Below are 57,671 nucleotides of genomic sequence, written 5' to 3' on the forward strand. Positions count from 1 at the left end.
GGTATAGTCTGTATAAAATTCAACGTTATTGCCGAGATCCTTAAACGAATCAACGACCGCTGGAAAGGTTTCTATCAATTCTTGATTAATCTCTGATGACACCCACACAAAAGCATCTTGCTCTGCCCGGTCTGCTAGATGGCGATCGACGCAGTTATAACAAAGATTTGTCTCACCGCCGACGAACCATTTGGCAAAAGGCAGATTACTGTCATCTAGAATTTGCTCAGGCTCTTTATGCCAATAGATACGCTTCGCCTGCTCAGCCCAAAACTGCTCTCGATCCGTAATAGACTCATGATAAATATCAGCGAAGTTTGGCGTGTCTGTCGTTTGGGTGGAAACTGGGGATAGGGAATGGTCGCTCATAGTAGCTGTCCTTAGCATAAACGAGAAATGGGGCAATGTTATTTTATAATCGAGATATTTATAAGCTAGATAAGGTATTGGCCTCGCTATATACGTTATCCGTGTGCGATTACCACTACCAACTCTACACTGATTTTATGGTAGTAGACAGTGCCTTTATAAATACTGGTCATCCTTGCCAGAAGTAAAAAACCGATACACAATGTATCGGTTTAAAATGTAGCAGAGCCAACGGTAAAGGTCAACTCTTAAGCGAGCAATGTGCTATGAGATGCCAAACTTTAAGTAAGAATCCTATCACCATCCATAATACGAACTGTTTTATATTTCAGTCTGATCAGCATAGATTTTACGCATGGCTTTTTTATCATGCTTACCAACTGAAGTTTTTGGCAACTCATCTACGAACTTAAACTGACTTGGCACGCCATATTTAGGAATAATACCTCGCTCTACTGCTTTCTCTGCCAGTGCTTTGATATCGTCAGCACTGGTGTCCTTAGCATCAGGCTTTAGCACTACCAATGCGAGTGGACGTTCGCCCCACTGCTTATCACGTACCCCAATCACTGACACATCGGCCACTGACGGGTGTAGTGATAAAATGGTCTCAATCTCTAATGATGAAATCCATTCACCACCTGATTTTATTACGTCTTTTAAGCGATCGGTGATTTTGATATAACCATCAGGACGTATGTAAGCGATATCTTGGGTATGCATATAGCCATTTTCCCACAGCTCTTTGCCAGCGTCGTCATTTTTGAGATAGCTTTGGGTCAACCAAGGCGCACGCAATACCAGCTCGCCTGTATTTTCTGGTCCTGTACCTACGGATTTGTTGCCCTCGCCCCATACTTGGGCATCGACCATTAATACTGGTTGACCTGTCATGCAGCGACGTTCAATATCCTCTTCTTCCGTCATTGCTGGCTCATCTAAGCTAAAGTGGGTCAAACTGATGAGCGGTGCAGTCTCTGACATGCCATAGCCTGTATAGACTTCGATACCTTGTGTCATTGCCGTCTTGGCTAGACCTTCTGTCAATCGTGAGCCACCAATAATCATTTTTAGACCATTAAAGCTAGCGTCGCGATCTTGCGCTTCTTTGAGTACCATTTGTAAAATTGTTGGTACACAATGGGTGATACTGACCTCTTCATTGACGATCAAATCCATCAACGTATCAGGCGCATAGCGACCTGGGTAGACTTGCTTTAGACCTACCATCGTTGCTGTAAACGGAAAACCCCATGCATGCACATGGAACATTGGCGTCATCGGCATATAGACATCACCATAGCTTACGCCTTGCTTATCAGGCAACATACCCAAAGTTGCCGCTTCTGCTAGGGTATGTAGCACTAGCTGACGATGGCTAAAGAAGACCCCTTTTGGATCACCTGTCGTGCCTGACGTATAAAAAGTCGTCGCGATAGTATTCTCATCAAAATCTGGGAAATCAAATTCACTATTGGCAGCTTCTAATAGCGCTTCATACTCGCCTGTGACACGGCTTTGGTTGCTACCAAAGATACCTTCAGCAGTGACACCGTTGTCATCAAGCCAGATAATATGCTCAATACTTGAATTCTCGAACTGATAGTCTTTAACCAATGGTGCAAACTCAGAATTGAGCATGAGCACTTTAGGCTTGGCATGGTTGATGGTATAGAGGATTTTTTCAGGAGATAAACGGATATTAACGGTCTGTAAAACGTACTCTGACATTGGTACGGCAAAATAAGACTCAAGATAGCGATGACTGTCCCAATCCATCACGGCAACCACATCACCTGCATCAAGCTTTAAGTCTGCCAATACATTGGCCAAACGATTGATACGCTCAAACAACTCTTTATAAGTCAGGCGCTTTTTGTCCGCATACACAATCTCTTGATCTTGCGATACCGTTTTTGCACGGCTTAATAGCTGCTTGACCAGTAATGGATAATCGTAGGCAGATGGTGCACTGTGGTAAATGTTTGACATAGATCTGACTTCCTTGTTTATCGTACTTATAAGAGATAAATAACAATCAAGTTAATAGCAGCATAAAACCTACTGCGCTAACCATTTTAATTTTTATAATAACATCGTTATTGATAGTAAGAAAAAAGCGACGCTGTGTAAAGCGGTCTTACATTAAGTATCACAAGATGGCCGACCAGACCTATGCTACATAAGACAGCCAATCACTTTGTACGTACTGTGGTTTTAATCATCCCAAAGCTGGCTATTAATAACGCCAGTACCTGCACAAACAATAACAACCATACGGTAAGAGACCACTGCCCTCGCGCATAAGCTATGCCACCCAGCCAGGCCCCTAGCGTACCGCCTGTATAGTAGCCCATATAATATAGACCCGATGCTAATGAGCGGCCTTTTTTGACATTGACAGCTATGTAGCTGATGGTCGCCGACTGCGTGATAAATACACCAGACGACATAATGGCCAGTCCTATAATCACCCCCCATAATGGCGTGACCAAAGTCAATAATACTCCGGCCATAGATACGACGATAGCCACCCGTACTGTACGCGCCGATCCAAATCGGCGTAGCAATGTCGTAGATAATGGCGTGATAATAACACCAAGCAAATATACTGCAAAAATATTGGCGAGCGCACCAGTACCAAGCTCATAAGGCTTATCTGCCAAATGTAAATTAATAAAAGTGAAGCAGCCTACAAGGGAGAACAGCACGCAAGCGCCAAGCAGACAAGCTGTCACCACATAGCGGTTGGTGACATGCTCACCTAGCGTCTGTATCGCTGAGCGAAAATTAGGATTAGCCACAAAGTGACGAGACGATGGTAGCATCTTGCCAACCCATATTGCCCCCAGTAGCGTCATCGCCGTCATCACATAGTAGCCATGACGCCAGCCAATCAGCTCATGTAAATGACCCAACAAGAACCGACCCATAAAGCCGCCAAGCACGCATCCTGACACATAAAAGGACATCAGCTCAGTCATCGCCCGGCCCTCAAACTCCTCACCGATATAGGCAATTGTCACCACCGTAATACCCGGCACCGACAGTCCTTGCATAAAACGCCAAATGCCGACCCATTCAATGCTCGAGCTCTGGGCAATGAGCGCTGTTGGTATCGCTAAAAACAATAAAGCGCCAACGATAAACGACTTGCGCCCGACTGCATCTGAGAGCATACCCAGAAATGGTGACATAATCGCAATTGCCAACACAGTAGCACCAACGATCATACCAGCCTGTACTTCGGTCGCAGCAAAGTCCACCATCATGACTGGTAGCACCGCCTGAATAGAATACACTTGCAAAAAAGCAAACATACCTATTAGGCCAATTGTGAGCTTCAATATCCACGACGTTGAATGATTGGAAGGAGCTGGTGGCACAGCTGTTATATCTCGGATCTGATCTTTAGAATTATTCACAGGGGATCTGACTATATTGGTTATACCATGACTGCAAATAATAACCGTCACTGGCGTGGATGATAGAGAGGAATAACGGTGATTTTGCTTATGCTAAATTTATAAGCAAAATCACCGTTATTAAACGATAAATGCTCATCATAATGACAAGCAAATTATGGTAGCACATTCACTAATATACTCAGGTTTAAAAGTGTTATTTCCTCTTGATAGATTTTTTATTTGAGCTAGAGATTATCGTAGAAAAACTTGACTAGGAATCACATTTCGACTTGAGACGGTGAAGACAGTTTTCGACTCACGAGGTCAAGATCAATGTTACGTTTATTGCATATACAGGATAGTATGGTTAGATGCTATTGACTCACTTGTTAAGTACTTAACTTCTTTAACGATTGATAACAATGACAGTTCACAATCATTACCTGCGTCTATCTTTTCTAACGTAGAGACGTGCACGACTACACAACCTTTGAGAATACGATTTACGATGACAAAAAATATGGTGCTTTTAAAACTTATTATTGCGGTGAGTACATTGGTTTTCTCTACGATGGCTGTAGCAGAAATAACTGTGTCCGAAACTAGCGTTAAAAGTCTCAGTCCAGTTGGATCAACACTCGACGCTACAAACTCACTAGCGGCAGTAGACTGTATAAAGGATGACGCTATCACTGCTACTGAGCTCACAAAAACACGTGATAACGGTCCGTTTTCTGTAAAGTCCAAGCACGTGAATCGCCAATCAGCCAATGGTTTTGGTGGCGGCACTATACACTATCCAACGGATGCTGCTAACTGTGGTCTACTAGGTGGTATCGCGGTGGTGCCAGGTTACGTGTCTTATGAGTCTTCTATCAAATGGTGGGGACCGCGTTTAGCCTCTTGGGGTTTTGTCGTTATCACTATTAATACTAGCTCCATTTATGATAATCCGGATAGCCGTGCTGAGCAATTGAGCGCGGCTCTCGATCATCTCCTCGCTGATGAAACAGTGGGTCATATGATAGATCAAAACCGTTTGGGGGCGATTGGCTGGTCAATGGGCGGCGGCGGTGCGCTACGATTGGCAACTGAGCGCAGTACGGTGCAAGCCATCATTGCACAAACGCCCTATCACGATACGAGCTATGGTGCGATGGATACGCCTGCTCTATTCATCGCTTGTGAAAATGACCGTATCGCCCCGAATAAAAAATATACCAATGCCTTTTATCAAAAAGCTGACGGTCCAAAAATGAAGGTCGAGATTAACAACGGCAGTCATTTCTGTGCCAGTCATCGTTTTAACGAAAAGCTATTAAGTAAGCCTGCTATCGCATGGATGCAACGTTATATTAACGGCGATACCCGTTTCGATAAATTCTTATGTGGCAATGAAAGCTACAAAGACGATCCTCGTATCTCAGCCTATGATTACGAAGACTGTTTATAAGCTATTTTTTAATCTACTTACAAAAGGAAGGACAGACAGCTTTCACTGTTAATAATGACATTTGAATAACAACTCTTTTTTATTTTTACACATCTACATTGCTTCTATCTTTTTTCTTACAGACATTACTGCCATAAAAATTAATAATCATATAGTCAATCCTCTATAAATTGGATTCGGTGTCAGGCTCGCTTAGTCTACTATTTGTAGTACTTTCACTCGCCTTCCTTGTATCCAAATCATATTGAACTGACTATAGGGTGCTATAAACAAGTAAAACGATTGAATAAATGAACGATTAAGGAGCAATGTTGATGACTGATGAAATTTATGATCTAGGGGCAGGGTTTTGGAGTATTCGAGGCTCATTTATAAAGAACGGCATACTTGATATCGGTGTCCAATGTGCCCTCATAAAACTACCATCAGGACGATTTATATTCTTAGATAGCTATACGTTAAAGGATGACGTTCGTCAGCAAGTAATGGCATTGACCAATGATGGTCAAAATGTCGAAGCCGTCCTCAATGTTCATCCGTTTCATACAGTACACTGTGCTCAAATGGCAGAAGATTTTCCGCAAGCGACGTTTTATGGCAGTAGCCGGCATCCAGAGCAAGTACCTGAAGTCAATTGGGCAAATGATTTGGTAGAAAGCGATGCCATTGCTGCGCGCTACCCTGAACTCAAATTCTCTATACCTCAAGGTATCCACTATATCTCACCTGACGAGACGGTTCATGCCAGCTCCTTATTGGTCCATCATCCTGCCAGCCAAAGCATTTATGTCGATGATACCTTTGAGATACCCCCTTCTAAGTTGTTGAACGCCGTGCAGCCTAACCTAGGCTTACACCCTACTACCAAAAAAGCGCTCAAAGATGAGCCAGATGCAGCTAAGCACTATTGTGATTGGGCAGTAGATCTGGCAAGTGAGTGGCATGATGTTCGTCATTTTTGTGGCGCACATTCAGGCTTAGTGGTATTTGAGGAAGGTCAATTTGAGTCAGCACTTATATCAGCGATTGATTTGGCTCGCCCTGAGCTTAAAAAAGCATAAAAGCGTGAACCTTTAGAAAATATATTATTAAAAAAACTCGAAAGATGAAGCTTACAGTGAAAAAGTAGCTTTGTTTTATTTACATATTCTATTTAATTTACTAGACGAGGAAAATTATAAATGACTGATCACATTCATGATTTAGGCGCGGGGTTTTGGAACATACGCGGAACATTCCGTCTCGGTGGTGTGTTAAACATTGGCACTCAATGCTCGCTGATCAAACTACCATCAGGGAAATTTATCTTTTTGGACAGTTACGCCCTAACGGGTGATGTTCGAGATGAGGTCATGGCACTCACTAACAATGGTCAAGATGTCGAAGCGGTGCTGAACGTACATCCGTTTCATACAGTCAGCTGTGCTCAAATGGCCAAAGACTTCCCGCAAGCCAGCTTTTATGGCAGTAGCCGTCATCATAAAAAAGTACCAGAAATCAATTGGGCAGATGATTTGGTAGAAAGTGACGCAGTCGCTGCACGCTATCCTGAACTTAAGTTTTCAATGTCAGAGGGCATTTACTATATATCGCCCAATGAGATGATTCATGCAGGTTCTTTATTAGCTTATCATCCTGCCAGCCAAAGCTTGCACGTAGATGATACTTTTATGAGTCCACCAACGAAGCTATTAGAAGCTGTATTGCCTGAGCTAATACTACATCCTACGACCAAAAAAGCACTGAAAAACGAGCCAAATGCTGGCGCGCAATATTGCGACTGGGCGACCAATTTGGCTCATGAGTGGCGTGACGTACGCAATTTCTGCGCTGCGCACTCTTATCTTGTTCAGTTCAAAGAAGGTGGGTTTGAGAAAGCACTGGTGAAAGCCGTTAAGAAAGCACGTCCAAAACTAGAAAATGCTTAATTTCTCACACCTTAGACATATATTTTTTATAGATATAAAAACGGGTCGCTATTACTGTATTTACTAGTGTAGCGACCCATTTTTGTGAGCTGGTTATAATCGTATCGAAGCTATTACCGAAACTTATTATCGAAACAGCAAAGTAGCTAACTCATCTTCATTGTTCAGAATATCTGCTAATGTATAACGCTCAAGCACATTGATAAATGCGGTGAGTGCTTCAAAAAACACGCTTTTTAGCTGACAGGCTGGACTAATCACGCAGCCTAGTGATTTATTCTTTTTTTCCTCAATGAATGTCACTGGTAAATCCGTCTGATGAGCGCCCTGCTCACTATTATTATGAGACGCTGGTACGGCAAAGCACTCTACCAGATTAAAATCAGGCTCTATCTGTTTGATCAATATGCCCAAATTTATATCTTTAGGTGCACGTGCCAAGCGTATACCACCGTTTTTGCCGCGCACACTTTCTATATAACCCAGTTGGCCCAACTGATGAATAATCTTGGTCAAATGACTTTTAGAAATACCATAGCTGTCAGCGATATCACTAATATTAGCTAGTAGCGACGGATCTGGTCTCACAGCTAAGTAAATTAACGAACGTAGCGCGTAGTCACTATAATTGGTCAGTCGCATGTACTTGCGTTCCTATTTTTATAAATTTTATATATTAAGCTAGGGCGTGTCATCAATTAGATTATGAGCATTAAAATAAGATAAATTGATGCTAAATAAGGAAAAGTTTGCAGTGAATATGAACATATTGACAAGAACTTTGACACAGTTTAGCGAAAATTTAGCCATTTTAAGGCCATAAATTGCATCAATGTGCTAATTGATGACACGCCCTAGACAAAGTAAGTCGTATTTTTGGTAATAACGTTTAGACATAGCATTTGGAAACAGTATCGTTAGCCTGCTTTAACCAAATAAACCATCAGGCCGAGGACGTGCCAGCATGGGCAGATAACTGATGCAAAATAGCACAAAACACACAATCCAAGCACTTTGCGCCATCATAATCCACATTAGGTAATGACTCATATCTACTAGCGGTAGTAGTACGCGGCTGATAAATACCAATATCATCAAGCCATACATAACGCTTACCGTTTTTGGCGGTTGATGAATACTGCGACCTGTATGTCCCAGAGATACTCTAGTCATCATGGCTAACGTCATCATACCAACACCAGCGATCGCCAGTCCATGCATAGCGATGCTGTGCGGATAACCGAGCCAAGGCTGTAGTGCATACAATAAGAAACTCAAACACATGCCTAAAAACGCAATATACAACGACCAAAGCAATGGTTTTTGCCAAATACCATGATGATACCACCCTATCAGACGTACGATATTAATCACTGCTACACCGAGCGCGGTAACCGTCAAGAGATACTGGTTTGGATAAAATACATCACTAATAAAAAAGGCGAAGAAAAACACTAAGCTTGCGATATCTTGTGTCTTACTATTATGTAGTTTAATGGGTTCTGACGTTCCCATATCTATACTGAGACCACGTTCGATAAAAAATGGTACTACGCGTCGGCCAATCGTCAGCACTAACCCGATGATCAAATAGAAACCCAGATAAATACCTATCTTGGTTGTGTTCATATCAGCATTGATAATTCCCCAATAGCAGAGTCCGTTGCCAAAGGTCAGCAGTGCCAGTTTTGCCAAGATACCCATTTGCTTGTATTGCTTAACTTGCCATACCGCTCGACATATCACATATGCCATCGAGGCGACAAATACTACATCAAAAAGGGCTGCTATATATAACCACGACATACTATCACCTATGAGCGTTATGCCAAGCCCAAAACTTAGCCAGCTCAGACGTGCTAACAACCAACAGACAAAGATGCCTAGCAGCTTATAACCATGCGGCATCATCACCCCTGTCCATGTCTTTACCGCAGTTAGCAAGAACCCGGCTACCACTGCCAAGGCATAACCATACACCATTTCATGGCCATGCCAGTATAACGGGTTCAAAACCTGTGCATCGATATCGGTGTGACCAGTGAACGCAAACACCCATAGCAGCATCGTTACTACGGAAAATAGCGCAGCAGCACTAAAAAATATGCGAAAGCTTAAATTAAGGATAGGATGCGGAGAGCTTGGTGGTTTGCTAGGTAACTTGATAGATTGCATAGCCATCTTCTTAGAGGAATATAGATGGCTTTGATTATAACATTCATTTAAAATGTATTTTATTGTTTATACAACAGGTTTTAACATTGAAGATAGTTGTGGAGGTAATTTATAGACGTAAAAAAGCATAGAATGTAAGAACTATAGATAATTAATTGTACCAAAAAAAATTCATAAATTTAATATAGTCCATCTTTCTGAGCAATTGATAGATATGCTAGCTTTAAATTCTCATCTGCTGGTTTAAATGTTTGAGTCGAGTTGGCACTTACTTTTATAGTTGCAGAGATAATGCCACCGATAGTTACTACAGGGACTGTAGAACCAGTAAAAGCTGTCGCGACCACATCCATTACTATACCCTCAACTATTTTGTCACGATAAAGATTGAACACAGCTGATAAATTGTGTTTCTTAAATAATTTAAAGCGTTCAAGCGTAACTCTATCTAGATCTTCTATAGATTTTGTAAGTTTATATACAGCTTTTTTTGATGCTAAACTTTGATCAGGAGAAAGTAACGCTTGCTCGTAAACTTCATCTAAGTATTCATGAAGTGCAATAAATTCATTTTTTCTACGTTCTTTGAAATCTAAGATATCGTAAATATTAACTTCTCCTGTGGGAACAGGAAGGCACGCAGCTAGATCAATACGCAGAGTATTCCTTTCTTCGCTATAGTTATCTAAAAGAAGACATTCCTCTCCAAACTGTTGAATAACCCAATCTATACCTTTATTCTCTTTGACTAAGGCTTCGGCAACTTTACTTTGGCAAGAAAGCATCGCATCTGTATCAATCAATCCAGACAGTTGAACTGAGGGACGCTTTATAGCTCCAGCCAATATAAATGCTTCTTCTTGAGGTATGCCTATATATACGGCATTATTAGCTGGAATAACTACCTCATCCCAGTACAGAACGTAATAACGCAGCTCGTCTATATTGAGGCTTCTTTCCATCTGAAATCCTCTTGGCAACCTATTTATGATACCTGGCGCAGCTATTATTCCTCTTTTCAAGTACTTGTCCTTTTCAAAGTTTATGTTAATTTTTATATTTTAGCGACTTCTTGCGTAGAAAGTCTAATGTAAGTAATGGAATTCATTAGAATTTCTATCATTACTATGGGCGGTTCCTAGTATTGACGTAAAGCGGTACTTACAACTGTAATGCCGCAACAACTAACGATACGACGACTATCGCCGTTACATATTGTCTAATTTTAAAATATACATCGCTAATAATCTGCGCGCGATGCAGACTATAATCAATAACCAATAGACTTATAAAACCGACAACCAGTAGCCAAATAAAGCTACTGGCTGATAAGATTAAAAACCCAAGCCAAAGGCCAAGCGCAATGACATTGCTATACAGTGGAAGCCTAACTGCCCACTTATTGTCATCAGCTAAATCTAAATGATTGCCCCAATGTGCGCCTGCCATAAATGATGCAATCACTAGCCCATAAGCACTTAATACATCGATTACTGAACCAAGCATAGGCACGGTAACAACGTCTACTATCAATAAAAATGCACAGGCGACAAACGGAATAGCACCTGCAAAAGTGAGATAAGGACTGGGCTTTTTCATTGTTTAAACCTATCTTATAATTAGTCTAATAATGGCTATCATCTGTTGAGTGGGAGTTTTCAACATACATTAATCGCTCTTTTGAGTGTTGCCTTGCCACTCACGGATAAACTCACCGTTTGGATCGTATTGCTGAGTTTGCTTGTCTAGATTAAACTGTCTACACCCTCTTGGATCAGCACCCACGCCTGCCAGATATTGCCAATTGCCCCAATTACTGCCGACATCATAATCAACAAGATGTTGCTCAAAGTAAGCTGCCCCGTAACGCCAATCAAGGCCTAGCTCATGGATAAAGCAACTGGCAACCAATTGTCGTCCGCGATTCGACATATAACCTGTCGCGTTCAATTGGTTCATGCAAGCATTGACGATAGGATATTGTGTTGTACCATTCTTCCATTGCGCTAACAGACTCTCAATCAATTGAGTTGAAGGCGCGTGCTGAGCGATGCCTTTAAACCAAAACAACTTTTCCTGGTGGGTCACAGCATACCAATAGAAATACTCACGCCACAGCAGCTCAAACCATATCCAGTAGGTAGAGTCATTTGCGATCATATCGCGCTCATAGCGACGCAAACGATTTAATACTGTGTTTACAGATAGTGATCCGTTTGCAAGCCATGCGGAAAACTTCGTAGAATGTGTCCAGGCATCTAGCGCGTTTCGGGTTGTTTTATAAGTGCTGGGTGCATCGGAATCGAAATAGGCATCTAAGTACTTAAGACCATTTGACTCTCCACCTACAAAACTGGATGGCTGCTGTGATGGCTTATCAAGCCCTGCCTGATTAGACAACTGCGATTCAAAAAAGCACTCGTTCCTACTCTGCATATTGTCAGGTAATGGAGCAAGTGTTTCTGGTGTTGGATAAATTGCTATATCTTTTTCTGCATGCAGCAAATCATAATCGGTTTCGATTTGTTTACGAAATTGCGTAAAGCTTTTGGGTAAGCTCTCTAGCGGTAACTCATCAAACAAAGTCGATGTTGTTTGAATGTGCCACTGTATCTCTGGATATTTCGCCTGTATAAGGTTATATACTTTGTTTTGATTATAGTCTGCCGTCTGGCTGACGCAGATATCTGTCACTTGTTGCTGCGCTATTAGATCATTCAACTGAGTAAAGACGTCCAATGCTTTATCGCCTTTCTGCAAATACAGCAACCTATTACCCCGCTGCATCAATGACGCATTTAAATCAGCTAGGCTCTCATGCAAAAACTGCTGGCGGGCTTGGCCCATAGCCTCATAGCGATAGGCATCGTAATGGTCTTTATCGTCTAATACATCTGTCAACGATGACGCGTAAACCAATAGCAGCTTTCCATTAATGGATATCTTAGATGCTTTCAATAAAGTGGCATTGTCCGCCACTCTCAAATCATTATGAAATAGTACCAATGTGACATTGTTGTTCTCTAAGTTGTTCGCTGCTTGATTTGACATACCCTATCCTTCTGGCTGTTTAGCGCTGGTTTATTATTTTTAATTTTTAATCTTAAAATATCATATACGGTACAACACATACTTAGCATTCAATTTTGATGCTAACCTAATACTTGTAAGGCAATGCGCTCAGCCCCAGAAACCACTTATAAGCATTGACTCTCATGTGTCTGACTGCTTAAATGGCTTACCTCTAGGAGAACATCATGACTCAAAATAATACTACGACTGAAGAAAATAAATCAGATGAAAAGCGTAAACTTATCAATCGATTTTTGATGAGGTTGACAAAAGAGCAGCCTCAAATGTATTACGCGACCACCTCTGAGATATCACGAAGTATTCATACGATGATAAAAGAACATACCAACCGCTTGTCAGTAGAAGAGCAAGCACTGGTAAGACGGATGACGATGGAAGAAATTGAAGGATTACTTGGCTTTCATGCCAGATAACTTATTGACTAGCTTTCAAATATATCGCTCTCAGTAAAACACTGAATGTCTCACAAAAAAAGACCGCTATCAAAGCGGTCTTTTTTACTAGCTATTAGCATTCTATTTTAGGACAATTAGAACGGATATTCACGTGGCTCATTTTGCATTGAGATCCAATGTGTTCTGGTGAATTCTTCTAGTACCCACTCACCGTTGAAACGGCCGATACCTGAATTTTTCTCACCACCAAAAGCCACGTTACTTTCATCGTTTACTGGAATATCATTTATATGGGTCATACCTGCTCGGATACCACGAGCGAAACGTAAACCTTTTTGCATGTCTGCGGTAAACACCGCACTAGATAAGCCATACATAGAATCATTAGCTATCGACAAAGCATCCTCTTCATTTTTGGCTCGAATAATGCCTATCAATGGTCCAAATATTTCATTATAGGCAATATCCATCTCTCTAGTAACTTCGGTAAAGACATGGGGCGGGACTAATTGACCATTGATTTCACCGCTCAAGAGCATTTTTGCGCCCTCTTTCTGTGCCTCATCAATCTTATCTCTAAGTGACTGAACTTGTTTCTCATTGATGATTGGGCCAATAGCAGTACCTTGATCGTTAGGATCACCTACCTGTAACGTTTTAACATGAGACAAGAAACGCTCTACAAACTCATCGTACACTTCATTTTCAACAATAATTCGGTTAATAGCCATACAAATCTGGCCTTGATGCAAGAACTTACCGAACACGGCTGCTTTTACTGCCTGATCAATATCTGCATCCTTGAGTACAACAAATGGACTGTTTCCACCTAACTCAAGTGCCACTTGTTTGATATGCTCACCACCATTAGCTAGCTCACCGATGTGTTTACCCACTGAAGTTGATCCTGTGAATGACACAAAACTTGACGCTTTGTGTTCAACGATTGCATCGCCTATCTCGCTACCTGAACCCACAACCACGTTTAACAGACCTTTTGGTAGACCCGCTTCTTCAAATACTTTGGCCAATAGTAAACCACCAGTCACTGGCGTATCGCTAGCAGGCTTGAGTACCACGGCGTTACCAAGCGCTAGGGCTGGTGCGATAGAGCGCTGAGTCAAATGTAGCGGAAAGTTCCATGGGCTAATGACTGCTACCACACCGATAGGCTCACGGTAGATGAAGTTTTCTTTGCCAGGAGTATTTGATGGGCGAATCTCACCATGGACACGATTAGGGAATGTCGCTGCTTCAAGGGTAATCGCGCGCGTCGCACCGAACTCGACCATGGCTTTGATACGCGTACTGCCCGACTCTTTGATTAGCCAATCAACGATTTCTTCTTGGCGCTGATCCAGTATGTTGACCACTTTATATAATACTGCAGAACGCTCTGCTGGTGTCTGCTTAGCCCACGTTTCTTGAGCTTGGGTTGCAGCATCATAGGCTTCGTTCAACTGATCTTTGGTCGCTTGCTGGATCTCTACAAGCGTATCACCGTTATATGGGTTGGTATTATTGTTGGTGCTATCGTCTTTACCGGTTTGCCATTCACCAGCGATGAACTGCAAATGGAAGTCACTGTATGCACTCGTAGTATTGGTTGACATAATCATCCTTATTTTTAATTTATTATGTTAAGTATTAGTTCTCGATTATTAGAATAAAATTATTAAGTCGGCGATATCTTAATGAGAAAATATCTGGCAAGAAGTAAGTCTGAAATCGTTACTGAGCTATCAATCAATAGTCATCAATTAAAAAAAGGGTGGTGTTCTAAAAAGTATGCTGGCATCATACGTAGCCATAATTGACATAAAAGAACACCAGATCAAACACTTTTAAGTGATTATCGAGCTTCTTCGAGAAACAACAGGTTCTTCTAACGGCTCGTTTTAGTCGGTGTCTAAGACGGCAGTTATTGCCTTCTATGCCTACCGTATGCTGTTTGCCAATTCGTTTGTTATCTGGTTTAAATGCCGTTATGAAGCTGTCCCAGTTGTCCATACTAATAGAATCATAGCTGACTGTAAGCTGCTTTAAACGTGCTCTTAACTTCTTAGCCGTTTTTAGGTCACGTTTGCCCCAGACATAAGCGACAATCTCATTAGTAGCACGGTCATAAGCGTAGATGAGCCAGACTTTACGCTTCTTGCGATACACGTAAGTCCAGAACTCATCAACCTCTAAGCGTTCATAATAGCGCTTCTTAGGCGCGATCTTATAAACAGATGAGCCTATGGTGCCAAGTACTTTACCAATACTCACCGAGGTAATGATGGCTATGTCTCTAACACCACAACCTCGGACAGTCATCAGTCGTATGAGATCTTCTATTCTAGAGTGACAGCCGTTATAGGTTACTGCATGATCGCCAATAAACTGACGTTTGCAGTCCTTACATTGGTAGTTCTGCTTGCCATAGCTTTTTATGCCATTTTTCTTTAGACTAAGACTGTGACAGTCGGGGCAATTGATCTGTATTTGTGTCTTCATAACCTCAAATATATCATCTTGCTTTGACTGTCACCCTTCCTTTATTACCCCAGCATACTTTTTGATACACCACCAAAAAAAGCTCTAATGAGAAATGATCTTTAGTAATAAATACTAACGGTAACGGATAACAACAAAACCCACCTTGCTAGACGACTGGTCTAATGCTACCATAGCTATTAATAAAACAAGACTACTTTGTCAGTGAATATTGTTGATAAAACGTAACATATATAACTATATCCTATTACAATACGCCATCAACGTGACGTTCAAATGAACGTTAACTGTTTTAACTGACTATCTAATGCATACGCTAATATAAGCAACTACTAAGGGAGACAATCCTATTTATGTCTAATACAGACGCAACTACCCCAGATACCAAAGCTCATTTACTTGCTACTGGCTACCAATTAATTGCTAAGAAAGGTTTTACCGCTGTTGGTCTAAAGCAAATTTTAGATACAGCAGGTGTGCCAAAGGGTTCTTTTTACCACTACTTTGCTTCTAAAGAAGCCTTTGGTGAAGCAATTATTAATCATTATTTTAGTTTATATAAGACTCGGTTGGATGTCATCGATGCACAAGATGTCAGTGCACAGCAAAAACTATATGATTATTTTCAAAACTGGTATGACACCCAGCAGAACGGCTGTGACCATGAAAAATGCTTGGTAGTGAAGCTCAGCGCAGAGGTAGCCGATATGTCAGAAACCATGCGTAAGGCACTCGATACTGGCTATCAGCAAACGACTATGTGGCTCGCCAAGCAGATCAAAGCTGGCTGGCTCGATGAGTCTGTCCCTCGTCACGATAACATCTCGGCTGAGAGTATGGCCAAGCGTTGGTATTTTGCATGGCTTGGTGCAAGCTTAATTGCAAAGATTAGCCAAACCAATACGCCTTTAGCAGAAATTTGGCAGATGACAACGACCCAAATGGGACGCTAATCGTTAACCGTTTGAATTTCTATCGACTGTACTTCTAACGTAACCATTAAGGCACATTGAATATTCATAACGCTCATAGATAGTAGCTGTCAGTACTATGCTTGATTATTCAGTGTGCTTCATTGCCTTCTCTTTTTTAAACGAATTTCTTAAAGACATTTGAATACGGCTTAGACAGTTATACGAGAGTTTTGTAAATATAACTAGACGACTGGTCTAATTGGTGTACAATGCGCATAAATATTAAGAATGAATGTCTATACGAGCATTGCTTATCATTCATTGATTGATATCAGACAATATCCCATGTCAAAACCATTTAATTGAACCGTTTTTATTAAAAACTTTTTATTACTAATTAGGAATCTTATGAATAACTTCCAATACTACAACCCAGTCCGTATCGTTTTTGGTGAAGGTCAAATCGAGCAATTATCAGATCTAGTCCCTACTGATGCGCGTGTACTCATTACTTATGGTGGTGGTTCAGCACAGCGTACTGGTACTTTAGACGAAGTAAAAACTGCATTAGCGGCAAGCGGTAACCGTACTGTATTTGAATTTGGTGGCATCGAAGCCAACCCAGAATTCACTACGTTATTAAAAGCCGCTGATATGGTTAATGAGCACAACATCGACTTCTTATTAGCAGTTGGCGGTGGTTCTGTGATTGACGGCAGCAAATTTGTCGCACTCGTTTCTTCATTGACTGAAGAAGACGGCACTGTCTCACGTGACCAAGCCTGGGATGCCTTAACTGGTTATTGCAAAAATATCGACTCTGCTGTCGACTTGGGTGCTGTATTGACCATCCCAGCCACAGGTTCTGAGATGAACTCAGGCGGCGTCATTAACTATAGCGAACGTCAAGCAAAATTACCGTTTGGTAACCCACTTGCCTTCCCTAAATTCTCAATTCTAGATCCAATCAAAACACTTACCTTGCCTGAGCGTCAGGTTATGAATGGTGTGGCTGATGCATTTGTTCACGTAATGGAACAGTACCTAACTTACCCAGTAAACGCTAAAGTCCAAGATGCCTTCGCTGAAAGCCTGCTTAAAATCCTTATTGATGAAGGTCTAGTTGTTAAGCAAGATCCAGAAAACCTAGAAACACGTAAGAACATTATGTGGACAGCGACCATGGCATTGAACGGTCTGATCGGTACTGGTGTGCCACAAGACTGGACAACTCATATGGTTGGTCATGAGCTGACGTCACTACACGCTATCGATCATGCACGTACGCTAACCATCGTATTGCCATCAGTCATGCGTGAGCTAAAAGAAAGCAAGAAAGAAAAACTGCTTCAGTATGCACGTAACGTATGGAACATTACCGATACTAACCTAGATGACGATGCCATCATCGAAACGGCTATTGTCTACACTGAAAACTTCTTCCGCGAGCTTGGCTTGCCAGTTAGCCTAGAAGATGTTGACTTGACGGAATCAGCGATTGATCCAATTATCAAGCAGCTTGAAGTGCATAACATGGTTAAGCTTGGTGAACATGGTACTAACGACCTAGAAGTATCACGTCGTATCTTGCAGCGTGCTGTGACTAGCAAAGCGTCTTAGTAAGCGCTATAGCAAGAACTGTCAGAAGAATTATAAGAAAAATCGCGACAGTAACAATAACTACATATCGTTATGCTATTTATAGTAGCTATTCAGTTCAATGCTGAGTAGTTACTACATCTAATATCTCTATAATAATGACAATGAATAAATATAAAGGAGTCCTACTATGAGCTTCGATAAAGAGCAGAATCAACAAACCAACCGTCAAATCAAACTTGCCAGCCGCCCGAACGGCGAACCAACCGCTGACAACTTTGACATGACAACCAGCGACATCCCAACGCCAAACGATAACGAGATGTTATTACGCACGGTATATCTGTCATTAGACCCATATATGCGTGGACGTATGAGCGATGCAAAAAGCTATGCAGACCCATTAGCAGTCGGTGACGTCATCATGGGTGGTACCGTAGCGCAAGTAGTCGAGTCTAATATCGATAAATTTGCTGTCGGTGATTTGGTCGTATCAAATTCCGGCTGGCAGGACTACAGTGTCAGTGATGGCGAAGGCGTCCTGAAACTGGACAAAAACATGGCAAACCCTTCTTATGGTTTAGGTGTGTTAGGTATGCCCGGCTTCACTGGTTACATGGGTCTGACCGATATCGGCAAACCACAGAAAGGCGAAACGTTAGTTGTCGCTGCAGCCACTGGACCTGTCGGTGCTACGGTCGGTCAAGTGGGTAATCAATGTGGTCTTCGCACTGTTGGTGTGGCAGGCGGTAAAGAGAAATGCGATTTCGCGGTCAACGAGCTTGGCTTTGATGTCTGTATCGACCACAGAGCCGATGACTTTGCTGAGCAATTAAAAGCGGCCTGCCCAGATGGTATCGATATCTATTATGAAAACGTCGGTGGGCACGTGTTTGATGCGGTCATGCCTTTACTCAATGCTCATGCTCGCATTCCTGTCTGTGGCCTTGTTGCCCAGTACAATGCGACCGAACTGCCTGAAGGTAAAGATCGTTTGAGCGTATTGACTGGCCTTATCTTAAGCCGCCGCCTCACCATCAAAGGCTTCATTATCTTTGAAGAGTACGGCGACCACTTTCCAGAGTTCTTGAAAACCATGAGCAAATGGGTGGAGTCAGGCGAAGTCAAAACTAAAGAGCACATTACTGACGGTCTAGAGAATGCCCCAGATGCATTTGTCAGTATGTTAAACGGTGATAACTTTGGTAAGACTGTAATCAAAGTATCTGACGTTAACTAGTTATTGATTAAATATTGACTAGTTAAGCAGCTACTGACAGTTAGCAATCGTTGTAAATAACTACTTAACAACATAAATTGCTAATATCACTACTGACAGTTGCTCACAAAGCAGGAATAATGCTAACAGTCATTGTGTGCATTTGGGCTAATTAAGTAAAACTAGGCTAATTAAGTAAAGCAGATAGTGATGCAACGGAAAACTTATGACTGTTGGCTATATAGTTACTAACACAATAGTTACTAACACATAAACAATAAATAAGGATAATTATGAATATTTTAATGGTACTAACCTCACACGACCGTCTAGGCGATACTGGTAAAAAGACAGGATTTTGGCTAGAAGAATTTGCAGCTCCTTACTATGCGTTTCTCGATGCGGGTGCTAATGTCACTCTAGCGTCTCCTGCAGGTGGTCAGCCACCACTAGATCCTAGTAGCGATACTGAAGATACACAAACCAAAGATACCAAGCGTTTTAAAGACGACAAAGAGGCGCAAGAGCACTTGGCCAATACCAAGAAACTTGCTGACATGAAAGTAGAAGATTTTGATTCAGTCTTTTATCCAGGTGGTCACGGTCCATTGTGGGACTTGGCAGTAGATAAGAACTCTATCGAATTGATCGAGAATTTCGTCAAGCAAGACAAGCCTGTTGCTTTTGTTTGTCATGCACCTGGCGCGCTTAAAAGCGTCAAAGTTGATGGCGAGTACTTAGTAAAAGGTAAAACCGTTACTGGCTTTACCAACTCAGAAGAAGAAGCGGCTGGCTTAACAGACGTGGTGCCTTTCTTAGTAGAAGATGTCTTGAAAGCCAACGGTGGTAACTATGAAAAAGCGGCCGATTGGGAATCGTTTGTCGTGGAAGATGGTTTATTGATCACTGGTCAAAACCCAGCATCTTCAGAAGAAGCGGCTACGCGTTTGATCAACAAGCTCAAAGGTTAATATCATGATTCGCTTACATCACCTTAATCAGTCACGTTCGTTGCGTACGCTTTGGCTCTTAGAAGAGCTAGGCGTGCCTTATGAAGTGGTCAGTCATCAGCGCGATGCCAAAACTCATTTGGCACCAGATTCCCTGAAGGCAGTTCACCCACTCGGTAAATCTCCGGTTATCGAGATGGATGGACAGACTTACGCTGAGTCCGGTGCGATTACAGAGTTATTGATTGAACGATTTGCGCCAGAGCGTCTGCGCCCTGCTACAGATAGTTCAGATTATGGATATTATCTGCAGTGGATTGACTTTGCAGAAAGCTCGCTGATGTTGCCATTAATGCTTGAGCTATTTACCAAAAAAGCAGGCATTGATGACAATGAGTTTTTGAGTGGCTATATCGATACAGAAAAAACCAGATTGTTTGAATATCTGGATGCTTCGGTTAAAGGTAAGTCGTTCATTGTGGGTGATAAGCTAAGTGGTGCTGACTTTATGTTGTCATTTGACTTAATCATTCTCGCTAAGCGTCAAAAACTCGACGCTTACTCGAATATCAGGCAGTATGCTGAAGCGCTTGCCAGTCTCGATAGCTATCAGCGCGCTATGCAGCTAGAGGCTAAGTACGACCAATCCGTTTAGCATTGCATCATAACTGACAGACCAATTTTCCGATACACACAAACAGCTCTGTATAGAGCTGTTTTTTATGCGTGCTTTATTTTATGATTGCATGAGTAACCATCGAATTATAGTCATCAATGTCATATGAGAGCATTAAGCTATAGAGCAACCAAACAAATTGCTCAGCACCATCCATGAATTACGTGTCGATGACAAAAGCACGATAAAAGTTATGATAAAATCCTTTCTGAATTTTTTGGGTTATCTTTCAGATACCATCAGTGAGTTGACTGGCTTTTCACGCTATAAATACCAATTACACTGACCTGACTCCCCGTCTGGCATCTGTCCTATATCACTCTATTTCCTTATACAGATTGTGGTACGCCCATGAGTAACGAATATCAGTTTAAGCCCCACGAACAGCCAATAATGGTGGGATCTCCAGCCAATCCTGACCATCCAGCACGCCGTAAAGTATTTTATTTGCTTATTGGGATTTTTGTGGGTCTCACAGCCAGCTTCCAAAATGGTCTACTCGTCGCAAATCTTACTCAAATTCAGGGTCAACTGGGCTTAACGCCAGCTGAAGGTGGCTGGATATCTGTTAGCTATAATATGACCAATGCCTGTATCACCGTTCTGCTGTACAAAATTCGCCAGCAGTTTGGTATGTCACTTTTTAGCAAAATCACTCTGTTCTTTTTGTTGGCCGCCACGAGTTTACAGTGGCTAATCAGTAGTCACTTATTAGATACGCTTAATATAGGAATTGAGCCTTATTACCTAGAGATTGTCGCCAGGGGACTTAGTGGTATGGTGGCAAGTGGCATGACCATTTTAGGGTTATTCTACTGTTTGCAAGGCATGCCAACCGTCAAGCGGACCAGTGGCTTAATATTGGGTTTTGGCTTGGTGCAGTTTGGTATTCCATTATCACGAATCATCTCGCCCTATCTCGCCATCGACGGTCAGCTTGAGAATTTATTTTTATTTCAATTTGGTTTAGCATTGATTTGTTTTGGACTGATTAACATATTGGAGTTACCGCCAGGTAATACCGAAAAAGTATTTGAGAAACTCGATTTTTTAAGCTTTGCTTTTTTTGCGAGCGGTTTGGCGGCACTGGCTGTAATTTTGGTGCAAGGTAGGATTTTATGGTGGACGACGCCTTGGCTCGTCTATCCACTTATGATTGCTATTGTTGGGATTGGCATCGCTCTATGGATTGAAACACATCGCAAAAACCCAATGTTACAAGTCCGCTGGATGCGTAGCCGCAATATTATTGCCTTTATGGTGACTGGCGCTGTCATGCGGATTTTGCTATCTGAGCAAAATGTCGGAGCGGCAGGATTGCTCGCTAACCTCGGCTACGGTAACGATCAGCTGGTTACTTTTTATGCTGTTATTATAGCCGCCAGTGCACTGGCTTTGATTATTAGTATTTTTAGTACCAATGCGATGGATTTGCGCCGACCTGTTATTTTTGCAGTGGCATTGATTGCCTTAGGGTCTTGGATGGATGTTGGTGTGTCTATTAATTCAGCGCCCTATATGTTTTATCTTAGCCAGTTTTTGATTGCCTTTGCTGCAGTCTATTTCATGGGGCCTTTGGTTTTTGAAGGGTTTTTGCGGGCTATTGGCAGTGGCCCTGCGTATATTATTAGTTTTTCAGTGATTTTTGGCATCTCCCAAACAGTTGGCGGACTGGCAGGTGCAGCGGCTATTCAGGCATTTACGACCATTCGTACACAGGTCCATTATGCAGATATGGTCAGCTCACTGAATTTGGGTGATCCTACGTTTAGCGCTCAAATTGCTGGTACTCGCAGTGTATTATCAAATCAAACGACGGATACAGCGCAAGCGAATGTGGCCGCGATGAGCCAAGTTTTGCAAGGGATTCAACGCCAAGCAACTGTCTCCGCTTATAGCGATCTGTTCTTTTTGATGGCCAGTTTTGCTACTTTCGTTACGATCATTTTATTGATCAATTATTTTTATAACCGTTACCACAAGCGCAATCCACTTGCTAAAGAGCTTGCGGTTATTGCAAAAATGCGTGAGTCAAAATAACTCAGTTTATTCTATTAATAATGTTTCACCCCATTCATTTATAGCCAGTCTATTTTAATATTTATTGAAAATTTAGGAGCACGTCATGAGCCAAGAAAAACCAAATGAGCTTAATCAAATACCTCAGACGTCCACTGGCGCTCCAGCAACAGACACACCTATAGCGTCCGATATAAGTAAAGAAAAGTCTGCTGCAACTTCTTCGCAATCAGCAACTAAGACAGCAAAAGGTGATGTAGAAAACAGTTCAGACAGCAATGAACCACCAATGCCGCCAAAAGAGCCAATACCCGATACTACTGGTTGGTCGCCTAAGAAAAAATCCTATCTAAACTTAGGCTTATTAATTTTATTGATTGTCATTGGCGTGGCATTGATTTTGTATGCATGGAAACTCCCACCGTTCACCCCAACGGTACAACAAACCAATAATGCTTTTGTCAAAGGTCAGACAACTATTATTAGCCCGCAGGTTTCTGGTTATGTCACCAAAGTAGCTGTGCAGGACTTTGCCAATGTAAAAGCAGGTGACTTACTCATAAAGATAGACGATCGAACCTTTCAGCAGCAGCTCGATCAGGCACAAGCGAATACCGAAGTAGCTCTTACCAACCGCTCTACCAATGACCAAGACACGCAAACTAGCCAAGCACAAATCGAAGCACGTAGGGCTGATTTATATAGTGCCAAAATCAATGTAGAAAGCGCGCGTGAAGATGTAAACCGTTATCAAGGTTTAGATGCTATTGGTGCAGTATCGAAAGCAGAAGTTGCTCATATCAAGGCACAATTGGCTCAAGCACAAGCAGGTGTACAGCAGGCAGAAGCAAATTTACAGGCCGCCCAAGAAAACCGTGAAAAGACTAGCGGCAGTCGCTCATCGCTGGACGCAAATATCAAAAATGCTGAAGCAGGCGTCAAACAAGCGCAAATCAATCTAGACAATACTATCATCACTGCGCCTGAATCTGGCCAGCTAAGCCAAGTCAGTGTCAAAGAAGGTCAATACGTTAGCGCTGGTACGCAGCTTATGTATATTGTGCCAAAAGGCATTTGGATTATTGCAAACTTTAAGGAAACTCAAATAGCCAATATGGCAATCGGTGAGCCTGCGACCATTCATGTCGATGCGCTTGGCGGCGCCAAATTTACGGGGCACGTGAGTAATATCTCGCCAGCGACTGGTAGCGAGTTTAGTGCTGCTGCAGCCAACCCTGCGACAGGTAACTACATAAAAATTGCTCAACGTATTCCTGTACGCATCGACTTAGATCAAAACCAGCCTGAACTGGCACGCTTACGCCCTGGCATGTCAGTCTCAGTGGATGTCGATACCAATATTAAATGAAAGGTTGAATGAAAGGTTGAATGAAAGGTTGAATAAAAAATAATGCCAAACAAGGTAAATAGTCAACGTAAAAAAGCCACTCTAGATACCAAAGAAATTGGATTTAGAGTGGCTTTTTTAGTTTTCTATAATCTATAGCTTCAAACTACAGCAACTATGGTAATAAACGTTTGGTTGTCCAGCTTGTATTGCCTTCACTGACTTCACTGTCGTCGCCGCTACTCTGCGCATACACAATTCGGTCATGCATCCGATTGGCGCGACCTTGCCAAAACTCGATTTGTTCAATCGTAATTTCATACCCACCCCAAAACTCTGGCGTTGGTACGGCAGTATTATCAGGATGTGCCGCTTGAAGCTGTTCAAACGTTTGCTCCATGACTTCACGATTGGCCACTTCACCACTTTGCGGTTGACTAACCCAAGCACCTACTTGACTATCATGGGGACGCTTTTGGAAATAAGCAGCCGATTTATCAGCAGCTATTTTAGCAATACTACCGCTGATACGAACTTGGCGCTCCAGCTCATGCCAAAAGAATAACGCTTCGGCATTAGGATTTTCTGCTATATCCTGCCCTTTTGCGCTTTCATAATTGGTATAGAAAACAATACCTGTCTCAGTAATCTCGCGTAGTAACACAATACGGACGCTAGGCTTATTGTCTGCGCCACATGTTGCCAAACTCATTGCATAAGGCTCTTGCACCTTTTGTGCTAACGCTTCATTCATCCAAGCTTTAAAGAGCTCAAATGGTGACGTTGGTACTGACTGTTGGTCAAGCTCGCCTTTCTCGTATGAGAGGCGTTGGTCGGTAAAGTCCATGCTCATGGCAACTCCTTATTTGAAAACTATAATGTTGTTGTCTTAAATACCATTCATTATCTTGAATGCCACTTATTGCCTCAAATACTATTAGCCTAGTACCGATTTTATAAGATCAGCTAAGTCATTAGCCATTACATCACATTCTATTTCATCATCTGATTCTACCATCACGCGAATCATAGGCTCTGTACCTGACTGACGTATCAACAGACGACCACGACCCTCTAGCGTTGCCTGTGCTTTATCAAAAGCAGCAACCAACTCCTCATGTTTGAATGGATCTTGCATTTGAGACAAACGTACATTGACTAGCTTTTGCGGCAACACTTCAAAACCTTCAACAAGCTCACTTAACGCACGCTCTCTGGCTTGCATGACTGCCAGTACTTGCAAGCCAGCAATGATAGCGTCCCCTGTGCGACTTTTGTCCAAGCAGAGAATATGACCAGATGGCTCACCGCCCAATATCCAACCATTGGCCTCTAAGTCCTGCATCACATAGCGATCACCCACCTTTGCGCGAGTAAATTTAATGTCTGCATCTTTTAGCGCCAGCTCTAATCCCATATTACTCATGAGTGTGCCGACAACACCTTCAGCTTTGGTTTTACCTTGGGTAGCAAGCACATATAAGATCCCATCGCCGTCGACTAGCTTACCCGTCTCATCAACCATTACGATACGGTCACCATCACCATCTAGCGCAATACCAACATCTGCGTCATGCTCAAGCACAGCCTTCTGTAAGCTCTCAGGATGGGTAGAACCACATTCAGCATTGATATTGATGCCGTCTGGCGTATTATTGATGGCAATCACGTTGGCCCCCAACTCGCGCATCACTCTAGGTGCTACGCTATAGCCTGCGCCATTGGCACAATCCACTACTACCGTCAGATGACTGAGGTCATATTGATAAGGGAAGCTGCCTTTGCAAAACTCAATATAGCGACCTTTTGCATCATTAATACGATTGTTCTTACCTAAATTTGCAGGATCAAGAATAGGCATCATAGCAACGTCATTACCAACGTCGTTCATAATTGCCGTCAATTTATTATTGATTGCAGTTTGCATCTCATCAGTAAGTTTTTTGCCGTCACCTGAGAAAAACTTGATACCATTATCGTAATAAGGGTTGTGCGAGGCTGAGATAACCACGCCAGCATCTGCATTGAAACTACGGGTCAAATGCGCAATCGCTGGAGTCGGCAATGGACCAAGCATATAAACATCAACACCAGCCGCATTAAAACCTGCTTGTAATGCTCCCTCTATCACATAGCCTGACAGACGCGTATCTTTACCAATCACCACACTTGGCTTACGCGTAGGATTTTCATTTTTTTCTATGAGGACAAGCCCAGTGACATAGCCTAGTTTTAAAATAAAGTCTGGTGTAATTGGTAATTCACCAAATTTTCCGCGAATTCCATCAGTGCCAAAATAGCTCATTATGTGTTCCTCAAGTCAAAAAAATAAAAGGCCAAACGTATACGCAGGCAATACTATTGTTGTAATAATCTGTTTCTGTATTTTACAAAAAAAACAGCCAACAATAACATAGCATTGTTGGCTGTTTGTATCTTAAGCTCGCTGCAGCCTTACGTCTCAGCTAACATCAATACATTTTAAAACTATAAAAGAGAAGTATTTCACGGAACGATCTAGTTTACTCGATAGTTCGGTGCTTCTTTAGTGATTTGCACATCATGCACATGCGACTCTTTCATACCCGCTGAGGTTACTTTGATAAACTGCGGATTGGTACGCATATCTTCAATCGTGGCAGAGCCCGTATAACCCATTGATGAACGTAAGCCACCAACCAGCTGATTAACGATACCCGCAACTGGTCCTTTATAAGGAACACGGCCTTCGATACCTTCTGGTACTAGCTTCTCTACGCCATCTTTTGCATCTTGGAAGTAGCGATCTGAAGAACCGTTTGATCCTGACATTGCACCCAAACTACCCATACCGCGATACGCTTTATAGTAGCGACCTTGGAACAGCTCAACTTCACCTGGTGCTTCTTCAGTACCAGCCATGAGTGAACCAACCATAATGCATGATGCACCTGCAGCGATTGCTTTTGCCATATCGCCTGAGTAGCGGATACCACCGTCAGCAATCAATGGAATGCTATCTTTTAAAGCACTAGCAACATTATCAATGGCTGATATTTGTGGCACACCGATACCTGCAATAATACGTGTGGTACAGATAGAACCAGGGCCGATACCTACTTTTACTGCATCAGCACCTGCGTCACGTAAAGCGATTGCTGCCTCACCTGTTGCGATGTTGCCACCGATTACTTGTACGTGTGGGTAGTTTTTCTTAATCCAAGAAACCTTATCAATCACGCCTTTTGAGTGACCGTGCGCCGTATCAACAACGATAACGTCGACATCAGCGGCGATTAATGCTTCAACGCGTGCTTGCGTATCAGCACCAGTACCAACAGCTGCGCCAACACGTAGGCGACCTTGCTCGTCTTTACACGCATTTGGATTGTTTTCAGCTTTGGCAAAATCATTAACAGTAATCAAACCACGCAGGCGGAAGTTATCGTCAATAACGATGACTTTTTCGATGCGATGCTCATGCAACAATCTTTTGATATTTTCGTTGCTTTCACCTTCATGCACAGTTACTAGCTGCTCTTTAGGCGTCATAATCTGACTAACTGGCAATGACAAATTGGTCTCAAAACGCCAATCTCTATGAGTAACAATACCCACAACGTTATCTGTGCCTTTTTCGACCACAGGCACACCTGAGATATTATTATCTTGAGTCAAACGCAGCAATTCACCGATGGTCATCTCTGGATGCACAGTGATAGGGTCAACGACGGTACCCGCTTCAAATTTTTTGACACGGCGTACTTGTGTGGCCTGCTTCTCGATGTCCATGCTCTTATGCAAAATACCCATGCCACCAAGCTGTGCCATAGTGATAGCCATTTCAGACTCAGTCACCGTATCCATCGCCGCAGAGATTAGCGGAAGATTAAGTGTGATGTTTTTGGTCAAACGAGTAGACAGATCAGCAGTTTTTGGCAGAACTTCAGAATAGGCTGGTAATAATAAAACGTCATCAAAGGTTAAGGCTTCATCGACAATTCGCAACATACAGACCCCTAGTGGTGGTTATTTTGATGGGTAGGAGCTCAGGGTTAAGCGTATCAATCATTGCATCTGTATGCACAGTGCCGACTCATCGCCAACCACTCAGTTATCCTATAAAAATAACGCCACATTATAACAAATAAGCGCCTCGCTGACACACTATATTTGTCAGATTATTTTACACAAGTGCGTCTTTATCGATGACAATCATGCTTCAAACCATTAATAACTCGCTTTTAAAGCTAATCAAGCTCGCAAAGCCCATTGTTACTCCTGAATCCTATTCGCCTTTTGTTAACGTAAAACGCTCTGTAGGTAGATATTTGTTCTGCTGCGCATGCAGGTAGCCAAGCATTTGCTCCCGTATCTCACAGGCCAGCGTCCATGCTTCTATAGGCCCTACTGATGAAACAGCGCCACGCAATTGAATAGTGTTTTCGGTCACATCTACTACATACATTTCGGGTTCTGTTTTATTATCCCAAAGCTTATTGTCCTTGACCATCGATATAAATGCCTCTCGGATAGCGTCGATATCTGCGCCATAATCAATATACAAAAACACAGGACAGGTCTGATGAACTTCTGTATGCGACCAGTTTTCCACTCGTTCAGTGATTAGCTCACGCATTGGCACGATCAAGCGACGCTCATCCCATGTTTTTAACACGGCATACGTGTAACGCAGGTCTTCAACCGTACTAAAATTACCGTCCATTATCACACTATCGCCGATTCGCACTGGCTGCGTCACTGCTACCTGTACACCAGCGATGATATTCCCTAATATTGGCTGTGCCGCAATACCGATAACCACACCTGCAATACCCGCTGAAGTCAATAAAGTTTTGCCAAGGCCTTCCATATTTGCAAATTCACTAAGACCTATCCAGAAGCTTCCCAAAATCATCGCGAAAATAAACACACGGCGAAATATTGATACATAAGTACGGCGGCGACGTTCTTTATCGAAATGCTCTGCAGCCAAATTTTCAATCTGCATGTCTTGATAGCGATTGGCAAAAAAGTTAATGATACGAATGCCTAACCACATGGTACTAAATACCAGTCCAATCCAAATCAATGGACGAGTAGATGAGGCGACTGCATCTAAATAAGGAAAACCACCAGAAACCAAGGTAAAAACCAGTGAAAAACTGATGGTAAAGGTTAATGGTACTGTTAGCTTGCTAACCAAATCGGCGACGCCATTGGTACTGCCAACATACACGCTGTATTTTTCTTCATCGATATAATGATTGATGATTTTTGCAGTACCTTTACTCAGTAGCCAACCCATCCCCATGGTTAATAAAAAGAACAATATCAGCGCTGAGAATTCCCATAGCGCAATTCCAAAAAACTTTAGCTTTAACCAAGTGGGCAAATAACGCTCGAACTCGGCTGGATGATACTGCTCATAGAGATTATCAATATTGCCTACTGTCTGCGCCGAAAATACCCAGACAGGGGCTTCATCCCCTACTCGTACTCGTTGCAAATAAATAGGAACACGGCGCTCGCGATAGTCAACATAGCCAAGCTGAATAGAGCGTCTAGCAATACCCATGACACTGCTATTATTACCAAGCGGTGGTTCAATTAAGCCATCGGGACGATCTGGCATATCGTCGAATACATAGAGCTCTTTTTCAGATAATAAGAAATCCAGTCGCTTTGTGAGATCAAGCGCACGGCTACGTTGACTTTTTTCATCAATCAAATTCATGTTTAGCGCGTAAGCGGCCAAATCATACTGCTGTTTCATTAATGCTGATTGAAAAAACTCTAAGGCTGCAAGCGGTGTTTCTAAGTTAGCTGGCTCAGATAACGGTGGCAACCCTGCATTTAGTTTATCGAGAATATAGTAGCTCTCACTATATTCTCCGGTCAGTGCCGTATCCCCTTGTAGCCTGCCTGCCTGCTCTACTGCGTTACGTTCAGTAGGATCAAAGATCTCTTCAGTAATACCAGAAATACTAACACTTTCATCTTTAAGCGCATTGACTTGCTGAGCGGCATATTCAGAAAAACTATCAGGCTTACTAGGCGTTTGTTTTTCTGGCTCGCTCGTGCTCTGTTCATTTTCACTATTTGCTGCATAAGCGGGTGAATAGATGACATTTATAGCGACAATCAAAAAGCCCAACAATACTTGCAGCACATGGCTTTGAAAACGACTTTTCTCTACATCTACTTGATGATTATCATCTGAGCGCAAAACGGCACAATGATGGTTCATAGGATTGTCTTTAAGTGTATTCATGTTTTCAAAGCCATCAGTCTACAAAAGGAAAGTATAAAAAATATATCGCTGCTGCTTTAACCTAATTCAGTAAGCAAAAAAAAGCCAGCCTAAAGCTGACTTAATTTATTACGAGATTTGTAGCTATTTACCATATAGACGGCAAACATTATTTTAAGCGCGGCGCCATGTGGTGCCAGCACGGCTATCTTCTAGCTCAATACCCGCCTCTTTTAGTTGCTCACGTATCTCATCAGCACGAGCAAAGTTTTTGTTGGCTTTAGACTCTGCACGTTCGATAATTAAACCATCAATAACCGCATCCGTTAGACCATCTTCTGCCTGTTCACCAGTCACTGCTTGCAAAAACTGCTGCACTGGCTGCTGTAAAATATTTAATACTTGTGCCAATGCTTTTAGTTGCTGGGCTAATTGCCATGCGGTATCGACGTCTTCCGTTTTAATGGTTTTATTGATATCGCGAGCCAATCCAAATAAGACGCTAATGGCCGTCGAGCTATTGAAGTCGTCATTCATCGCCTTGATGAAGTCTTGTCCAACCGCGCTATTGTAAGCTTCAGCCACTAAGTCTTCGTTGATTACGATTGACTGTCCTTTTTGCTGCTCAGCCAATTTTAGTGCATTATATAGTCTGCTTAGGCTATTATGCGCTTCATCTAAGGCACTATCAGAGAAGTTAACTTGGCTGCGATAATGGCTCGATAATAAGAAAAAACGCACCGTTTCGGGCAAGTACTTTGCCATGACATCGCGAATGGTAAAAAAGTTACCCAATGATTTAGACATTTTTTCGCCATCGACATTGATAAAACCAACATGCATCCAGTTGCGTGCATACTCACAACCAGTTGCTGCCTCAGACTGCGCGATTTCATTTTCGTGATGCGGGAACTGTAAGTCATGACCACCGCCATGAATATCAAAGGTGCTACCCAAGCACTTAGTCGACATCGCTGAACATTCAATATGCCAGCCTGGACGCCCTTGACCCCATGGTGATGCCCACTGCGGCTCGTCAGGTTTTGCAGCTTTCCATAGTACAAAGTCAAATGGATTGCGTTTATCATTTTCAACTTCGACTCGCGAACCTGCCTGCATATCGTCTAGATTGCGCTTAGATAATTTGCCATAACCGTCAAAGCTATCGACGGCATAATAGACATCACCGTTGTCGCCTGCGTACGCGTAGTTGCCAGTGACTAATGTCTCAATCATATCCTGCATATCATCGATATGATCAGTCGCACGTGGCTCAGCATTTGGCATCTCACAACCAAGGGCAGTCGCGTCTTCATGCATCGCTTCAATAAAACGCTGCGTCAATGTACCAATCTCTTCACGGTTTTCAGCGGCACGGGCAATGATTTTATCATCGATATCAGTGATATTACGTACGTAATTCACGTCGTAACCTAAACGTGCCAACCAACGAACGGCCATATCAAAACCGACCATCACTCGCGCATGACCAATATGACAATAGTCATAAACGGTCATGCCGCACACATACATACCAACCTGCCCTGCTTTGAGTGGTACAAACTGACGCTTGCTGCCAGTCAATGAATCGTAAATGGCAAGTTGGGACATCGCATCTGCAAGTGGTGTGGTCATAGTAAAAAAGCCTTGTAACGTAAATAAAATAAAGAAATGTGAAATCTCAGCCGCCGTGTGTGAATAAGCCATACCAACGACCATGACTATAAATCAAAAAAATAAAAATTCAGACCAAAAAACGTCGTGATATAAAACGTAACCCATTATCTTAGCGAAAACAGGCGTAAAATACTACAATGAGCGTGCAACTAACGCTATTCAATCATAAAAATCGTTTAAGGATGTAAAGATGGGCAATCGCTTAAGCAAAATATACACACGTACTGGAGATGACGGCAGCACTGGTATGGCTGATGGCAGCCGCCTTAGCAAAGCGGACGATCTATTTAGCGTCATGGGTGACATCGACGAGCTCAACTCACATATCGGCTTGGTACGTGCGCAACTAAAGCACAATAAAGGGCAATCTATAGAGAAAGAGTTCTCTGAAGCCTTGGTCATCATTCAGCACCTGTTATTCAATATAGGCGGCGAGCTTGCTATGCCAGAGTATGAAGGGGTTAATGCCACTCATATTGAATGGTTAGAGCAGCAAATAGATATGATGAATGCCACATTGCCACCGCTAAAAGACTTTATTTTGCCGACAGGTTCTATATTGGTGAGTCAATTACACGTGGCGCGTAGTGTATGTCGCCGTGCTGAACGCCAAGCCGTGATCTTGCAGCAGCAGCGTCCACAAGCGATTCGCAGTACTGCCGTCAGCTTTATTAATCGCTTATCTGATTGGTTATTTGTCGCTGCACGCTTTTGTACAGACCCAGAAAAAGTCTCTGAGGTGTTGTGGGACAGTCAAGCATTGAAAACGTTCACTGACAGTCAATAATACAAACTAAGTATTTGACAATAAATAGCTGAAACGCAAAAACCCCGCAACAATCATGTCGCGGGGTTTTTTGTTATTCAGCGATAGCAATTCGCTCTACTGGATATCGCTATCTCTTATTACAATGACCAATTAATAAGTCGCGCTGTTGTCTTCAATGATCACCATATCGATGGTTTCATCTTTAGGTACGGCTTTTGGCGTGGCGGGCTTACTAGGCTCGGCAGCAGCTGCTTGGGTGTTTGCAGTCGAACTGTTCTGACTCTCAGCAGGCTTATTGATGGTTGGCGGCGGCGTAGGTTCAGTTGGGCGAATTGGCTCAACTGGCGTTACGGTTCTTGGCTGACGGATTGGCGCTGTTTGAGTAGTATCGTTGTTCTGCGTTGCACGGCGCTCAGCAGCACGTTGGGCGCGTTGCTCATCCATTGCAGTTTTAAATACAGAACCTGCCATCACATCTGCAACAACAGTAATCAAAGCAGGCTGACCTGCAATACGCGTACGCACTTGACTGCCTTGAGTACCGACGATGTAAGTAAACGCGTCATCAACGAGCATATTGTTATTGATACGGATATTGTCTTGCGCTAAACGCGATTGTAGACTTGGCTGATTATTGGCCGCTTGTACCTGACTGGCTTGATACAAGTCTTCACTTGGTAGCGTCATGCTGACACTTGCTTGACAAGTGGTCATACCGTTTTCATTGGCTTGTTGCAAGATAGCAGCGTTTTGGACGTCAATGACAACGCCATTGGTTTTTTCGCTAACCACACCGTTTGCCAAACTGATTTCAGCATCATTTGCATAACTGGCAGCCAATGACTGTGCTTGTTGATTGAGCGTATTTTTCAGAGCTGACTTAAGGCGATCTTGCACCATAGGATCATCACAGCTGATCGCAGGCGCAACGATATTTTCAGCATCGACAGTCTCTTGTTCTGTTAGCTCTGCCTGCTCAGCAGTGTCTTCTTTATCTGAGCGATCACAGCCTGCAAGCGCCAAACCACATACCAATCCAATCCCAGCAACTTTATGCCACTTGCTCAAACTTATATTTGCTACGCTCATACTAACTCTACTCCCAATTTACAGGTTCGTACCGCCACTGACTGACAGTGTTCAACATTCAAATCGCAACGCTAGCTGCTACAGATATAAAAACCACATCATTATACGGTGTTTAAATCAAATGGTCATTAGTGTAGCCCATGGATATACAAATAGTGCCCCTCATTGTGGAAAAAACCTGCGTTTGGTTGCAAAAACATAACAAACATTCGCAGATTTGGACTCTAAAAAGTCATATTCAAAAAAGTACGGATTGCATCGCAGTTTTTGTTAGACGTCGTTGATATGACGCTATATGATTGGGCATAAAAATCATCGATAATTGGTGCATATGATAAATTTTAGAGATACGTTGTTATTAGGTCATCGAGGCGCACGCGGTGAGGCGTTAGAAAATACTTTTTCAGGCTTTCAATACTCTCAAAACCTCAAGTCAAGAGGCTTAGCAGGCGTAGAGTTTGATATACAACTAAACGCTGACGGTCACTTAATCGTATTCCATGACGATGATTTAGAGCGTATGTGCGGTCGGCAATCACGTATTGATCAGTTAAAACTGACTGAGATTCAGTGCCAATTGCAGTTTGGCCAACCTATTATGACATTGGCGAGCATGGCACCTGCGCTTAGCGGGTTTAACGTTATTGAGCTTGAAATTAAAACGCATAGCCGTACCAATTATGCAGTATTGATTGCAGCGCTTCGGCAGGCATTTATTGATACACCTCTTGCCAGCTTACCAGTTGTGTTGACGAGCTTCGATGTCGAGTTACACAACCGTTTACAACGTCACAAACTATTATCTCATATGCCTCGCGGCTTGCTTATTCGTACGCCAGAAGCGTTGGCAAGCGCGACCAATACCGCATTGCAACTCGGTTGTATTCAACTGGGCATTCATTATCCGCTTTTGACCCAAGCCGTCATCAAGCATAGCCACCGTTATGGATTGCCCGTAAGTGCTTGGACGGTTAATGATATTCCCACCATTGAGCAGCTCATCAAATGGCAGACCGATGTCATCATTACGGATTTTCCAAGTCATTTGCTGTTGCCTTGACCGAGTTATCCGTACTTTTTTGATATTTAATCATTTTTTCGATAAACGCATTCTTTCCTACATATCTACCCTTCTTGTTACACTTCTCCTTCATGTCTGATAAGTCACTCGTATTTTTGATCAATACATTCTATAATCCATACAAGTTATTGTTATTTAGCAATATTTTTATAGTGTATAAGTGTTCACTTTACACGCTTTTTAAGGTACTATGGTGGCTTAAATTAATACCGTTAGGGATATTATATGATTGCAAAAAAAGCACTTGGCTTACCGCTTAAAGGCTTACGTTTCGCTATCAAATCTGGTGATACGCTTGTAAAGACCGCCAGCACTCAAGTAACGCGTTTTAAAACTCGTTTCGATGAGAAAAAAGCGCAAATGGCGCTTGATGAGCAGCCTGTTGCAAAACGCAATTATGCGAAAGCTTCTGAGCAAGCGGATCTTTCTGCGCAAGAGCAAAGCATTGATATGCGTGAGTTTGAATTTACCAAAGCACCAATTAACTGGATTCCAGCGGCTATTTTAGTAGCGACGCCAATTGCTGCTGCTGTGATTACGCCATGGTATCTATGGACTCATGAAGTTAGCGCTCCTGTTTGGGGTGTGTTTGGTGCCTTTATGGTATGGACAGGTATCAGTATCACGGCGGGTTACCATCGTCTGCTATCGCACCGTGCTTACAAAGCGCACCCTATTGTCAAAAACTTTTTATTGTTAGGTTCAACCTTAGCCGTACAAGGCTCAGCGTTTGATTGGGTTTCTGGACATCGTACTCACCATCGTCATGTAGATGATCGTTTGGACGATCCATATTCAGCACAGCGTGGTTTTTGGTTCAGCCATATTGGTTGGATGCTACGCAACTACCCTAGCGGTAAATTTGATTATAAAAACATTCCTGATTTGACCAAAGACAGAGTCTTACAGATTCAGCATAAATATTATGGTTTGTGGGTAGTTGCCATGAATGTTGGTATGGTTGCTGCTATTGGTTGGCTCATTGGTGATGTTTGGGGTACTTTACTGATCGCTGGTTTGCTGCGCTTGGTATTAACTCATCACTTCACCTTCTTCATCAATTCACTATGTCATATGTTTGGTACACGTCCTTATACGGATACTAATAGTGCTCGTGATAACTTTTTCTTAGCTATCTTTACGTGGGGCGAGGGTTATCATAACTATCATCATTTCTTCCAGTATGATTATCGTAATGGCGTGAAATGGTGGCAATATGATCCAACAAAATGGTTGATTGCTGGTTTATCAAAAATCGGTTTAACGACGGATTTGCGTACTGTTGATGATACGACTATTAAGCATGCCGAAGTGCAAATGCAGTTCAAAGCAGCACAACAGCAGATCGATACAGCCACAAGCACTGGGCTTGATCTTCCTCATGCGATGAAGAGCTTCCAAGACCGCATTAAGTTTGAATACGATGCATTTAAACAAACTGTCGAAGAATGGCAATCACTGAAAGCTCAAACTATTGAAATGAAAAAAATAGAATGTGCTGATCGCTTACGTGAAGTTGATGATAAGCTAAAGCATGATTATGCGAAAATTGAACAGAAAATCCTTGAGCATAACAGCAATCTAAAAACTGCTTTCCGCTCTATTGGCGCGAACGAAAAAGCGGCTTAATTAACCTCTGATTTATTTTATAATTTTGAAGCTTCTCCATCCCCCTATCCGTCCTAGATAGGGGGATTTTTTTGCTTATACTTTATCGATTATGTCATTACAGCTACTTCTAATGATTTTATTATCATAATAAATGGTCAAATACATTGGCTGAACCATTGCTTTCTCTAATCCAAAAACAATAACCATCTCATCCATCATATTCAGTTAATTAAAGACCGAAAAATTTATTTTTTGTCCAGATATTACAAGAGACGGACAGAGTGCAACGATGCCATATGAGAGCTATGCTATAGTGACATTCTCACTTTTATATTTTAATGGAAACGGCCTGTATGCGTTATCAAAACACTTACGTCAACCTAGACACGCGCCTTTATCATGAGCAGCCACCGACGCCACTAGACAATCCTCGTGCCGGTCACTTCAACACTCAAGTTGCACAGCAGTTAGGTTGGGCAAACGACGAGGACCTGATGACCAATTGGGTTGAGATATTGGGCGGTCTATACTTGCCAGCTGATTTTAAACCACTATCGATGGCATATGCTGGTCACCAGTTTGGACAATGGGCTGGGCAATTGGGTGACGGACGCGGTTTGCTAATGGCGCAGGTACTCGATGTTGATGGACAGCCACAAGACTTGCATCTCAAGGGTGCTGGCTTGACGCCCTATTCACGCATGGGTGATGGGCGCGCAGTCTTGCGCAGTACCATTCGTGAGTATCTATGCGGTCATGCATTGACGCAGCTTGGCATCGCCTCCTCTAACGCATTGGGCTTTGTGGTCTCTGATACGAGGGTACGCCGTGAGCGTATTGAGGCAGGTGCAGCGTTGATGCGTGTGGCTGATAGTCATATTCGTCTCGGTCATGTCGAGTGGATTGCCAGCTTCGCCCCTGATGTACTGGGTGAGTTCACCGACTATATGATTGACACTTATTATCCAGAGTGCCGTGATAGCGAAGCGCCTGTCTTGGCGTTTTTGACCGCAGTGGTCGAGCGTACGGCCCGTATGATTGCTGATTGGCAATTGATTGGCTTTGCTCATGGTGTGATGAACACAGATAACTTATCTATCACAGGCAGTACTTTGGACTTCGGGCCGTTTGGCTTTATGGAGCGCTTTAATCCTGCATGGATTAATAATCACTCAGACCATACGGGTCGCTACGCTTATCAGAATCAACCTGCTATCGGGCATTGGAACCTAAACGTTTGGCTGCCACACTTTATGCGCCTAGAAGGCGTCACCCGTGAGACTCTTGCTGAGTGTTTAGCGCCTTACGAAGCAACCTTTATGCAGCACTATCAGCAAGGTCTGTGCCGCAAGCTTGGCTTACCGCATCAAAGAGAGAGTCTCAGCTTAGCCTTTGAATGGTTGACACTATTAGAAGACAACTTGCTTGACTACACTAATAGCTTCCGCGCCCTACTCGGTTTGGTCGCACCAGCAGATCATCCTTATGAGCAAAAGCTACTGGCTACTATGACCACTGATATGACCACTGAATTGAACAGTGATGCGCAGCAAGTATGGCAAGACTGGTCAGCACGTTATCTGGCACAGATCGAGCAGCTGTCACTTGAGCAGGCAGTTGATGACATGACAACCAACAATCCTGTTTATGTCCTTCGTAATGGCATGGCGCAGCGTGCAATTACTGCCGCAGAGCAAGGTCAGTTTGAAGAGGTTGATCGAGTGTTTCGTTTATTAGCCAATCCTTATAGCGTGCAAGATATCGCTAATGATCTAGATAGTAATGCGCCTGCGCCTGATACACCGCAGATGCCTATTAGTTGTTCGTCTTAGTAGTTGCCCGTCTTAGTACCTTTCAATTCTGTAATATTTTGAAATATTATGAAATTAAGGTTGATATCTAACCGCATTTTTTGGCATTATCAACGAGATAAATAACGAATATCATTTTATTATATTATTCGCACAATTCACCGTTGTTGACTAGGCAGTGAATTGGCAATAATGCTAGAATGAATATTTTAGCTGGTTTGCTTTTTTGACCTGATCTTTGATCGTCGACCATGATTCTGATGGTCGTGAGTCGTTTAACGTCTTTATCCCTTTCAATTATTATCATTCAATGATCTTTGGAGGGTTAGACGTTGTTTTTTATCACCATTTAATTTATTCCAATTTATTCCAACCATGGCAATTATTATGAATGACGATACCACTTCGAATACGGATAACCTCAGTACAGAAAAAGAGCAGTTTGAACAAGCTGCCTTACATTACCATGAGTTTCCACGCCCAGGTAAAATTTCGGTAACCCCTACTAAGCAGCTAGCCAACCAACGTGATTTAGCACTCGCCTACTCTCCAGGCGTTGCTGTACCTTGTCTTGAGATCCAAAGAGATCCAAAACTTGCGTCTAAATACACGGCACGTAACAACCTAGTTGGTGTTATCACTAACGGTACTGCTGTATTGGGTCTGGGTAATATCGGTCCATTGGCATCGAAGCCAGTCATGGAAGGTAAAGGCGTTCTATTTAAGAAGTTCGCAGGTATCGACGTTTTTGATATTGAAATTGCTCAAAATGATCCAGATAAGTTCATCGAAGCGGTTGCCTCGCTTGAGCCTACCTTTGGTGGTATCAACCTAGAAGACATCAAAGCACCAGAATGTTTCAAAATCGAGCGCGTACTACGTGAGCGCATGAACATTCCTGTGTTCCATGATGACCAACATGGTACGTCAATCATCGTTGCTGCAGCCATGCTAAATGCTTTGTTGATTACTGGCAAAAAAATCGAAGAGATTAAAATTGTTTGTTCAGGCGCAGGCGCAGCAGCCATTTCTTGCCTAGATATCATTTGCGCACTTGGTGTTAATAAGAACAATATTATTGTTTCAGACTCACGCGGTATCATCAGTACTAGCCGTGAAAACCTTGATGAAACCAAACAGCGTTATGCTCGTGATATTACAGCTACTTCTATCGAAGAAGTCATGGACGATGTCGATATGTTCCTAGGCTTATCAATGCCAGGTACACTATCAGAAGATATGGTTCGCCGTATGGCAAAAGACCCTATCGTCTTTGCACTTGCCAACCCAACACCTGAAATCATGCCAGAATTGGCACATGCGGTACGTCCAGACGTCATCATGGCAACTGGTCGTTCAGACTATCCAAACCAAGTAAACAACGCGCTATGCTTCCCGTATATCTTCCGCGGCGCATTGGATGTTGGTGCAACCACTGTTAACGAAGAGATGAAAGTCGCTTGCGTAAAAGCAATCGCTGCGATGGCACACGTCGAAGCCACTCCAACTACCAGCGCTAGAAATATCGAAAAGATGCAGAGTTTTGGTCGTGACTACTTAATCCCAGGCCCTCTAGAGCCAAATCTAATCATTGAAATCGCGTCAGCTGTAGCTAAAGCAGCGATGGATTCAGGCGTTGCCACGCTACCGATCGATGACATGCAAGCCTATCGTCAGCGTCTGTCTGAGTTTGTTTATAACTCCGCGTTTGTCATGAAGCCAATCTTTGCTCGTGCTAAAGCCGATCCAAAACGTATCGTGTACTGTGAAGGTGAAGACAACAACATCTTGCTCGCTGTGCAAGTTGTCGTTGATGAGAAGTTAGCACAACCTATCTTGGTTGGTCGTCCTTCAGTTATCGAAGCCAACATCAAAAAGCTAGGCCTACGCCTAAAAGCTGGCGAAAATATAACCATCGTCAACGTTGATGACGATCCTCGCTACAAAGACTACTGGCAGGGCTACTATGAGAAGAACAAACGCCGCGGTGTAAGCATTGAGCTTGCTCGTCGTGATGTTCGCCGTAAGACGACTTTGATTGGTTCTTTGCTGGTTGAAAATGGTGCGGCGGATGGGATGGTATGTGGTACATTTGGTCATTACCAATTGCATCTGAAATATGTCGAAAGCGTCATTGGCAAAAAACAAGGTATGAACGACTTCTATGCGATGAATGCGGTACTCATGCAAGATCGTAATATCTTTATCGCTGATACTTATGTCCATGAAGACCCAACAGCTGAGCAATTGGCTGAAATGACTGTCTTGGCAACGGATCAGCTACGTCGCTTTGGTATTACGCCACGCGTCGCGCTAGTGTCTCATTCTAACTTTGGTGCTTCAGATCGTGCCAGCGCTGTCAAAATGCGCAAGGTTCATGAACTATTAACAAATATGAATGTCGACTTTGAATTTGAAGGCGAAATGCAAGGTGATGCCGCGCTTAACGAAAATATTCGTCTAAACGATATGCCATCAAGCCCATTGAAAGGTGCAGCGAACCTGCTTATCTTGCCAACCCTTGATGCCTCAAATATCGCTTTCAACCTGCTTAAAACAGCGACTGGCAGTGCTTCTATTGGCCCTATCCTATTAGGTACTAATAAGCCGGTACACATTTTGACGCCATCAGCGACAGCACGTGGTATTGTCAACATGACTGCATTGACCGTCACTGAAGCACAAGACCTAGAAAATGAAAAATAGTCATACATCATACCCAGTATGAATGCACTATATCGGTTCAATATAATTTGGATACCAGGAAGCCGAGTGAAAGTACTACGAGTAGTAGACTGAACGTGGCTAACACCGGACCCAATTTATAGAGGATTGACTATATTAAGAAGGGCTCTGTCATCCATTGACAGAGCCCTTCTGCTATACTAAAACCAGTCAATGCAACTTATAGAGCATTGGCTGTTTTTTTGATTCATAAAAATTGAGATAGTGATATAAAGCTCAATAATAAGAAGAGGCTTCTATGCAAATTTACCTCGTAGGCGGTGCTGTACGCGATCGACTGCTCAAGCGTCCTATCAAGGACAAGGACTTCGTCGTCGTTGGCGCTACTGTGGCAGAGATGATTGATGCAGGGTTTCAACAAGTCGGTGCTGATTTTCCGGTGTTTTTGCATCCGACCAGTCATGAAGAGTATGCGTTGGCACGTACAGAGCGCAAGCAAGGCTCAGGCTACAAAGGCTTTAGCGTACATACCAGCCCTGATGTTAGTCTAGAGGATGATTTGCGCCGTCGTGATTTAACCATCAACGCGATGGCAATCGAAGTTACTAGCTTGACTGATGACACCCCTATTGACGGACAGGTCATCGACTACTATGGCGGACTACAAGACTTAAAAAGTAAGACATTGCGTCATGTGTCCAGTGCTTTTAATGAAGACCCATTACGTGTACTTCGAACAGTACGCTTCTATAGCCGTTACTACGATTTTGGCTTTACCATCGCGGATGACACTTTAACGCTGATGCGTCAATTGGTTGATACAGGAGAGCTGGCTCACTTGAGCGCCGAGCGTATCTGGCAAGAGTCAAGCCGTGCGACTATGCAGCTATCACCGCAAGTCTATTGGCAAAAACTATTTGAAATTGGTGCACTCACAGAGTATTTCACGCCTTTGCATCATGCTTGGGACAATGTCCAAATAAGAGAAACAGTGCAGACTGCATTATACTTTGCGGGACAGATGCATTTGAATTTATCGCAGCGCTGGGCGCTACTAATGACTAGCCTGTCTTCATCACTATTTAATAGCGAAAACTCTGAGTCTACGTCTAACGTATCAACCCCTATAAAAAATATTAACGCTATCGGTAATAAAGCCAAAGTCCCAAAAATACATACTCAGTTCGCGACTTTATTCGCTCAGCAAGCTGAAAAACTAAGCACAATAAACAGTCTAAATGCGGCTGAAAAAATCGACCTAATCCAAGCCTGCGGTGCGCATAAGGAACCCGATAAGCTCTCTCAACTGCTCGTGTGCAGTCATGTGTTACAGCTAGCAACACAGCATCGCCAAATGATGTTAGCACTAAACAGCTTTCACGCTGTCGGCATGACTGACATTGCGCCAGACCTTAAAGGCCCCGCTATTGGTGCAGCCTTACGCCAAAGCAGGATTGAACACTTGCAAGCGCAACAATGATATAGACAAGCGCACTAGAGAAAAAAGTAGTATTGCTATGGACCAAGAACTTAATGCCTACCAAGCAGAAAATATGAATAACCAAGCGCCAGTGATGCTTGTCACAGGTAGTGCTAGGCGTATTGGGGCGGCTATTGTTAAAACAGCTCATAGGCAAGGTTACCGCGTCATTATTCATTGTCACCGTAGTGAACAAGACGCTAATGACTTGGCTGACCATCTGAACGACATCCGTGCTAATAGTGCAAAAGTTATCGTTGCTGATTTAACGATAGTCAATGATGGGATGGCTTTACACCGCTTTGTTAAAAATATCGTAGAGGCATTTGGACAGCTTGATGTACTGGTGCATAATGCCTCACGGTTTTATCCTAGCCCACTCGGTAGTATCAATCATGCACAATGGGATGAGTTGCTTTTGACCAACGCGAAAGCCCCTTTATTACTGAGCCAAGCCCTACTACCTTATCTCAAGCAACAACAAGGCTGTATTGTCAGTTTATTGGACATACACGCGCATGATAGACCGTTTAACAACTATACTGTCTATAACATGGCAAAGGCTGCGCATCGAATGATGGTACAGTCGCTAGCGCTAGAGATGGCACCTGAAGTAAGGGTCAACGGGGTTGCTCCTGGAGTCAACATTTTGCCCGACCCTACTAGCGACCAAGCTATTGATAATGAGCAGCAACAAAGTATCATCGATGCTATCCCTATGCGGCGAATAGGCCAACCTGATGAGATTGCTCATAGCGTACTGTATCTTGTGCAGGCAAATTATGTCACAGGAGAGATCATCACCGTGGATGGAGGTCGTAGTCTAACCATAGCTGGTGGTCACCTGTAATACAAAAGTATGGTTCAATAAAAAATATCTTGATTACTGCCTATCTTTTACTTGAAAAATTAAAAAAATCAGGTATCATTGTGCGTCTAACGTTAGGGCCCATAGCTCAGTTGGTTAGAGCAGAGGACTCATAATCCTTTGGTCGTAGGTTCAAGTCCTACTGGGCCCACCAAATTCAAACCCTTACAGGCATTGACTTGTAAGGTTTTTTTATTGTCTGCTGTTTTTGCTCTGTTTTCTATCAGCAAGAAAAAAGTAATCAAATAGTAATCGTTGTTGAGATATTTATAGTAGATCAGACCAAATCGCAGACACAAAAAAAACGCCCTGCCAAATTAATGACAGGGTGAATGTATTTAAACTACTTTGAGTATTTTGACCATGGCAATTGATAGTGTGGACCATCTTTAAAAGTCTTCCAGTCGCCGCCCCATTCGATCGTAACACCTACATCTTTAGCTGCTTGTTTAACTGCCGCTGCAAGCGGATGGTAGTATTTCCAATCCCATGTAACCTTGCCGTTTTCACCAAGCGCGAACAGATCGACAGCGTGGCCAGTTAAGTGACGGCTATTCATTGTCGTGGTCGCCCCTTGCTGATATAACTCTTTTTGCCGTGTAATTGAGCGCAAGCCTTCGCCTACACTAAAATCAATATCTGTAATTTCAATAGCTCGTTTAACTACTTTGACCAGATCTGGATGCAACCCTTTTAATCGATCTAGTGACTTTTCTGATAGCTTATAGTCACTAACACTCTCTTCCGGCTTGCTTTCATCGTTCACCGCGTCTTTATCACTATGCGCCTGACAGTGTACCGCTGCCTCAGCCATCGCATAAAAACCCGCGTGTGACTGATTGCCCCATGTGCCATCAACGTCACCATCATAGAAACCGTGCAGTTTCATTGTCGCTTGTAGGTTTTTGATTGTAGATTCTTGCATATATCTCACCTTATTTTAGACATTAAAAAAGCCCCAAATTTGGGGCCGTACTTAATGCTGATTGTTACTTGCCAAAAATCGCAAACGCTGCATCTTTGATCTCTTTGATTACCTCGGCAATCGTCTTGCCCTGCCATAAGGCTACGGCTTGATAAACAATACCTATAGCCAACATGCCAAAAACAGCCCAAACGAGCATGATTGCGCCCTGGGTCATGACGCTATAATCTTGATAACCCATAAATTCAATATGCGCGGCCCCACCAAACAGCGAGATTGTGACAGCGATAGTAAACTTGACTATCACTGACATATTGACTTGGATCTTACCGTCTTTCCCGATGTCACCTGATAACATCAGGCCAAATATTGCACCAATCACTGCCGCAAAAACTTTAGGTAGAAATACCATCAGCTTTAGTATGATTAGTTCTAAAAACGGTGTGTTCTGTGGCATATCGCCCCCTCAAAATTTAGATAATAAAAAACCACTCGAATGAGTGGCTAGTAACCTGCTATTGCTTTACTGTCTTGTAGCTGTTGTAGCAGCGCTTTTAAAGTGCCCTCTTGATTTTCTAGCATAATCATCGGCACCGAAGCACCGCCGAGTTTGAAATTAACGTCAATCGTCTTAGCGGCAGTCGGCTGACTGTCAAAGCGTCCGTATTCCTGCGTAGTGATTCTAGCCGTTGCTGTCCTTGCTACTTCGTAGTTGTCACGCTGACGATCTACTTGTCGCGCTTTCTCTGCAATTTCAGCCAAGTACACTGAAGCAGACTTATAGCGATTAATATCAGCAGTTGTTAGCATCTGGCCGTCACTAAAACCTTGCAGCTCACCAAAGTTTAAAGCACCACTTGATGCGCCCTGCTTGGCATACAGCTTACGCGCTTCCTCGATAGCAGATTCTTCAGATAGTCCTTGCGACTTCAGGAAGTTCTCAACACCAAGTCTAGTACCAAACTGATTGCCCAATACTGGCGCTTCCTCAGTGCCGTATTGCCGCAAGTTCCTAAGTGTCTCGTCAGCGTTTTTAAGCTCCTGAGCTTCTTTGACTGACTTAATTTTCTGCTGCAACTTATCGTAAGCTGTTGACGCTTCATTTGCAGCACGTACCATGCTATTTCCTGCACCGCCTGCGCTACTAGATATACCGTCATAAGCTGTACGGATGTTGTTGACTGAGCGAGTGACACGAGTATTAGCCGTTTCAGTGTCAGCCATGCTTTTAAATGTCACACGACCTGTTTCATCAACTGCCACTGTCAGTCCGCGTTGAGCTGCTTCAGCCTTTAACTGCGCCGTCACCACATCGCCATTAGCTGCTACCGCTGCCTTGGCGTACTTCTTAAATCCGTCTGCAAGCTGACCTGCGGTGGCTTCACCGTCTTTGACGATGATACCGTAAGCCTGCGTATATGCCTCTGCCTGTTTCGCTGCCTCCGCGCGCGTCGTAAGACCTAAAACCTTGTAAGCCTCATTAACTGAGTTGACACCATCTGTCAATGCATCAAGTCGCTCATTAGCCAAATCAAGACCCGCTGCCAAGTCTTCACCTGTAAGCTGCCCTTGCTTGCCTAAATCTTCCCACATTAAGATAATATCTTGCAGCTCGTCAGTGTTTTTAGCCTTATTGGTCATGTCATTCAAGGCAGCAAACAGCACCTCACCCGTTTGATAGCCTGCGTCGGTCAGAACATCAAAGCTTTGTGATAGCTCTAGCACTGATGCTTTTGCATCCGCATAACCTTGCGTGATGCCAACACTTAGCGAGTCAGCAAGCTCACGATAGGTCTTATCTAAAGCCTTTGCCGCACCTTGCGCTGATGCTGACGCTGCTTGCTCATCAGTCATTTTTTCAACAATAGCTTTACCTGTTTCACTGATAGCGACCGTTAGATTACGTTCTGCTGCCTCTGCTTGTAGCGCTCCCAATGCTGACTCACCGTAAGCCGCTATCTGAGCATTAGCCATTTTGGTAAAAGCACCTTCTACAGCGTCGGCTGACGCCGTGCCACTTGCTGTCATTGTGTCATAAGCGTCTGTTGCTGCCTTAGCTGCAGCACCCATTCTGTCTTGAGCTGTCATGGCTGCATCATCAAGCGCTGCTTTAGCGGATGACGTGAAGTCTAATATTGCTTGGTCTGCTTTAGCATAGGAGCTTGTTGCTGCCTCATCCAAACGATCAGCAAAATCCTTTAAAGATTGAGCTGCTTCGCCAAATGTAAGCATTGATAACCCGCGAGCTAGTACAGCCACAAAATTTGCAGCTACACCAGAAACAACATTTAGGGCAATACCAATAGTCTCAAATCCATCATTGATAGCGCCAAGTACAATGTTTACACCCTGCATAGCTCTTGTGATAAGACCTACTTTTTCTTCTGCTGTTTCTGAGCTGTTAGTAATTGCACCAATCCAATCATTAATCTGATTGTATGTATCGACAATCGTTTTCCATAATGTGCCAACCGTGGTTATCAGCTGATTGAATATTTGGTTAACAGCCGCAACTGTTGATGGGTCCATATTGCTTAGACTATCACTGACTGAGTTGATGGCATTAGCTAGTAGCGAGGATTGATTTACCGACTTATCCATCTCACCGACAAACTCAAAAAGTTGGTTTTTAGCTACCTGCAAAGCATTGCCAACCGTATTAGGCAGTGAACCAAACTCGCTCGCAATCGCCTCCCCTTGCGACTGCACTGCATTAATGACGACCTCTGATGTTAACTTGCCATCTTGTGCCAATGCTCGTAATTCACCACGAGTCACGCCTAAACCGTCAGCCATAGCCTGAGCTAAGCGTGGGGCCTGCTCCATGATGGAGTTAAACTCCTCACCACGGACCACACCTGACTGTAGCCCTTGGATCAACTGGGTGATTGCAGCATCAGCACTGGCAGCACTACCACCAGATAACTGAATTGCCTCGTTAATGGTGCGAGTGATTTCCAATACTTGCGATTGCGCTAATCCTAACTCTTCACCTGCCTGTGATATTCGGGCAAATAATTCACCCGTGCTTTCAATGTTACTAAATGTCTCATTAGCAATCTGTTTAACGCCTTCAAAGCCTGTGACAAAAGCAGCACCCTCACCAGTCGCTAATTTAACGCGAGCTTCTAGCGTTTTAAATGCGTCCGACACTTCGATGATTTCAGCAATACCAATACCAAGTCCCGCTGCTGCTAAAAGCCCTTGAAGACTCCCAAAAGCACCTTGCAATCTATTAATGTTTCCGCCCAGACCGCCAGCGCCTTGATTAACTCTATCTTGGGTGTCATCGAGGCCGTTAAGCTCATTCTCAAGCCGTCTGATTTGCTCCTCTGCTGCGCGCGTTGCTCGCTCGATTTCAGCAGCAGGGCGACCGCTATTGTTCTGAAAATCTACCAATGCTCGACTGATGCTATCAATCTCGCCACGTATCGTCTCAGGCACTCGGATGTTTGCCATGCGGTAAATAGCATTACGTGCGTTGTCAGCGGTCGTACTTGCTCGATTCATTGCACCTGACAGCTCATTTGCAAGACTGACACTGGCACTACGCGCCTGATTTAACTCTTGCTCTAATCTATCGACATTGGCCGCTGCCGCCTGAATATCAGCGGGGCTTGCGTTGGTTTGACCTAATCGAGTGGCTTCTTGTCTCGCAACTTCTAATTGACGGCCTAAGCGCGTAACTTGTAGCGCTGACGATTGCATAGCCGCCTCGACCTGCTCGCCTGACAGATTGGCACCCGCGCCCATCTGCCTAAGTTGGTCAGCGGCAGCTTTAATCTCAGCAGTCAATCTATCCGGAGCGGCATTACCAAGCCCAGCTAGCAGCGTAGTCGCTCGCTCAGTATCAGTATTCATTTGCGCCACGTTGCGCTGCACCGACTGAGCGTATTGCGTAAATCTGTCACGTGCTTGATTGATGCCGTTATTAAACTGCTCATTGAGCACACGCAACTGCACGTTAAAATCCAAATCTCCTGCCATGTGGCGTACCTCAAATTATGGGCATAAAAAAAGCCCACCAATTAGGTGAGCTTGTTGATTTGTTCGTTTAGTTATTTAAAGGCGCTTGCTCTATCAGGTTTTGGCAGCTCTCCATTCTTAATATGTCGTTCACTAATATGGTAGCGATTTAAATTGTCGCAGTCGATAAATACGACTGGTTTTTTACCCGCCTTGCTTTTATTTTCTGACAGTCCAGCATAGTGAGGCACTTCGTTGGGCGCTTTTCTACCAACCAAATGCACGGCCTTGTCTAATAATTGATTGATGCGATCAAAACCATCATCACCCCATACTTCGTGGGCTGTTGGCCACTGTTCTAATGTCATATAATTTATATCAGGCGATTTCGTTTCTGTTGCAGCTTCCATAATTTATCCTATCGACTTATTCATCAGTAAATGTCATTTTATCTTTATCATAACCTTTAAGGTTAAACTCAGACTCTACTTCATCTGATAATCCCACAATGGGTAGATAAACAGTAGCGCTATTAGATCGCGTCGCTTTATCAAACAATTCAGTTGATATCTGATCATTAGCGGGTGACAACACACCATCAACTCGCTGTAGGAAATTATAAGATGATATGCCGCCATTAAATTTGATTCTTATCTGGCAGCCCGGAGTACATTCAACATCCTCAGGCGCAAAGATAGTGAATCTTTTTGATATCGTGCCTACTGCCATTTTTCGTTTTTCTAACTCAATCCATGACCGTTGGTTGAGATTTGGAAACTGAGGCACGGTGTACGTGTTGGTAGCATCTATTCTAGCGGTTAATGAAAAAACGCCCTCAGCATTACTTACGCTGCCATACTTCCAGTTGCCATCGTCTTTAGAACCGCCTGATCCTATAGTGCCACCAGCGCCAATAGTTCCGCCATTGCCATCACTTACTTGCGGCGGCAAGCTGTCATAACCTCCACCACAACCACTCAGCATCAATGCCAAACCTATCACTAATAACTTTTTCACAATCAATCACCAAAATAACATTTACTCAATCTTAGTTGATTGTGCTTTGTTACGCTAGTCTTTCATAAACTCTTTCCAGCCTTTTGCATCGGCTTGTGATACTCGCATTGCAATAGCCATATCTTTGATGCTTTGATGCTTGTCTTTAGCCAGCGCTTTGGACAACCCCCACCACTCGCCAAACGCCATATCTAAGACGTCGTGCTCTCTGAGTCTGATTTTGTAGAATGGTAGTAAGCTGTCGAACCAAGTAATGCTAGTTGCGCTCCCAGTTGTTTTAGGGGCATGAAAATCTGACGCATAAAAAAATCGCCACTATGGGCGACAACCTCCTGCATCACTGTAAGCATCTCTAACGGCTCAAGCTCTCGGTAAAAGGTAGGCGGCTGGTCTGTCAGTACCGATGCCAGTATGACTGTTTCATCTGTATAGCTGCCAATGAGTGCTAGTAGCTCACTCTCAGGCATACCCTTGTTTGCTTTTACAATGCGCTCAAACTCAGCGACAAAAGGTGTAAATGCTCGTGTTACTTCGTTTAAGTTTTTGACCTTTACGCGCTTGATCGTAATATCGGTATCAGCAACGCGGATCACTTTATCTATATTGTCTGTCATGCTAAACCTCGATCTCAGTAAATGGTAGATTAGGCGCATCGCTGACTATCTGCCCGTCACGAATGAATACTTTAGATTGCAGCTCGTAAGCTGCGCTTGATTGTACAATGGTGTTACCTCCGCCCTGCATGGTGACGGTATAGTTTGAGCCCTGCCTATCAATAACAGTGGCCAATTGCTTAGCGCCCTGTTCAGTGACGTTTTTAAATAACTGCCATAGATTACCGCTAGCCACTGATAGCCTCCTTATCAAAGTGCCTTTCAACATCAATGGACTGGTCAATCTCTAACGCTCTATTGCTCGATAGACGACCTGTGATAGTCGTACCTCTGACCATGCCCACCCATTGCTCACCGTCATTGACACCAATCAATGTTGATGGTTTTAACACGCCTATATCAGCGACTAGCGGCATTGAGATACCGATGTTACCGATATCGCCAGTATCGCTTAATATCGCCTCACCACGGCTGATAGCTGCTGCTGTATCGGTCATTAAGTCGCTTGTGACCATAGGCGGCTGATAACCACCGCTAGTGCCTGTACGCTTAATTAGAGCGCCGATACCGTTATCATTCTCACCGTATATCGTCACGCCATTGTAGGCAGGTTTATTGACACGACCACGGCTGCGGCTGGTGATTAGCGACATCGGTAACTCGATGCTCGGTGTCTGTGCTGCCCACTCCCAACTTGGCACTGGATATTGCGCTAATACGTGCAAAATATCCTCACTCATATCGGCATTGATAAAGCCGCCCGCTGCCTCGGCGATCCACTGTAAGCTATTGATAGGCGTTTTGCCTGTATAGCTGTAAGTGTTGGCTGGTACATTCCAACCGTTGACACCTGCGAGCTGCCAATCCAATGTAAAGCCTGATGCTACGCCATTGCGGTTTAATTCAGCATCAGCTATCTGTCTTGCGCTCATAGCAGTATCAAACTTAAAGCCGCGCTGTGTCGCGTATGGATGAGCTAAGAGCATGGCGCGTGATTTGCCTTTAATCGTTAATGAGCTTTCACCGAACTGGATAGAGTCCTCACAACTATCTAAGATAAAGCGCCATAGATTGCCGTTGCACTCAAAGTCTACGCCTATGCGCTGCTCTCGTGCCGTATCGACTTTTGATAGCTCTGATAGCGGCACAGTCGCACTAAATGACCATGTATAGCTATTGCTATCAATGCCCACGCTAAAGCCTAGCAGTTTAATCTCACGCCCATCATCTGAGCGCGTTAATGACACACTGTTTGTCACAAATATAACTCCTATTGATGGTTGTGGCTCAGGTTGCTGCTCTTGCTGACACAAAATGCCAAAGTTAAGCGTTGCATCAGGTTCAAACCATTTGCAGGTAAAATCAAGTAACGCTGACGGCGCATAAATTGGCACATCGGGCACAATAGGCGCTCGATAATACCAAGGCGGCAGCTTGGCGAACTCAATAAGCTGCTCAAAACTGCGACTTGATAATCTTGCGTAGTCGCTAGACGTTGATTTTGACTTACTTATAAGCTCGCTATACTCACCTTTTAATTGACGCTCTGTTTGACGTTTGAGCATTGCTTCAAAGCCAAACCATCGGCTGTGAGTGGCTAGTTTTGCATCTTCATTCTGTAACTGTAATTTATTGGTAATAAATGTTTGATACTCAGCTAATTGTTTGCTGCTAGTGCCAACGAGTTTTGCTGCCTCGGTTAATACCTGCTCGCTACTTGTTAGCTTGATATTAGCCTCAAACTGTGCCTGATTGCTAGTGCTGACACTTTTTGCTTGCTGCCAATCTGTATTAACATCATGCTTTAAACTTTCGTTGTTCTCAAACTGACCTTGCTTGTCAATGCCTTGCAAACTAGCATCTTGCATGTCGCTTGAAATATCAGTAATTAACCCCCTAAAGACGTTTGCGTCATAGTAGCTGTTTGCCGATACAGATAGGCCAACATCATAAAAAGCGTTAATTGTACCAGTGGCAACAGGTAGCTTATATTCAGCTAAAGCCACAGCACCAACAATAATAGTTGCTGATACCACGCCATTAACATCGGGATTAATAGGCGTATCGCTTACGTCAACACCAAAATCAAGCGTTGCATCTTGCCCTGCAAAGTCCTGTGTAAAATTAAGTGTAGATGATGGCGTGTGTTTGCCGATATTTAATGTCGCGCTGTCATCAGTTTTGACAGTAAAATTAAGAGACGCATCGGGCTTATACTCTGACATATCACGCCCCTATTGTTTATATGTTTATTGATAGCTCTGTGATTTTAAAATAACCGCCTTTATATAACGTTGTATCGTCAAGCAGCAAGTCAATACCCACCGTTAGCTCAATTTCAACAACACCATTAATCACAAGTTTAGCGGTATCTGGCTGCCCTGTTTTTACAACTAAAGCTTGCTCTGCCACATTAAGAGTGATAACACCGTCTTGTACTGACTTAACAATATTTTCGGGCATAACGAGCTGCACTAGCACATCACTACCCGCATAAACATCAATAACAGCCATTGTCGCAGCCTCGATAAAAGAGGCTAAGCCGTTAAGCATTGCGTCTTTTGAGCCATTGCCTAGTAACATTACGCTGTCCTTATCATGTCTTGAATAACCGCATTATAGTTGCGCTCATAATCTATTGATAAAACATAATATTCAACACTACTATCTAGGTTTTCAAACCTATAATTACCCGCTTTATCTGACCATGTTTTGCCAATCAACTTATCATCGCCGCGCCGATACAAAGCAACCTTACGCTCAGTTGGTGTGCCTTTAATCAGAACCCTATCAGTGATAATACCGTCAAAATTTGCAGATACGAGTTGAGCGCTATCAGGTATTGCACTCACGTAGCTATCTTGCTGCTCATAATTTATGTATTGAGGTGTAAAGTTTGCGGTGTACTTCACGCCATCCCACACTATAAGTTGATGGATTTTTGCAGACGACCCGAAACTATTGGCATTATTTGTTGATGAGCCACCCCCAAAAGTCATGTATGCAGGTGTGGATACTGATGCGGATGATGCCTGATTCAGAACTACTGAGCCGTTGATATATAGCTTCTTATTGTTATTTGAAAAAACCCAAGCGAAGTGTACGGGTTTGTTTGTTGGGAAGTTTGATATATATGCAAAATCCTGAGAGGAGCTACCCGTTGAAAAGCCAAATCCTGACGAAAGAAACCCCATGTAAAAACCCTTAATCCAAGAACCGTCAACTGTACCCCCTAAAATTATCTCAGTAGGGCTCGAATTAATTGGCGACTGAATCCAGCCCTCTATTGTCAAATTTTTACTTGACAATGGAATCCTTCTGTCAAAAATATACTTACTTCCTGAGTCTTTGTTCATATCATAGAAAAGATGTCCTTCAATAACACTAACTCTGTCGGCATGAGACTTAAATATCCTACCTCTGTCTGATAAGTCGTGAAGCCCATCAAAATCAGCTTGCATCAATAGCAAAGGTCGCATTAATACTCTCCTAAATCAAAAACAACATATGAGCCATTTCCAGTATTCAAGGGTTTAAAAATATTTTTATCCGCCTTTATCACACCTGCTGTATCCATTGATAGTGGTAGGCTTGCCATCCCATTAACTACAGCATCTACCATCACCCCTCTCTTGAGCATAATCGGTGTTTGCACAACCATATCTTTCAAATATAAACCACTAATAATGTAAGGGCGGACACCAGATGATAGGTCACCATAAAAAGGCGCAACACACTCCTCAACCAATGCAACATCTAGTACTTTATCTTTTGTTAGGAAGTCATAAGTCGCATAAGAGTATTGAGAGGTGTTAGTTGGTTGGTTTGCTAATAGCACTTGCTTTTTCTCAATGCCGTAATCTGCTAAAGGCATACCCACCACCGCGCAAGTTGCATCACCTAAAAATGGGTACAATATTAGATAAAAACCCGTTTCATCCCCTATTAGTACAAAGTCGCGCTTGCCGTTTGGCGATACATCACCATTCGGCGTGTTGCTAACTGCTGACGCATAGAACCACCTGAACCATCCATAGTATGCAGCACTAACATAAGCTCTATTCTTGTTGGGAATAGCTGGGTCGTATGGAGACTGCCAATCCGCCGTATCGAAATCACTCATATTCGCGCAAATTTCAACCCCCGCCCACTTTGCAGCAGTAGCAGACTGGTTTGCATATCGAGTATCATCTACACGCAAGTACGCGGGGTAGCGAGGATCTGGTGATTTATAGCAAGACTTACCCTCGCTTGCAAAATATTGCGTCCAGCCGAGAGGTGCGTAACCAACAGTTATCCCAACCTCACTATTGACTGTAGTAGTCACCTTAAAACTTATTGTTGATACTGTAATAGCCTTAATTCTAAAATCTTTATCATTAAGCGCAACTTGCGTTGAGCCTTTAATACTAATAACACTATGCAGCGCAAAGCCGTGATTAACGCCAACCTCTAATGTGCAAACACCGTCCGCGTAAGAAACGGCTGCAACAGGCTTTGAATTTGCGCCATTGACGAGCAAGCCGTTCAGCATCTTGACTAAATCGCCTTGCGTATTGGTAATCTCAGGTATGCCGCTCATTAATCTACTATCAAACCATTTAATCATTACTCACCTCTATTTCTGTCAATGTTGGCATGGTAGCCAATAGTAAAATCATAGTTATCTTTACTAGAGCCTTGATGTTGCTGAATAGCATTACCAATCCAAACAGGGTATTTAGCCGCTGCGGTATTAATACGAACCACGTTATTAGCCGCCCAGCCTTGCCCCCATGCTGCCGCCGGAATACTAAAATACGGATAGCCAGTCATTGGGTTAAGCGGATTTGTGTCCGATGTCGTTGAGCCTGTGCCAATCTCACCTACCGTCTGTCCAATAACGCGGAACGATGTAGCACTGGTAAATACTAATGCCCATCGTTCCTCAATCGCATCACGGTTTGTTACCACGATAGGATTGTTAGTCACCTGCAGCTGTGATGTTGTAGCATCGCCAATTAGCGTGTCACTCCAGACACCATTGCCCCATGATTTTTGACCGAACACGTTATACGCACGCGCTTGCATATCACCCGCTAATAGCATTGAACTAAATACTGCGTCAGTGCTGTAATCATGAGTGATAACCGTCGATAGCGTCACACGGCCCGATATGTCCGTCTCAATCACAAGTGCAATATCCATGATGCGGTATTTAGCAGTCAATGGTGCGGTATAAAACGACATATCAAACATACCGTTTAACGTCAAAGTACCCGCGTCTAAATCAACATCGAGATAGTCGCTATCAACTTTTAAACCATTAGCATCAACCACGTTCACGTCAGACAATCGCTCAAAACCTAAATCAAACGTGTCGTTTGGCGCGTTTGTTGATAGCTGCATCGTCTTTAGCTCAGTGATAGCAATACTATCGCCCTTGCGGACAAACGGCACACGACCATCGCTTGGCAAGCGAACTGGATCAAGCCCAATAAGCTCCTTATCAAGCGGTAGATAGCTATAAGCAATCGCGTTATAACGTATTGAATCGGGCTTAACGTAAACAGGGCGATTGATATACTGCGTGTTATCGCCAGATGACAACGTATAGATGTTATTTGCGTCATACCACGGCTCATTGACCACGCTAGGATTAGCTGTCACACCTAATCGCTCGTAAAAATACAAGGCAACCACACCCGCTTTAAAATCAACCGTACCATGTGCAAAGTTATGGCCAGTGATATTGCCTTGCTCGTCAGTTGATAGCGATATAGGCGTACCATCTGCAAGCTCTGCGCTGATCTGCAATGATGCTTCTTTTAGTGGTGCGACTGGCGTTCTAAAGATAATATTGGCTAGTGGCACAGGGTCGTTTTCGCGTAACATTGACTTTAGATTGACCAGGTTAGCAACGTCTGCTTGCCATGCTGTTAATGATACTGCACCTGAGTTGTAGTCAATCACGCCAACCTGAGTACTACCTGAGTACATTCTTCCGCTAACATCTTTTAAGCTAGCCCCTAGCGCATCAACAAACACTGAGTCATTAACGATAGGTGCTAAAGCATCTTGTGGTAATGTTAGATTAATACTGCTTGCTTGACCTGTGGTGGTGGCCGCCTCCCCTGTGGGTGCTGTTACGGACTTGGCTACAAAATCCACATTGCCAATTTTAAATGGCTCAGTTTTTTGAGTGATCTTAAATACTGGAGAGACACCTGGTCGCGCCAGTACATCAACACCACTGACCTGTTTTGACACTTTGACTTTAAAGCTGGCTGTACCTGCCGACTTATTAAGAGAGCTACTCAATAGCTCTACATTCCACTTTTGTGCGACTAAGCCGTTAAATGGCTGCCAAGTAAAGTCGCTACTGCGATACATCGTATTCCCTGAATAGAGCATCCGGTTAGAATATGACGGATATAAAACGTTATCTATTTTTAGCGACGTTCCATTATCACTTAGTATGATATTGATATGACCGGCATAGCTTATATCATCTCTACCCATCACTAGGCTAAACTCGACATCAGTAACCGATTGGTCAAAATTAATCGTTTTTTCGTAGATACCGTCGCTGATATCGGGCGACTCTCTGTATGTCGTAGTTAAAACATTGGCTGCCAAAACACGCTGATAAGACAAATTAAAAACCGTATCTTTAGCTACTGTCTCGTTGGGTGCGATATTTAACTGACCATCGATAAACGTACCTGTTGCATCGCCACTAACAATACCATTAGTAACGGTTGCTGTTTTATCGCCCCATGTGACGGTTATGGCACCGCTTACTTTGTCTGCCACATTAATAACGTGGTAAGCCGCTGGTAATGCTTGATTGCCATACTTAACCGTATCTAAATCAACACCAAACGAATAAATAATATAGCTAGCTGCATCAGGGATAGCAGCAGTCGTAAGTAGCACAGTTTTGCCTTGCACTGTACCGCGACCGTTGCCGTCATCATCAACTAAGTTGCCGCGCCCATCATCGTGTACGAGATAGTTATTGCCACCTACCGTATAAATAATTTTAAGGCTATTTGGCAATGGCTCAGCACCAAGCTCACGCGCATAGTTATAACCCGCATTGTCATCAACAACTTGATAGTCAGTTTGCGCTACTCGAGTAAACTCTGATGCAGGCTTATAGCTGCCTGTGATTGTCGTTTGACCGAGATTTAGCACGCTGTACCAAGTAATCTGACCGATACCATACTGTATAGATGCGTAAGCTGTACCATTTGTACCAACTAACTCACCATCACGGTCTGTTAGCGTAATTGCACCAACTATCACGTTTAACGTTCCGACCGCAATACCACTTGGCAGGTTAAACGCCGTATTAGTCGCTACATTGACCGATTGATTGATTGCAATCACACCATCGCCACGCGCTTGAGTAGCGACCTGATTAGCAGGGTCGCGTTGCAAGATAGGCGTCTCAACCTGCGTGCTTGGCACGACTTGCGTATAAATAGAGTTGAGCTTTACTTGGCGCGATTGCATGGCTGTAACTGGCTCAGCTAACCGACTTGCACTGTAATACTTGGCAGCATCAGCAATACGAGCTTCACGCAAGATAGCGCGTCTGCTTGTGCTTATCGTCTGTGCAAACTCGGGTACAGTTAGACCAACGAAAGTCCTATTTAGCGTATCGCCAAACTCAATCGTAGCAACTGTGCGCGTCACGGTTGTGCTGGCATTTTGCTGAAAGCGGCGCTCTACCGTGTCAACTTTAAGCGGTCTAAGGTACTGATAAAATTCGTCAGACTGTCCCTCGTTTTGTACGATAACCAATGGCTGACCAA

The 57,671-nt window shown here is 43.3% G+C and carries 47 protein-coding genes and 1 tRNA gene (2 of these 48 cut by a window edge); 19 read left to right on the top strand and 29 right to left on the bottom strand.

The features are described from left to right. The 3 genes from ACS8FA_RS22515 to ACS8FA_RS22525 form a co-directional block, all read right to left on the bottom strand. Positions 1 to 369: the 5' portion of a propionate--CoA ligase gene (locus tag ACS8FA_RS22515; protein ID WP_439267037.1), read on the bottom strand. The gene continues 1,653 nt to the left of window position 1, outside the view; the window shows 369 of its 2,022 coding nt (coding positions 1-369); the start codon lies at positions 367 to 369; the stop codon falls past the left edge of the window. Between the two features lie 321 nt (positions 370 to 690). Continuing rightward, complete coding sequence (locus tag ACS8FA_RS22520; RefSeq protein ID WP_439267039.1) at positions 691 to 2,361, bottom strand: fatty acid--CoA ligase; 1,671 nt, start codon at positions 2,359 to 2,361, stop codon at positions 691 to 693. Between the two features lie 203 nt (positions 2,362 to 2,564). Beyond that, positions 2,565 to 3,755 carry an MFS transporter gene (locus ACS8FA_RS22525; RefSeq protein ID WP_439267055.1) on the bottom strand — a complete coding sequence of 397 codons (1,191 nt, stop codon included), beginning with the start codon at positions 3,753 to 3,755 and terminating at the stop codon, positions 2,565 to 2,567. 529 nt (positions 3,756 to 4,284) lie between these two features. On the opposite strand from ACS8FA_RS22525, the gene ACS8FA_RS22530 reads away from it, so the two are divergent. From ACS8FA_RS22530 to ACS8FA_RS22540, 3 genes are all read left to right on the top strand, one after another. Next, positions 4,285 to 5,229: a dienelactone hydrolase family protein gene (locus ACS8FA_RS22530; protein ID WP_439267041.1), complete on the top strand. Its 945-nt coding sequence runs from the start codon at positions 4,285 to 4,287 to the stop codon at positions 5,227 to 5,229. 314 nt (positions 5,230 to 5,543) lie between these two features. Further along, positions 5,544 to 6,290, top strand: a complete 747-nt coding sequence (locus ACS8FA_RS22535; RefSeq protein ID WP_439267043.1) for a hypothetical protein — start codon at positions 5,544 to 5,546, stop codon at positions 6,288 to 6,290. Positions 6,291 to 6,410: 120 nt separating this feature from the next. After that, the gene (locus ACS8FA_RS22540; protein WP_439267045.1) at positions 6,411 to 7,157 is read left to right on the top strand and encodes a hypothetical protein; all 747 of its coding nucleotides are present in this window, start codon (positions 6,411 to 6,413) and stop codon (positions 7,155 to 7,157) included. 126 nt (positions 7,158 to 7,283) lie between these two features. On the opposite strand, the gene ACS8FA_RS22545 is transcribed toward ACS8FA_RS22540, so the two are convergent. From ACS8FA_RS22545 to ACS8FA_RS22565, 5 genes are all read right to left on the bottom strand, one after another. Next, positions 7,284 to 7,799: an Rrf2 family transcriptional regulator gene (locus ACS8FA_RS22545; RefSeq protein ID WP_424510277.1), complete on the bottom strand. Its 516-nt coding sequence runs from the start codon at positions 7,797 to 7,799 to the stop codon at positions 7,284 to 7,286. Between the two features lie 285 nt (positions 7,800 to 8,084). Beyond that, on the bottom strand, positions 8,085 to 9,332 hold the full coding sequence (locus ACS8FA_RS22550) for an NnrS family protein (protein WP_439267047.1): 1,248 nt from the start codon (positions 9,330 to 9,332) through the stop codon (positions 8,085 to 8,087). Between the two features lie 179 nt (positions 9,333 to 9,511). Next, complete coding sequence (locus tag ACS8FA_RS22555; RefSeq protein ID WP_341609189.1) at positions 9,512 to 10,294, bottom strand: DUF6236 family protein; 783 nt, start codon at positions 10,292 to 10,294, stop codon at positions 9,512 to 9,514. Positions 10,295 to 10,493: 199 nt separating this feature from the next. Then, positions 10,494 to 10,931, bottom strand: a complete 438-nt coding sequence (locus ACS8FA_RS22560; RefSeq protein ID WP_439267049.1) for a DUF3429 domain-containing protein — start codon at positions 10,929 to 10,931, stop codon at positions 10,494 to 10,496. A gap of 69 nt (positions 10,932 to 11,000) precedes the next feature. Next, entirely contained in the window at positions 11,001 to 12,383 is a 1,383-nt protein-coding gene (locus ACS8FA_RS22565; RefSeq protein ID WP_439267051.1) for a DASH family cryptochrome, read from the bottom strand. A 206-nt stretch (positions 12,384 to 12,589) separates the two neighbouring features. Here ACS8FA_RS22565 and ACS8FA_RS22570 point away from each other — a divergent pair, with 206 nt between their 5' ends. Then, a complete protein-coding gene (locus ACS8FA_RS22570; RefSeq protein WP_057760515.1) occupies positions 12,590 to 12,838 on the top strand; it encodes a hypothetical protein in 249 nt (82 codons plus the stop codon). A gap of 116 nt (positions 12,839 to 12,954) precedes the next feature. On the opposite strand, the gene ACS8FA_RS22575 is transcribed toward ACS8FA_RS22570, so the two are convergent. After that, a complete protein-coding gene (locus ACS8FA_RS22575; protein WP_102077991.1) occupies positions 12,955 to 14,433 on the bottom strand; it encodes an aldehyde dehydrogenase family protein in 1,479 nt (492 codons plus the stop codon). Positions 14,434 to 14,617: 184 nt separating this feature from the next. Then, complete coding sequence (locus ACS8FA_RS22580; protein ID WP_520758224.1) at positions 14,618 to 15,319, bottom strand: IS1 family transposase; 702 nt, start codon at positions 15,317 to 15,319, stop codon at positions 14,618 to 14,620. Between the two features lie 353 nt (positions 15,320 to 15,672). Between ACS8FA_RS22580 and ACS8FA_RS22585 the strand changes: the two genes are divergently transcribed. From ACS8FA_RS22585 to ACS8FA_RS22615, 7 genes are all read left to right on the top strand, one after another. Continuing rightward, positions 15,673 to 16,272, top strand: coding sequence for a TetR/AcrR family transcriptional regulator (locus tag ACS8FA_RS22585; RefSeq protein WP_057760518.1), 600 nt, complete (start codon positions 15,673 to 15,675; stop codon positions 16,270 to 16,272). Between the two features lie 369 nt (positions 16,273 to 16,641). Next, the gene (locus ACS8FA_RS22590) at positions 16,642 to 17,853 is read left to right on the top strand and encodes an iron-containing alcohol dehydrogenase (RefSeq protein ID WP_179798911.1); all 1,212 of its coding nucleotides are present in this window, start codon (positions 16,642 to 16,644) and stop codon (positions 17,851 to 17,853) included. Positions 17,854 to 18,022: 169 nt separating this feature from the next. Beyond that, the gene (gene curA / locus ACS8FA_RS22595; RefSeq protein ID WP_439265865.1) at positions 18,023 to 19,072 is read left to right on the top strand and encodes an NADPH-dependent curcumin/dihydrocurcumin reductase; all 1,050 of its coding nucleotides are present in this window, start codon (positions 18,023 to 18,025) and stop codon (positions 19,070 to 19,072) included. A gap of 272 nt (positions 19,073 to 19,344) precedes the next feature. Further along, complete coding sequence (locus ACS8FA_RS22600) at positions 19,345 to 20,022, top strand: type 1 glutamine amidotransferase domain-containing protein (RefSeq protein ID WP_238052204.1); 678 nt, start codon at positions 19,345 to 19,347, stop codon at positions 20,020 to 20,022. 4 nt (positions 20,023 to 20,026) lie between these two features. Next, the gene (locus ACS8FA_RS22605) at positions 20,027 to 20,656 is read left to right on the top strand and encodes a glutathione S-transferase family protein (RefSeq protein ID WP_102077995.1); all 630 of its coding nucleotides are present in this window, start codon (positions 20,027 to 20,029) and stop codon (positions 20,654 to 20,656) included. A 372-nt stretch (positions 20,657 to 21,028) separates the two neighbouring features. After that, positions 21,029 to 22,717 carry an MFS transporter gene (locus ACS8FA_RS22610; protein ID WP_439265868.1) on the top strand — a complete coding sequence of 563 codons (1,689 nt, stop codon included), beginning with the start codon at positions 21,029 to 21,031 and terminating at the stop codon, positions 22,715 to 22,717. Between the two features lie 85 nt (positions 22,718 to 22,802). Then, entirely contained in the window at positions 22,803 to 24,065 is a 1,263-nt protein-coding gene (locus ACS8FA_RS22615) for an HlyD family secretion protein (RefSeq protein ID WP_439265870.1), read from the top strand. Positions 24,066 to 24,219: 154 nt separating this feature from the next. Here the strand turns inward: ACS8FA_RS22615 and pdxH are convergent, their stop codons facing one another. The 5 genes from pdxH to cysS all read right to left on the bottom strand — a co-directional run bounded on the left by pdxH (position 24,220) and on the right by cysS (position 31,911). Beyond that, on the bottom strand, positions 24,220 to 24,891 hold the full coding sequence (gene pdxH / locus ACS8FA_RS22620) for a pyridoxamine 5'-phosphate oxidase (RefSeq protein ID WP_180958116.1): 672 nt from the start codon (positions 24,889 to 24,891) through the stop codon (positions 24,220 to 24,222). A 90-nt stretch (positions 24,892 to 24,981) separates the two neighbouring features. Beyond that, on the bottom strand, positions 24,982 to 26,349 hold the full coding sequence (gene glmM, locus ACS8FA_RS22625; protein WP_102091471.1) for a phosphoglucosamine mutase: 1,368 nt from the start codon (positions 26,347 to 26,349) through the stop codon (positions 24,982 to 24,984). Between the two features lie 212 nt (positions 26,350 to 26,561). Further along, a complete protein-coding gene (gene guaB / locus ACS8FA_RS22630) occupies positions 26,562 to 28,034 on the bottom strand; it encodes an IMP dehydrogenase (protein WP_057760534.1) in 1,473 nt (490 codons plus the stop codon). A 277-nt stretch (positions 28,035 to 28,311) separates the two neighbouring features. Then, a complete protein-coding gene (locus ACS8FA_RS22635; RefSeq protein ID WP_228707068.1) occupies positions 28,312 to 30,297 on the bottom strand; it encodes a mechanosensitive ion channel family protein in 1,986 nt (661 codons plus the stop codon). Positions 30,298 to 30,450: 153 nt separating this feature from the next. Beyond that, positions 30,451 to 31,911 (bottom strand): cysteine--tRNA ligase, encoded by a 1,461-nt coding sequence (gene cysS / locus ACS8FA_RS22640; protein WP_439265981.1) that lies wholly within the window; start codon positions 31,909 to 31,911, stop codon positions 30,451 to 30,453. A 232-nt stretch (positions 31,912 to 32,143) separates the two neighbouring features. On the opposite strand from cysS, the gene ACS8FA_RS22645 reads away from it, so the two are divergent. Then, on the top strand, positions 32,144 to 32,740 hold the full coding sequence (locus ACS8FA_RS22645; RefSeq protein ID WP_057760540.1) for a cob(I)yrinic acid a,c-diamide adenosyltransferase: 597 nt from the start codon (positions 32,144 to 32,146) through the stop codon (positions 32,738 to 32,740). Between the two features lie 132 nt (positions 32,741 to 32,872). Here ACS8FA_RS22645 and ACS8FA_RS22650 read toward each other — a convergent pair whose 3' ends face one another. Next, positions 32,873 to 33,811, bottom strand: coding sequence for a hypothetical protein (locus ACS8FA_RS22650; protein WP_439265873.1), 939 nt, complete (start codon positions 33,809 to 33,811; stop codon positions 32,873 to 32,875). A 331-nt stretch (positions 33,812 to 34,142) separates the two neighbouring features. Here ACS8FA_RS22650 and ACS8FA_RS22655 point away from each other — a divergent pair, with 331 nt between their 5' ends. From ACS8FA_RS22655 to ACS8FA_RS22685, 7 genes are all read left to right on the top strand, one after another. Beyond that, a complete protein-coding gene (locus ACS8FA_RS22655) occupies positions 34,143 to 34,871 on the top strand; it encodes a glycerophosphodiester phosphodiesterase (RefSeq protein WP_165598010.1) in 729 nt (242 codons plus the stop codon). Positions 34,872 to 35,342: 471 nt separating this feature from the next. After that, complete coding sequence (locus tag ACS8FA_RS22660; RefSeq protein WP_179799003.1) at positions 35,343 to 36,521, top strand: acyl-CoA desaturase; 1,179 nt, start codon at positions 35,343 to 35,345, stop codon at positions 36,519 to 36,521. A 335-nt stretch (positions 36,522 to 36,856) separates the two neighbouring features. Continuing rightward, the gene (locus tag ACS8FA_RS22665) at positions 36,857 to 38,335 is read left to right on the top strand and encodes a protein adenylyltransferase SelO (protein WP_439265874.1); all 1,479 of its coding nucleotides are present in this window, start codon (positions 36,857 to 36,859) and stop codon (positions 38,333 to 38,335) included. A gap of 366 nt (positions 38,336 to 38,701) precedes the next feature. Then, positions 38,702 to 41,020, top strand: a complete 2,319-nt coding sequence (locus tag ACS8FA_RS22670) for an NADP-dependent malic enzyme (protein ID WP_160021186.1) — start codon at positions 38,702 to 38,704, stop codon at positions 41,018 to 41,020. Between the two features lie 277 nt (positions 41,021 to 41,297). After that, positions 41,298 to 42,479, top strand: a complete 1,182-nt coding sequence (locus tag ACS8FA_RS22675) for a tRNA nucleotidyltransferase/poly(A) polymerase-related protein (RefSeq protein WP_439265876.1) — start codon at positions 41,298 to 41,300, stop codon at positions 42,477 to 42,479. 37 nt (positions 42,480 to 42,516) lie between these two features. Then, positions 42,517 to 43,329 (top strand): pteridine reductase, encoded by an 813-nt coding sequence (locus ACS8FA_RS22680; protein WP_439265878.1) that lies wholly within the window; start codon positions 42,517 to 42,519, stop codon positions 43,327 to 43,329. 95 nt (positions 43,330 to 43,424) lie between these two features. After that, a tRNA-Ile gene (locus ACS8FA_RS22685) sits at positions 43,425 to 43,501 on the top strand. Between the two features lie 189 nt (positions 43,502 to 43,690). On the opposite strand, the gene ACS8FA_RS22690 is transcribed toward ACS8FA_RS22685, so the two are convergent. From ACS8FA_RS22690 to ACS8FA_RS22750, 13 genes are all read right to left on the bottom strand, one after another. Further along, entirely contained in the window at positions 43,691 to 44,272 is a 582-nt protein-coding gene (locus ACS8FA_RS22690) for a M15 family metallopeptidase (RefSeq protein WP_439265880.1), read from the bottom strand. A gap of 64 nt (positions 44,273 to 44,336) precedes the next feature. Beyond that, complete coding sequence (locus tag ACS8FA_RS22695; RefSeq protein WP_095568777.1) at positions 44,337 to 44,729, bottom strand: hypothetical protein; 393 nt, start codon at positions 44,727 to 44,729, stop codon at positions 44,337 to 44,339. 47 nt (positions 44,730 to 44,776) lie between these two features. Further along, on the bottom strand, positions 44,777 to 48,259 hold the full coding sequence (locus ACS8FA_RS22700) for a tape measure protein (RefSeq protein WP_439265882.1): 3,483 nt from the start codon (positions 48,257 to 48,259) through the stop codon (positions 44,777 to 44,779). A gap of 71 nt (positions 48,260 to 48,330) precedes the next feature. Then, complete coding sequence (locus tag ACS8FA_RS22705; RefSeq protein ID WP_439265884.1) at positions 48,331 to 48,648, bottom strand: hypothetical protein; 318 nt, start codon at positions 48,646 to 48,648, stop codon at positions 48,331 to 48,333. A gap of 16 nt (positions 48,649 to 48,664) precedes the next feature. Then, the gene (locus tag ACS8FA_RS22710; RefSeq protein WP_439265886.1) at positions 48,665 to 49,255 is read right to left on the bottom strand and encodes a hypothetical protein; all 591 of its coding nucleotides are present in this window, start codon (positions 49,253 to 49,255) and stop codon (positions 48,665 to 48,667) included. A gap of 54 nt (positions 49,256 to 49,309) precedes the next feature. Next, positions 49,310 to 49,444 (bottom strand): hypothetical protein, encoded by a 135-nt coding sequence (locus ACS8FA_RS22715; RefSeq protein WP_439265888.1) that lies wholly within the window; start codon positions 49,442 to 49,444, stop codon positions 49,310 to 49,312. A gap of 2 nt (positions 49,445 to 49,446) precedes the next feature. After that, on the bottom strand, positions 49,447 to 49,869 hold the full coding sequence (locus ACS8FA_RS22720) for a DUF6631 family protein (protein WP_439265890.1): 423 nt from the start codon (positions 49,867 to 49,869) through the stop codon (positions 49,447 to 49,449). Position 49,870: 1 nt separating this feature from the next. Further along, complete coding sequence (locus ACS8FA_RS22725) at positions 49,871 to 50,104, bottom strand: hypothetical protein (protein ID WP_439265892.1); 234 nt, start codon at positions 50,102 to 50,104, stop codon at positions 49,871 to 49,873. After that, positions 50,097 to 52,094: a hypothetical protein gene (locus ACS8FA_RS22730; protein ID WP_439265894.1), complete on the bottom strand. Its 1,998-nt coding sequence runs from the start codon at positions 52,092 to 52,094 to the stop codon at positions 50,097 to 50,099. Before ACS8FA_RS22730 ends, ACS8FA_RS22725 begins: the two co-directional genes overlap by 8 nt. A gap of 16 nt (positions 52,095 to 52,110) precedes the next feature. Then, positions 52,111 to 52,452, bottom strand: coding sequence for a hypothetical protein (locus ACS8FA_RS22735; protein ID WP_439265895.1), 342 nt, complete (start codon positions 52,450 to 52,452; stop codon positions 52,111 to 52,113). Next, positions 52,452 to 53,348, bottom strand: a complete 897-nt coding sequence (locus ACS8FA_RS22740; RefSeq protein ID WP_439265897.1) for a LamG-like jellyroll fold domain-containing protein — start codon at positions 53,346 to 53,348, stop codon at positions 52,452 to 52,454. Before ACS8FA_RS22740 ends, ACS8FA_RS22735 begins: the two co-directional genes overlap by 1 nt. Beyond that, entirely contained in the window at positions 53,348 to 54,478 is a 1,131-nt protein-coding gene (locus ACS8FA_RS22745) for a hypothetical protein (RefSeq protein WP_439265899.1), read from the bottom strand. The genes ACS8FA_RS22740 and ACS8FA_RS22745 overlap by 1 nt, the downstream gene beginning before the upstream one ends. After that, a protein-coding gene (locus tag ACS8FA_RS22750) for a hypothetical protein (protein ID WP_439265901.1) crosses the window boundary here: on the bottom strand, positions 54,478 to 57,671 show its 3' portion. 433 nt of this gene lie beyond the right edge of the window; only the last 3,194 of its 3,627 coding nucleotides appear in the window; its start codon lies off the right edge, out of view — the gene reads right to left on this strand; its stop codon occupies positions 54,478 to 54,480. Before ACS8FA_RS22750 ends, ACS8FA_RS22745 begins: the two co-directional genes overlap by 1 nt.

This window comes from Psychrobacter sp. 1Y1, from assembly GCF_051847395.2.
Classification (GTDB): Bacteria; Pseudomonadota; Gammaproteobacteria; order Pseudomonadales; family Moraxellaceae; genus Psychrobacter.

Excerpts from the sequence above, each read along its gene's own strand:
- ACS8FA_RS22705 (WP_439265884.1), bottom strand. The coding sequence starts at position 48,648 with ATGGAAGCTGCAACAGAAACGAAATCGCCTGATATAAATTATATGACA.
- ACS8FA_RS22530 (WP_439267041.1), top strand. The coding sequence starts at position 4,285 with ATGACAAAAAATATGGTGCTTTTAAAACTTATTATTGCGGTGAGTACA.
- ACS8FA_RS22650 (WP_439265873.1), bottom strand. The coding sequence starts at position 33,811 with ATGAGCGTAGCAAATATAAGTTTGAGCAAGTGGCATAAAGTTGCTGGG.
- ACS8FA_RS22735 (WP_439265895.1), bottom strand. The coding sequence starts at position 52,452 with ATGTTACTAGGCAATGGCTCAAAAGACGCAATGCTTAACGGCTTAGCC.
- glmM (WP_102091471.1), bottom strand. The coding sequence starts at position 26,349 with ATGAGCTATTTTGGCACTGATGGAATTCGCGGAAAATTTGGTGAATTA.
- ACS8FA_RS22665 (WP_439265874.1), top strand. The coding sequence starts at position 36,857 with ATGCGTTATCAAAACACTTACGTCAACCTAGACACGCGCCTTTATCAT.
- ACS8FA_RS22520 (WP_439267039.1), bottom strand. The coding sequence starts at position 2,361 with ATGTCAAACATTTACCACAGTGCACCATCTGCCTACGATTATCCATTA.
- ACS8FA_RS22565 (WP_439267051.1), bottom strand. The coding sequence starts at position 12,383 with ATGTCAAATCAAGCAGCGAACAACTTAGAGAACAACAATGTCACATTG.
- ACS8FA_RS22545 (WP_424510277.1), bottom strand. The coding sequence starts at position 7,799 with ATGCGACTGACCAATTATAGTGACTACGCGCTACGTTCGTTAATTTAC.
- guaB (WP_057760534.1), bottom strand. The coding sequence starts at position 28,034 with ATGTTGCGAATTGTCGATGAAGCCTTAACCTTTGATGACGTTTTATTA.
- ACS8FA_RS22675 (WP_439265876.1), top strand. The coding sequence starts at position 41,298 with ATGCAAATTTACCTCGTAGGCGGTGCTGTACGCGATCGACTGCTCAAG.
- ACS8FA_RS22715 (WP_439265888.1), bottom strand. The coding sequence starts at position 49,444 with ATGGCGTTTGGCGAGTGGTGGGGGTTGTCCAAAGCGCTGGCTAAAGAC.
- ACS8FA_RS22555 (WP_341609189.1), bottom strand. The coding sequence starts at position 10,294 with ATGGAAAGAAGCCTCAATATAGACGAGCTGCGTTATTACGTTCTGTAC.
- ACS8FA_RS22635 (WP_228707068.1), bottom strand. The coding sequence starts at position 30,297 with ATGAATACACTTAAAGACAATCCTATGAACCATCATTGTGCCGTTTTG.
- ACS8FA_RS22690 (WP_439265880.1), bottom strand. The coding sequence starts at position 44,272 with ATGCAAGAATCTACAATCAAAAACCTACAAGCGACAATGAAACTGCAC.
- ACS8FA_RS22660 (WP_179799003.1), top strand. The coding sequence starts at position 35,343 with ATGCGTGAGTTTGAATTTACCAAAGCACCAATTAACTGGATTCCAGCG.
- ACS8FA_RS22575 (WP_102077991.1), bottom strand. The coding sequence starts at position 14,433 with ATGTCAACCAATACTACGAGTGCATACAGTGACTTCCATTTGCAGTTC.
- ACS8FA_RS22540 (WP_439267045.1), top strand. The coding sequence starts at position 6,411 with ATGACTGATCACATTCATGATTTAGGCGCGGGGTTTTGGAACATACGC.
- ACS8FA_RS22580 (WP_520758224.1), bottom strand. The coding sequence starts at position 15,319 with ATGAAGACACAAATACAGATCAATTGCCCCGACTGTCACAGTCTTAGT.
- ACS8FA_RS22680 (WP_439265878.1), top strand. The coding sequence starts at position 42,517 with ATGGACCAAGAACTTAATGCCTACCAAGCAGAAAATATGAATAACCAA.
- ACS8FA_RS22655 (WP_165598010.1), top strand. The coding sequence starts at position 34,143 with ATGATAAATTTTAGAGATACGTTGTTATTAGGTCATCGAGGCGCACGC.
- ACS8FA_RS22560 (WP_439267049.1), bottom strand. The coding sequence starts at position 10,931 with ATGAAAAAGCCCAGTCCTTATCTCACTTTTGCAGGTGCTATTCCGTTT.
- ACS8FA_RS22590 (WP_179798911.1), top strand. The coding sequence starts at position 16,642 with ATGAATAACTTCCAATACTACAACCCAGTCCGTATCGTTTTTGGTGAA.
- curA (WP_439265865.1), top strand. The coding sequence starts at position 18,023 with ATGAGCTTCGATAAAGAGCAGAATCAACAAACCAACCGTCAAATCAAA.
- ACS8FA_RS22600 (WP_238052204.1), top strand. The coding sequence starts at position 19,345 with ATGAATATTTTAATGGTACTAACCTCACACGACCGTCTAGGCGATACT.
- ACS8FA_RS22700 (WP_439265882.1), bottom strand. The coding sequence starts at position 48,259 with ATGGCAGGAGATTTGGATTTTAACGTGCAGTTGCGTGTGCTCAATGAG.
- ACS8FA_RS22610 (WP_439265868.1), top strand. The coding sequence starts at position 21,029 with ATGAGTAACGAATATCAGTTTAAGCCCCACGAACAGCCAATAATGGTG.
- pdxH (WP_180958116.1), bottom strand. The coding sequence starts at position 24,891 with ATGGACTTTACCGACCAACGCCTCTCATACGAGAAAGGCGAGCTTGAC.
- ACS8FA_RS22585 (WP_057760518.1), top strand. The coding sequence starts at position 15,673 with ATGTCTAATACAGACGCAACTACCCCAGATACCAAAGCTCATTTACTT.
- ACS8FA_RS22645 (WP_057760540.1), top strand. The coding sequence starts at position 32,144 with ATGGGCAATCGCTTAAGCAAAATATACACACGTACTGGAGATGACGGC.
- ACS8FA_RS22745 (WP_439265899.1), bottom strand. The coding sequence starts at position 54,478 with ATGATTAAATGGTTTGATAGTAGATTAATGAGCGGCATACCTGAGATT.
- ACS8FA_RS22730 (WP_439265894.1), bottom strand. The coding sequence starts at position 52,094 with ATGTCAGAGTATAAGCCCGATGCGTCTCTTAATTTTACTGTCAAAACT.
- ACS8FA_RS22615 (WP_439265870.1), top strand. The coding sequence starts at position 22,803 with ATGAGCCAAGAAAAACCAAATGAGCTTAATCAAATACCTCAGACGTCC.
- ACS8FA_RS22605 (WP_102077995.1), top strand. The coding sequence starts at position 20,027 with ATGATTCGCTTACATCACCTTAATCAGTCACGTTCGTTGCGTACGCTT.
- ACS8FA_RS22695 (WP_095568777.1), bottom strand. The coding sequence starts at position 44,729 with ATGCCACAGAACACACCGTTTTTAGAACTAATCATACTAAAGCTGATG.
- ACS8FA_RS22550 (WP_439267047.1), bottom strand. The coding sequence starts at position 9,332 with ATGCAATCTATCAAGTTACCTAGCAAACCACCAAGCTCTCCGCATCCT.
- ACS8FA_RS22720 (WP_439265890.1), bottom strand. The coding sequence starts at position 49,869 with ATGACAGACAATATAGATAAAGTGATCCGCGTTGCTGATACCGATATT.
- ACS8FA_RS22740 (WP_439265897.1), bottom strand. The coding sequence starts at position 53,348 with ATGCGACCTTTGCTATTGATGCAAGCTGATTTTGATGGGCTTCACGAC.
- ACS8FA_RS22570 (WP_057760515.1), top strand. The coding sequence starts at position 12,590 with ATGACTCAAAATAATACTACGACTGAAGAAAATAAATCAGATGAAAAG.
- ACS8FA_RS22670 (WP_160021186.1), top strand. The coding sequence starts at position 38,702 with ATGAATGACGATACCACTTCGAATACGGATAACCTCAGTACAGAAAAA.
- ACS8FA_RS22535 (WP_439267043.1), top strand. The coding sequence starts at position 5,544 with ATGACTGATGAAATTTATGATCTAGGGGCAGGGTTTTGGAGTATTCGA.
- cysS (WP_439265981.1), bottom strand. The coding sequence starts at position 31,911 with ATGACCACACCACTTGCAGATGCGATGTCCCAACTTGCCATTTACGAT.